This window comes from Pseudomonas sp. Choline-02u-1, from assembly GCF_002836515.1.
GTDB lineage: Bacteria > Pseudomonadota > Gammaproteobacteria > Pseudomonadales > Pseudomonadaceae > Aquipseudomonas.
Genome location: NZ_PJBC01000065.1, coordinates 1 through 57671, shown reverse-complemented (window position 1 = coordinate 57671; position 57671 = coordinate 1). Strand labels below are relative to the sequence as shown.

The following is a 57671-nucleotide window of genomic DNA, read 5'->3' as shown; positions in this document are numbered from 1 at the left end:
TCGAACACCGAAGCGAATTTCTGCTCCGACAGGCGCAGCGCCTCTTCGGTGCGCTTGATTTCGCTGATGTCGATCATCAACCCGCGCATCACTGGCTCGTGGCCATGCTCAATCAGGCTGACGATATCGCGCACCCACAGGCAGCGGCCGTCGGCGGTGATCACGCGATAGTCAACGATATGGTCGCGGCCCTGGCGCAGCGCTTCCTTGCAGTAGTTCTGCGTGCGGGTCAGGTCGGCGGGGTGAATGATGTTGTGCCAGAAGCCCGGGATCAGCCAATGAGCCTGGGGATAACCGAGCAAATCCTCAGCGTGCGGCGAAACATAGCTGTAGGTGAAGTCGCTCATACGCGCTTCCCAGGCGATGGCCGACAAGCTCTCCACCAGGCCGCGGTAGTGATATTCGCTGCTGCGCAATTCCTGCTCAAGGTCGATGCGCCGGGTGATTTCAGAGCTCAGGCGGCGATTGATGCGGATTACCACGGCCAGGATTGTCATCAGCAGCAACAGGCCGGGCAGCCCGTACATCAGCAGGTCCGACCAGAAGGTACGGTGGTCGAGCACATTACCCACCCAATGTTCCTGGATGCTGCTGATTTCCGCTGGCGTCATGTCGGCGAGGACTTTATCGAGAATCCCGACGAGCACTTTGTTGTCGCGGGGCACAGCCATCGCCAGTTGATAACGATACGGCGTTTCGCCGCTGACGTAGAGGCCGTCGAGCTTGAGCTGGCGCAGGCTCCAGACGCTGGAAGCCAGATCGCCGACTACCGCGTCCACTTCATCGGTCGCCAGCGCTTGCAGCGCTGAACTGACATTGGGCATGGCGACCAGATTCAGATCGGGGTGGTGAGTGCGCAGCAGTTCGTGGGGGGCGTAGTTTTCCACCACAGCGATTTTCAGCCCGTACAAGTCGTCAAGTTTGCGCGGTTGGGCGCCACCGACATGGGCGAGGATGACGATCGGGAAGTCGAGGTACGGCCGGGTGAATGACAGATAGTTCTGGCGCTCCGGCGTCGACATGATTCCCGGCAGCAAATCGATCTTGCCCTTCTTCACCTGCTCCAGCACTACCGTCCAGCTCACTGGTTCGATGGGCGTGAGTTTGATCGCCAGGCGTTGACGGATCACGTCGATATAGTCGGCTGCCAACCCTTGATAACGGTTCTGATCATCCCGAAATTCGAACGGCGGCCACGATGCATCGACACCCAGGCGCAAGTCAGGGTGAGCCGCCAGCCAGCTGCGTTCTTCATCGGTGAGAGTCAGCGCGTCAGCCGTGGCGGTGCAGATCATCAATGACAGCAGAAAAAGCACGGGCGCCAGTCTGGGCATAACGCTCTCGTCAGGGCTGGGGGGGATTGTTTCGAGTGTAGACGGGGTATGCGGCGGGGAGGGGGGAGCGGGGAATTTAATCTGCCATAAAACAAAACCCCCGGCCTGGGCCGGGGGTTCTGGTGTCACTCGTCGAGGAAGGAGCGCAGATGCTCGCTTCGCGTCGGGTGGCGCAGCTTGCGCAGCGCCTTGGCTTCGATCTGACGGATCCGCTCACGCGTTACGTCAAACTGTTTGCCGACCTCTTCGAGCGTATGGTCGGTGTTCATGTCGATACCGAAACGCATGCGCAGTACCTTGGCTTCACGGGCAGTGAGGCCGGACAGTACTTCGCGAGTCGCTTCCTTCAGGCTTTCCACTGTGGCGACATCGATTGGCGACTGCATGGTCGAGTCTTCGATGAAGTCGCCCAGATGGGAGTCTTCGTCATCACCGATCGGGGTTTCCATGGAGATCGGCTCTTTGGCGATCTTCAGTACCTTGCGGATCTTGTCCTCAGGCATTTCCATGCGTTCGCCCAGCTCTTCCGGGGTCGGTTCGCGACCCATTTCCTGCAACATCTGCCGGGAAATACGGTTGAGCTTGTTGATCGTCTCGATCATGTGCACCGGAATACGGATGGTGCGGGCCTGGTCGGCGATCGAGCGAGTGATCGCCTGACGGATCCACCAGGTGGCATAAGTCGAGAACTTGTAGCCGCGACGGTATTCGAACTTGTCCACCGCTTTCATCAGGCCGATGTTGCCTTCCTGGATCAGATCGAGGAATTGCAGGCCGCGGTTGGTGTACTTCTTGGCGATCGAGATCACCAGACGCAGGTTGGCTTCAACCATCTCTTTCTTCGCGCGGCGGGCCTTGGCCTCACCGATCGACATGCGACGGTTGATGTCCTTGATTTCTGCGATGGTCAGACCGGTTTCGGTTTCCAGCGCGATCAGCTTCTGCTGGCAACGGATGATGTCCGGCTGTACGCGACCGATGGCTTCGGCGTACTTGCTCTTGCCTTTGGCCAGAGCGTCGGACCAGCTTTCGTCGACTTCATTGCCAGGGAACTGACGCAGGAAATCGGCACGCGGCATACGTGCATCACGTACGCACAGTTGCATGATCGCGCGCTCTTGCTGACGCAGACGATCCAGGGCACTGCGCACACGCTCGACCAGGGCTTCGAATTGCTTCGGCACCAGTTTGATCGGCATGAACAGCTCGGCCAGAGCGAGCAACTCGGCAACCGCTGCCTTGTTGTGACGACCGTGCTTTTTCAGCGCCTTGCGGGTGATTTCCATCTGGTCGGCCACGGCGCCGAAGCGCTGCGCAGCAATGACCGGGTCCGGACCGCTTTCGGCTTCTTCTTCGTCATCGGAAGATTCGGCTTCATCGTCGTCGGTATCGTCGTCGGCCTTGACGGCTTTCGGATCGACCGGCGGCGGCACTTCTGCCGCAGGCGGCGCGATGCCGTCGTCCGGGTCGATATAACCGCTCAGGACGTCGGACAGGCGACCACCTTCGGTGGTGACGCGGGTGTACTCGGAGAGAATGTGGTCAACCGTGCCAGGGAAGTGCGCGATTGCGCTCATCACTTCACGAATGCCTTCTTCGATCCGCTTGGCGATTTCGATTTCGCCTTCACGGGTCAGAAGCTCGACCGTACCCATTTCACGCATGTACATGCGCACCGGGTCAGTGGTGCGACCGATATCGGTCTCCACCGCCGCCAACGCAGCGGCTGCTTCTTCCGCAGCGGCCTCGTCGGTATCGGCGTCGGCCAACATAAGGGCGTCCGCATCCGGAGCACTCTCGTGTACGGGGATCCCCATGTCGTTAATCATGCGGATGATGTCTTCCACCTGCTCCGGATCTGAAATATCCTCGGGCAGGTGGTCGTTGACCTCGGCGTAAGTCAGATACTTCTGCTCACGACCCAGTTTGATCAACTCAATAATACGAGACTGCTGTTGCGCTTTTCCGGACATAACACCCTATCCACTGAAGGTCTTGGCGGGCAAAAAACAAGCCGAGGATTATACCTGAGCTATGACCTCACGCGCCAGTTGAGGTCGGGTTTGATGCGGAAACATTGCGACTTAAAAGGTCGCGCAGTTGATTTTTCTCTTCGACGCTCAGTTCGCTTTGCCGCGCTTTCCTGAGTAACTGTTCGAGATTTCGCTCGCGTTGGCGGGCTGACAAGCTAGTAATGGTGTCGAAAAACTGTTGTTCAAGGTTATCTCCATCAATCAGCCATTCCTTTTCTGCCAGTGCCTTTAGCAAGCGACCCTGTTCAGTGCCGTGCCATCGCGCGATCAACTGAAATGAGTTTAGCTTGGGATTCTTCTGTACGGCTTCCAGCAACGCCACAAGCAGCTGGGCGTTGGTCTGATTTTCATCGGCGATGTGCCCGGCGTCTTCGACGCGCTTGGCCAGTTGCGGATGATGGAGCAATGTTCTGAGGGCCGTCAGGGTTGGCGATTCAACGCCAATCGGTGTGCGCGGGCGCTGCTGTTCGCGATCGCCGCCACGCTTGCCATTCTTGTCCCACGGTTTCTTGTCCCACTTCTTGCCGCCGGCGCCGGGTTTCTTCGGCGTCCATTCCTGCTGCGGCACATACATGTCCTGTGCCTGCGGCTGATGGTAGTCGCTGTAATCCGGCATGGCGTCGTAATCGATGCCCGGATCGTAAGCGGGCGGTGCTTCCTGCGGCGCACTCTGAACCAGTTGGCTGACGGTCTCGCTGCTCAGGCCGGTGATTTCTGTCAGGCGCTGGCGCATCAGGATGCGCAGATTCGCGCCCGGCACCTTGTCGATCAGCGGTGCGGCGAGAGTGGCCATGTGCGCCTTGCCCTCGAGCGAGCGCGGATCGGATTCTTCGGTCAGTTGCTGAAAAAAATAGTCGGCCAGCGGCTGCGCGTGCTGATTGATGCGCGCCTTGAAGGCATCGGTGCCTTCGGCGCGAACCAGGGTATCCGGGTCTTCGCCTTCGGGCAGAAACAGAAACCGCGCGCGACGACCGTCCTGCAGGCACGGGAGAGTCGCCTCCAGTGCGCGCCAAGCGGCATTGCGGCCGGCCTGGTCGCCGTCGAAGCAGAACAATACGTTCGGCACAACGCGGAACAGGCGTTTCAAGTGTTCTTCGCTGGTTGCGGTACCCAGCGTCGCGACGGCGTTGCGCAAACCTTGCTGGGCAAGGGCGATGACGTCCATATAGCCTTCGACAACGATGATTTCGTCGAGGTTGCGATTGTTCTTGCGCGCTTCATAAAGGCCGTAGAGCTCCTGGCCTTTGTGGAATACCGGAGTTTCCGGTGAGTTCAGGTACTTGGGCTTGTCGTCGCCCAGTACGCGGCCGCCAAAGGCGATGATTCGTCCGCGGGTGTCGCGGATCGGGAACATCACGCGATCACGGAAGCGATCATAGCGCTTGCCGGTTTCGGTGTTCTCGATCAGCAGGCCGGCTTCGATCATGGCCTTTTGTTGCAGGGTGTCGCTGCTCAGATGCTTGAGCAGATTGTCCCAGCCCGGCGGAGCAAAGCCGAGGCCGAAATCCCGAGCGATCTCGCCGGTCAGGCCGCGGCCCTTGAGGTAATCCACCGCAGCCTTGCGCGACGGATGACTCTTGAGTGCCTGCCGATAGAAGTCAGCGGCGGCGGTGAGAAGCGGATACAGCGGCGAATCGGTCGGCTGGCGCGGCTTGCGCTCGCGGCCGCTTTCTTCGCGAGGGATTTCCATGCCAGCGGCTTTGGCAAGATCTTCAACGGCCTGGGGGAAATCCAGGTTGTCGTGATCCATGAGAAAGCCGAGGGCGTTGCCACCGGCGCCGCAGCCGAAGCAGTAATAGAATTGCTTGTCGGGGCTGACGCTGAATGACGGGGTCTTCTCTTTGTGGAACGGGCAACAGGCGGTGTAGTTCTTGCCGGCCTTCTTCAATTGCACGCGCGAGCTGACCACGTCGACGATGTCGGTGCGGTTCAGCAGGTCGTCAATGAAGCTCTGGGGAATCAGCCCGGCCATGGCGTTCTCGTCGTCTGCGCTGTAATAAGTCCGTTGCGACAGGCTGTCGGACGCGGGCCATTGTTGGAAACGCACAAAATATGCGGCTCGACCGGTGTCGTCTGCGTGATCGCTATCGGGAAGTGTATCTGCCGAAAATCCACTGACGTTAGTACCTATCAGTCTTCGACTATTTGGAAGTGTTGCGCCGAATCCGCTGACGGCCGGTTGTCGACCTCGGATAGCTCAATAACGCGGGCACGCATACAGGTGCCTTGGGCTGATCGTCGTAAGAGGAATCAGTGGGTGTGCTCGTCAGTAGCCTTGAAAGGCTCGTCAGAAAAGACGTGCACCGCTGGCAAAAGAGCCAGGCCTGACGCGGTGAAGCAGATTTGTCTCGGTCGCATCGGCGGCGTCGACGGTGAAGCATCAAGCGTTTTACGCAAATGCCATTAGCCCGGCTGAGGGCCGGGCTTAGGCAAGAAGCTTGCTACGAACGTCTGTGTATTAGTACAGACGAACGGCGCGGCGCTGTTCGCGCTGAACTTTCTTGGCGTGACGCTTAACAGCGGCTGCTGCCTTGCGCTTACGCTCAGAAGTTGGCTTCTCGTAAAATTCGCGGCTACGAACTTCAGCCAGTACACCGGCTTTTTCGCAGGAGCGCTTGAAACGACGCAGAGCTACGTCGAAGGGTTCGTTCTCTTTTACTTTGACGGCTGGCATCCAGAGCTACCTTCATTCATTACCGGGGTCAACATCCTCGCGGCAAAAGAGCACTTGAAGACGTCGGTTTTTAAGGGTTGCGGATGTTAACCCCTCATCGCTCGGAATGCAAAGCCTCTGATCGAAAACCGCTGGTCGGGGCATCACGTGGCGACTATCATGCGCGCCTTCGAATTCAGCCTAAACAAGGCGCAAACCCATGCTAGTACTGGGATTAGAAACCTCCTGCGACGAAACCGGCGTCGCATTGTATGACAGTGAACGTGGTCTGTTGGCCGACGCACTGTTCAGTCAGATCGACCTGCACCGCGTCTATGGCGGTGTGGTCCCGGAGCTGGCCTCGCGTGACCACGTCAAGCGCATGCTGCCCTTGATCCGTCAGGTGTTGGCCGAGGCCGACTGCGTGCCGACCGAGATCGATGCAATCGCCTACACTGCGGGTCCTGGCCTGGTCGGCGCGTTGCTGGTCGGTGCTTCCTGCGCACAGGCGCTGGCGTTTGCCTGGGGCATTCCGGCGCTTGGTGTGCACCACATGGAAGGCCACTTGCTGGCACCGATGCTGGAGCCGAAACCGCCTGAATTTCCGTTCGTCGCTTTGTTGGTCTCCGGTGGCCATACGCAGCTGGTTCAGGTCGATGGCATTGGCCAATACAGCCTGCTCGGCGAGACGCTCGACGATGCGGCCGGCGAAGCTTTCGACAAAACCGCGAAGATGATGGGCCTGAATTACCCGGGCGGGCCGGAAATCGCCAAACTGGCCGAGAAAGGCGTCGCAGGACGTTTCACCTTTCCGCGTCCGATGTGTGATCGCCCAGGGCTGGATTTCAGCTTCAGCGGGCTGAAAACCTTCGCCCTCAACACTTGGCAGCAATGTGTCAGCGCCGGGGACGACGGCGAGCAAGCCCGTTGCGACATCGCGCTGGCGTTCCAGCAGGCTGTGGTGGAGACTTTGACCATCAAGTGCAAGCGCGCCCTGAAACAGGCGGGGATGAAGCGGCTGGTGATTGCCGGCGGCGTCAGCGCCAACAAGGCGTTGCGGGTTTCGCTGGAAAAAATGCTCGGTGACATGAAAGGTGATGTGTTCTACGCGCGCCCGGAGTTCTGCACCGACAATGGCGCGATGATCGCGTTTGCCGGTTGCCAGCGCCTGAAAGCCGGCCAGCAGGAAAGTCTGGCAATCACCGTGCAGGCACGCTGGCCGATGGAGCAGTTGTCGGCACTGTGATCAGCGATGCTCACGAACGACATTTAAAAATGCCGTTCGCGCCCGGCAAACAGGTCGCGTAGATTGCCGCGGTGACGCCAGACAATCAGCAAGGTCAGCGCGCTCATTGGCAGCAAGGCTTCCGGCTCCTGCCAGGCCAGCAACGGCAGGGTCAGTGGCGTGGCAATCAGCGCCGCCAGTGAACTGGTGCGGGTCAGGTAGAACGTCAGCAGCCAGGCGCACCCGGCCAGCAGCGCGGCGGGTGGATACAGGCCGAGCAACATGCCGGCAGCCGTGGCGACACCTTTGCCGCCGCGAAAGCGAAAGTACAAAGGGAACAGGTGACCGATCACGGCGCACACGCCAATCCAGGCCTGATCCTGCAGGGAAAGGCCCGCGCCGGAGGCGATCAGCACCGGCAGCAGGCCTTTGCACAGATCACCGAGCAGGGTCAGGATCGCCAGTTTGCGACCGGCCAGGCGCAGCATGTTGGTGGCGCCGGCATTACCCGAGCCACTCATTCGCGGATCGGGATTTCCGGTCAGGCGGCTGAGCAAAATGGCGAAGGACAGCGAGCCGAGCAGGTAGGCGAGAATCGCCAGTAACCAAAACATGCTAACTATTCCGGGCGAGGACGCCCTGATTCTAACGGCGCATCGCGCCCTTGTCGTGCAGCGGAGAGAAGTGCTTGGACAGAGTGTTTATCGAGGGCCTGGAAGTCGACACCGTGATCGGTGCCTACGACTGGGAGCGCGGCATCCGTCAGTGTCTGCGGCTTGATCTGAGCTTTGCCTGGGACAATCGTCCGGCCGCCGCCGGTGACGACCTGACCCAGGCGCTCGATTACGCCAGTGTCTCCGCGCGCATTCAGGCCTTTGCCGAGCAGGCGCAGTTCCAATTGGTCGAGACCTTTGCCGAGCGTCTGGTTGAAGTGCTCATGGCCGAATTCAAGATCACCTGGGTGCGGCTTAAACTGACCAAGCCGGGCGCGGTGCCGGCGGCCAAGGGCGGTGTGGGTGTGGAGATCGAGCGCGGATGTCGCTGACTCAGGTCTATCTCGGGCTCGGTAGCAATATCGAGCGCGAAACGCATTTGCGCGCCGGGCTCGACGCGCTGGCCAAATTTCTGGTGGATATCCGATGTTCGGCGGTGTTCGAGAGCCAGCCGGTCGGCATCAAGAGCGGGCCGTTCTTCAATTTCGTTGTCTCTGCCTACACTGATCTGTCGCTAATGGAGCTGGATCGCCGCTTGAAATTCATCGAGGCGGACAATGGTCGTTATGCCCCGGATCGCAAGGGCCTGCCGCTGGACATCGACGTGTTGCTGTATGGCGATCTGGTGGGGAATTTCGACGGACTGGTACTGCCGCGGGCGGAAATCCTGAAAAACGCTTTTGTGCTGTGGCCGCTGTCGCTGATTGCGCCGCAGCGGGTGCATCCGGGGGTGGGCAAGAGCTTTGCGACGTTGTGGGCTGAGGCGCAAATTGATCAGGTGTTGGCGCCGGTTGCATTCGAATGGAATGGGCAGCAATTGACTCCGTCGAATCTTTAAAGCAAAAGATCGTCCGATCGCGGCCCGAGCCTTCGGACGATCTTTTGATCTTGCTTCAGGCGTTGTCTTTGTAGATCTGCAATGCTTTCAGCCGCTCACGCTTCAGCGCTTCGCCCAATTCCGGCCCTTTGAAGCCCTTCGCCAGCAATGGCTGCACTGCTACCCCGCGCGCAGCGGTTGCGGCTCCGCGTAAATAATCCGCCTGTGGGTAACTTTGCTGCTCCAAGCCCTTGCGGCCACGCGCATCCATCTCGCACGCAGCGATGAACTCCTCGAAGCGCTGCGGTCGCCGATAGACATCGAAACTCTGCAGCAACTCCAATAGCGTCGAGGCGTTCAAATCCAGCGCCCGGTGCCCATGGGTGTGGTACTGCCCGACCAGCAGCGCCAGTTCCTGACAATCCTTGGGCACCTTGAAGCGCTCGTTGACCGCTTTGATCAATTTAAGACCGGTGTGCTCATGAGCGATATGCCGAGGCCAGTCTTCTTCCGGAGTCAGGCCTTTGCCGAGGTCATGCAGCAGGCAGGCCCAGCGCACCGTCAGCGGCTGCTTGTGCAAGGCTGATTGCTCCAGCACGCTCAGAGTGTGCAGTCCCGTGTCGATTTCCGGATGATCGGTCTCCGGCTGCGGTACGCCGAACAAGGCATCGACTTCCGGCATCAGCACTCTCAGGGCGCCACAGTCACGCAACACTTGGATGAATACCTGTGGGTGGTTTTCCATCAATGCACGAGAGATTTCCTTCCAGCTGCGTTCGGCAGTCAGGGCCTGCAGTTCGCCGGATTCGCTGAGCTGACGCATCAGGCCCATGGTCTCGTCGGCAACCGTGAAGCCCAGGCCGGCATAACGCGCGGCGAAACGGGCAACGCGCAGTACTCGCAGCGGATCTTCGGCGAATGCCGGGGAAACATGGCGCAGAATTCGTGCTTCGAGGTCACGCTGACCATGATACGGGTCTGTCAGGTTGAGCTGCTCGTCCTCGGCCATGGCATTGATCGTCAGGTCGCGGCGAATCAGGTCTTCTTCCAGTGTGACTTCGGGACTTGCGTAGAAGGTGAAACCACCGTAGCCCCGGCCGCTCTTGCGTTCTGTACGGGCGAGGGCATATTCCTCGCCGGTTTTCGGGTGCAGAAACACAGGAAAATCCGCGCCGACCGGGCGAAACCCCTTGGCGAGCATTTCTTCAGTGGTGGCGCCCACCACGACCCGGTCAACATCAGTGACCGGCAAACCCAACAGGCGATCACGTACCGCGCCGCCAACCTTGTAAACCTGCATAAAAAACCTCCGTCAGTCCGACAGGATAACCCTTGCGTCAGACTTTCGGAGGCCGGAACCGGATCAAAGATGAATCACGGCCAGATCGAGCCGGCCGTAATCGCCCTCGCTGTGTTCACTGCGCGGCGGCACGTGATGGGTTTTCATGATCTGGTCGCCTTGCAGGGTTTCCAGATGAATGTCGAAGCCCCAGAGCCGGTGCAGGTGCTTGAGCACTTCCTCGGTGGAGTCGCCCAATGGTTTGCGATCGTGTTGCTGATGGCGCAGGGTCAGCGAGCGATCGCCGCGCCGATCAATGCTGTAGATCTGCACGTTCGGCTCACGATTGCCGAGGTTGTACTGCGCGGCCAGGGTTTCCCGGATGATCCGGTAGCCGCCCTCATCATGGATGGCCGGCACCAGCAGGTCGTCTTTCTGGTCGTCATCGAGAATGCTGAACAGCTTCAGATCGCGGATCACCTTGGGGGATAGGTACTGCAGGATGAAGCTCTCATCCTTGAAACTGCTCATGGCGAACTTGATGGTCGACAGCCAGTCGGAGCCCGCGATGTCCGGGAACCAGCGGCGATCCTCTTCGGTAGGGTCTTCGCACATGCGGCGGATGTCACGATACATGGCGAAACCCAGCGCGTAGGGGTTGATGCCACTGTAGTACGGGCTATCGAACCCGGGCTGGAACACCACGCTGGTATGCGAGGTGAGGAACTCCATCATGAAACCGTCGGTGACCAGGCCTTCGTCATACAGGTCATTCATCAGCGTGTAATGCCAGAACGTCGCCCAGCCTTCGTTCATGACCTGGGTCTGGCGCTGGGGATAGAAATACTGAGCGATCTTGCGCACGATCCGCACGATCTCGCGCTGCCAGGGTTCCAGCAGCGGTGCGTGTTTCTCGATGAAATAGAGGATGTTTTCCTGCGGCTCGGCCGGGAATCGGGCGTTGTCCTTGTCGCTGTACTTGTCCGCACCTTTGGGAATGGTGCGCCACAGATCGTTGATCTGCTTCTGCAGGTGCTCTTCGCGATCCTTCTGCCGGCGCCGCTCTTCTTCGGCGGAGATCGGGTAAGGACGCTTGTAGCGGTCGACACCATAGTTCATCAGCGCATGACAGGAGTCGAGCAGGTCTTCCACGGCATCGATGCCGTGGCGCTCCTCGCACTGCATGATGTACTGCTTGGCGAATACCAGGTAATCGATGATCGAGCTGGCGTCGGTCCAGGTGCGGAACAGGTAATTGCCCTTGAAAAAGCTGTTGTGGCCATAGCAGGCATGCGCCACCACCAGCGCCTGCATGCAGATGGTGTTTTCTTCCATCAGATAGGCGATGCAAGGGTCCGAGTTGATCACGATCTCGTAGGCCAGGCCCATCTGCCCACGGCTGTAGGATTTTTCGGTACTAAGGAAGTGCTTGCCGTAGGACCAGTGGTGATAGCCCAGCGGCATGCCCACCGAAGCATAGGCATCCATCATTTGCTCGGCGGTAATCACTTCGATCTGGTTGGGGTAGGTATCCAGCGCATAGCGTGCCGCGATCCTGGCTATCTCGCGGTCGTAGGTCTGGATCAGCTCGAACGTCCATTCGGAGCCGGTGGAAATGGGTTGGCGCTTCTGCTCTTTGGCGGTCATGTCACTAACCTGCGCTGGAAGAGTTCACGGAAGACCGGATAGATATCTCCGGCCGAGACCAGTTGCTGTTGGGCAAATGTGTCAGAGAAGGCTTCGGCGATGCGTTCGTACTCGTACCACAGGGCCTGATGTTCGCGCGGCGTAATCTCCACATAAGTGTAGTACTGCACAAACGGCATGATCTGGTTGATCAGAATGTCGCGGCAGATCGGCGAGTCGTCGTTCCAGTTGTCGCCGTCGGAGGCTTGAGCTGCGTAGATATTCCACTCATTGCTCGGATAGCGCTCGGCCATGATTTCCTGCATCAGCTTCAAGGCGCTGGAAACGATGGTGCCGCCGGTTTCGCGGGAATAGAAAAACTCTTCTTCATCGACTTCCCGGGCGCTGGTGTGGTGGCGGATGAACACCACGTCAATCTTGTCGTAATTACGCTTGAGAAACAGGTACAGCAGGATGAAAAAGCGCTTGGCGATGTCCTTGGTCGCCTGGGTCATCGAGCCGGAGACATCCATGAGGCAGAACATCACCGCTTTGGAGCTTGGGTTCGGTTGCTTGACCAGCAAGTTGTATTTCAAGTCGAAGGTATCAAGGAACGGCACGCGGTGTATGCGCGCGCTGAGCTTCTCGATTTCGGCTTCCAGTTCCTGAATATCGCCAAAGTTGTCTGGCTCTTCGCGCTTGAGTCGTGCCAGCTCTTCCTTGGCTTCGCGCAGTTTCGCGCGGCTGCTGCCGGACAGCGCAATGCGGCGCGCATGGGCTGAACGCAAGGTTCGAATGATGTTGATCCGCGACGGGTTGCCTTCGTTGCTGATCCCCGCGCGTACGGTTTTGAACGTGTCGGTGCCGGTCAGGTTGCGTTTGACCAGGTTCGGCAGTTCAAGGTCTTCGAACATGAATTCGAGGAATTCTTCCTGGGTTATCTGGAAGACGAACTCGTCCATGCCTTCGCCGGAATTACCGGCTTTGCCCGGACCGCGGCCACCACCGCCTCCCGGGGGGCGGGCGATATGTTCACCGGCGGTGAATTCCTTGTTGCCGGGATGCACAACGGTCTGCTTGCCGCCGCGACCATGGTGAAGCACCGGCTCGTCGATATCGCGACCGGGAATGCTGATCTGTTCACCATGCTCCATATCGGTGATGGAGCGGCGGCTGACTGCCTCTTCGACAGCCTTCTTGATGTGGTCACGGTAGCGTCGCAGAAAACGCTGACGGTTCACCGTGCTTTTGTTCTTGCCATTGAGGCGTCGGTCGATCACATAGCTCATAGGCCCCTCCGGGGAGCTTCAAGTTTTGAGCCGCAAGCTGCAAGTCGAAGCCGATCCCGAAAAAACTTCGGTTTACACGCTTTTTTCTTGCAGCTTGTAGCTGGAAGCTTGCAGCTGCCTCACTGCGACTTGCGGACCCGCAGGTACCATTCAGACAGCAGGCGTACCTGTTTATCGGTGTAGCCACGTTCGACCATTCGCGTAACGAAGTCGTTGTGTTTCTGTTGGTCCTCCTTGCTGGCCTTGGCATTGAAGCTGATGACGGGCAGCAGGTCTTCGGTGTTGGAGAACATTTTCTTCTCGATGACCACCCGCAGTTTTTCGTAGCTGAGCCAGGTCGGGTTCTTGCCGTTGTTGTTGGCCCTGGCGCGCAGGACGAAGTTGACGATTTCGTTGCGGAAATCCTTGGGATTGCTGATGCCGGCCGGTTTTTCGATTTTCTCCAGTTCTTCGTTCAGGGCCACGCGATTGAGGATCTCGCCGGTTTCCGGGTCGCGATACTCCTGATCCTGGATCCAGAAATCCGCGTACAGCACGTAGCGATCGAAGATGTTCTGACCGTATTCGCTGTAGGACTCGAGGTAAGCAGTCTGGATTTCCTTGCCGATGAACTCGATGTAGCGCGGTGCCAGGTATTCCTTCAGATAGCGCAGATAACGCTCCCGGGTTTCGGCCTGAAATTGTTCCTGTTCGATCTGTTGCTCCAGCACATAGAGCAGGTGCACCGGGTTGGCGGCGATTTCGTGCGGATCGAAGTTGAACACTTTGGAGAGGATCTTGAAGGCGAAGCGAGTCGACAGGCCGTTCATGCCTTCGTCGACACCGGCCGAATCCCGATACTCTTGAATCGACTTGGCCTTCGGATCGGTGTCCTTGAGGTTTTCGCCGTCGTAAACGCGCATCTTCGAATAGATGTTGGAGTTTTCCGGTTCCTTGAGGCGCGACAGTACGGTGAACTGCGCAAGCATCTTCAAGGTATCCGGTGCGCAGTGCGCCTTCGACAAGGAACTGTTGAACAGCAATTTGTCGTAGATTTTCACTTCATCACTGACGCGCAGGCAGTACGGCACTTTGACGATGTAGATCCGGTCGATGAACGCTTCGTTGTTCTTGTTGTTGCGGAAGGTGTGCCACTCCGATTCGTTGGAGTGAGCCAGCAGGATGCCGGTGAACGGAATCGCGCCGAGGCCTTCGGTGCTGTTGTAGTTGCCCTCTTGGGTAGCAGTCAGCAAAGGGTGCAGCACCTTGATCGGCGCCTTGAACATTTCGACGAATTCCATCAGACCCTGGTTGGCCCGGCACAGCGCACCGGAGTAGCTGTAGGCGTCAGCGTCGTTCTGCGGGAATTCTTCGAGTTTGCGGATATCAACCTTGCCGACCAGCGCCGAGATGTCCTGGTTGTTCTCGTCACCGGGCTCGGTCTTGGCGACAGCGATCTGATTGAGGATCGACGGGTACAGTTTGACCACGCGGAACTGACTGATGTCGCCGCCGAATTCGGCCAGGCGCTTGGTCGCCCAAGGCGACATGATGGTGTTCAGGTAGCGCCGTGGAATGCCGAAATCTTCCTCGAGGATCGCGCCATCTTCGGTGGCGTTGAACAGACCCAGAGGCGATTCGAAGACCGGCGAGCCCTTGATGGCATAGAAGGGCACTTTTTCCATCAGTTGCTTCAGTTTCTCGGCCAGGGACGATTTACCGCCGCCTACGGGGCCGAGCAGGTAGAGGATCTGTTTCTTCTCTTCCAGGCCTTGGGCGGCGTGGCGGAAATACGAGACGATCTGATCGATGCATTCTTCCATCCCATGGAAGTCTTCAAAGGCCGGATAGCGGCGGATCACCTTGTTGGAGAAGATGCGCGACAGCCTCGAATTGGTCGAAGTGTCGAGCAGTTCCGGTTCCCCGATCGCCATCAATAGACGCTCGGCGGCGGAAACGTAGGCGCTGCGATCTTTTTTGCACAGCTCCAGGTACTCCTGCAGAGAGAGTTCTTCCTGGCGTGTGGATTCGAAGCGTTGTTGGAAGTGGCTAAAGATACTCATGACGTCACCTCGCTCGATACGTGGAGCCGACGCCGGATCACTCAGTCGATGCTGGCAGCAGTCGCTATGGCACCTGCTGTTTACCCCCCAGAATTCTTCCACGGTCGACAAACCGTAAAAGCTACTCCCGATGACCCGCGCGCCGGTGTACCGGCTCTCCCCTGTTTTGGATGGCCTGCGCTTAAGGATAGTTGGGAATTCGAGAGGTAAAGGCGAGATACGTAATTAGTTATGGCAGACCGTTCGTCTGCCGCGCGCAGGCCCACGGCAGCCGGGGCCTGCGCCGCGCAAAAAAATTATTCGGCGGTGCCTTGCGCGGTTTCCGACGGATAGGTCGCACGCCACAGCTCAAAGCCGCCGTCCATGCTGTAAACATCGGAGAAGCCCTGACTGACCAGATAGGCGGCTGCGCCCTGGCTGGAATTGCCGTGGTAGCAGACCACGACGGTCGGGGCATCAAGGTCGGCGCCTTGAATGAACGCGTGCAGCGAATGGTTATCGAGATGCTTCGAGCCGCTGATATGCAGCGCGGCAAAGGTTGCCGGATCGCGCACGTCAACGACGACGGCGCCTTGTTCACGCAGGGCCTGCGCTTGTTCCGGAGGGATTCGTTTGAATTCGGTCATGACTAAGTTCCTGTTGCTCAACTGAAGGCGCAGTCTAACGCGAGACGTTGGCGGGCGAATTGTCAGGGGAGGGTGGTGCGACTGATGGCATTAGCCCGCCGTGCTCATCGCATTTGCATGACAAACGTTCGCCGCTGTCAACGTTCATCAGCGTCAGGCTGCCGCCCCATACACATCCGGTGTCCAGCGCCGAAATCCCCGGCTCGTGGATATTGCCCTCGAGCGCTGCCCAGTGACCGAAGATGATGCGCAGGCCGCGGGTCTTGCGCTCCTTGTGCTGAAACCATGGCTTGTAGCCGGGCGGGGCGCTGTCCAGGCCTTCCTTGCTCTTGAGGTCAAGCTTGCCCTCGGCGGTGCAAAAGCGCATGCGCGTGAAGTAATTGGTGATCACCCGCAGACGATCGATGCCTTTGAGATCGTTGTCCCACTTCACCGGCTCGTTGCCGTACATGCCGTCGAGGTAGGCGGGGAACACGTTGTCGTCGCGCAGTGCGGCCTCGACTTCTGCGGCGCACTTCAAGGCACGGCGCAGCGACCATTGCGGCGGGATGCCAGCGTGAACCATGGCCACGTCGCGCGTTTCGTCGTAATGCATCAGCTTCTGCTGGCGCAGCCATTCCATCAGTTGCGGGCCATCCGGCGCCTCGATGATCTCGCGCAAAGTGTCGCTTTTCTTCAATCGCTCGATTTTCTTCGCAGCGGCCAGCAGATGCAGATCATGATTGCCGAGCACGCACACCAGAGACTCACGCATCTGGTAAAGAAAGCGCAGGGTGTCCAGCGACTGCGGACCTCGGTTGACCAAATCGCCCACCAGCCACAGGCGATCCAGCGCCGGTTCGAAGGCCACTTGCTTGAGCAGGCATTTGAGCGGTTCGAGGCAGCCTTGCAGGTCACCGACCGCGTATGTCGTCATCAGTGCAAGGCTCCCGGTACGGCGAGGCGAAACGGTTTGATGATCGCGTCGAAACGCTTGCCGTCATCGGCGAGCATTTGATAGGTGCCTTGCATGGTGCCGACCTTGGTGGTCATCACCGTGCCACTGGTATACGTGTGGCTTTCGCCTGCGGCGATCAGCGGCTTCTGCCCGACGACACCTTCACCGCGTACTTCTTCTACATGGCCATCGCCATCGGTAATCACCCAATGCCGGGAGAGAAGCTTGGCCGCAATCTCGCCGTTGTTCTGCACGGTAATGGTGTAAGCGAAGGCGAAACGGTCTTGTTCGGGTTGCGATTGGTCTGCCAGATAGTGGGTGACGACGCTGACATCGACCTGATAACGGGAATCGGACATGCAAGAAGGCCTTATGAAGCGGAACGCGGGGCGTAGCTGATGGGGAATCAGTCTAGGCAAGTATCGGGCAGTAAACCAGAGTGGTGTGCTGCCCGATAGCGTTCATCGCGGCTCAGTCGGCGGCGGGAGCTGCCGGGACCTGTATCGCGAGCTGGTCCGCCAGGCGTACGAATGCGGCCAGATCCAGTTGCTCGGGACGCAGGCTGCCATCGACGCCGGCGGCTTCGATTTCGGCATTGCTGAGCAATTGCTTGAGGGTATTTCGCAAGGTTTTGCGGCGCTGATTGAAGGCTTCGCGCACAACGCGCTCGAGCAACTTGTGATCCTTGGCCGGGTGCGGTAGCACTGCGTGCGGCACCAGACGAACGATTGCCGAGTCGACTTTCGGCGGCGGATTGAACGCGCCGGGGCCGACATTGAACAGGTGTTCGACGCGGCAATGGTACTGAACCATGATTGACAAACGCCCCCAGTCACCGCCACCCGGGCCTGCCGCCAGGCGCTCGACCACTTCTTTCTGCAACATGAAGTGCATGTCGCGGATGATGCCGGCGTTGTTCAACAGATGAAAAATCAGTGGCGTGGAGATGTTGTACGGCAGGTTACCGACCACGCGCAGGCTGTTCGGTGCGGCGTTCAGCGTGTTGAAGTCAAATTTCAGCGCATCACCCTGATGCAGATTGAAATTGCTCATGCCGGCAAACTGCTGGTTGAGGATCGGGATCAGATCCTTGTCCAGTTCCACTACGTCGAGTTGCGCGCCGGAGCCCAGCAAACCTTGAGTCAGGGCGCCCTGGCCGGGGCCGATTTCGAGCAGGCGGTCGTCAGGCTTTGCGTGAATGGAGCGCAGGATGCGGTCGATAACGCCGGCATCGTGCAGGAAATTCTGGCCAAAGCGTTTGCGCGCCTTGTGTTGGTATTGCTCGTTCATAAACGGGTCTCGGCCATCTGGTAGGCGGTTTCCAGCGCGACTTGCAGGCTGCCGGTGTCGATCCTGCCGCTGCCGGCCAGATCCAGGGCTGTGCCATGGTCGACCGATGTGCGGATGATCGGCAGGCCCAGCGTCACGTTGACCGCAGCGCCAAAGCCTTTGTACTTGAGCACGGGCAAGCCCTGATCGTGGTACATCGCCAGCACTGCATCGCAGTGCTCCAGATATTTGGGGGTAAACAGAGTGTCGGCAGGCAGCGGGCCACGAAGGTCCATGCCCTCGCCGCGCAGGCGCTCTAATGTCGGTTCGATGATGTCGATTTCTTCATGGCCCAGATGGCCGCCTTCACCAGCGTGCGGGTTGAGTCCGCAGACCAGAATGCGCGGCCGGGCAATGCCGAATTTCTCTTGCAGGTCGGCGTGCAGAATTCGCGTGACCCGCTCGAGGCGCTCGGGGGTGATCGCATCGGCGATCTCGCGCAGGGGCAGGTGGGTGGTCACCAGTGCCACGCGAAGTCCGCGAGTCGCAAGCATCATTACCACTTGCGCAGTCTGGGTCAGGTCGGCGAGGAATTCGGTGTGTCCGGAGAAGGCGATGCCAGATTCGTTGATCACGCCTTTGTGCACCGGCGCAGTGATCATCCCGGCGAAGTCGCCGTTCAGGCAGCCGTTGCCGGCGCGAGTCAGGGTCTCGAGAACAAACGCCGCGTTGGCCTTGTCCAGTTGCCCGGCGATCACCTGTGCGCTGAGCGGTGTGTCCCAGACGTAAAGACTGCCAACCGGCGCCGGAAGGTCAGGCCACTGCCCGGGCGCGACATCCAGCAAGTTGATGGCCAGCCCCAGCTGCGCGGCCCGCTCAAGGAGCAGGTCGCGGCTGGTGATGGCAATCAGGGGATGGGGCTGGGCTTGCGAGGCGAGCAGCAGGCACAGGTCGGGACCTATGCCGGCCGGTTCGCCGGGTGTCAGCGCGAAACGCTTGGGTTTCACTGCGCTGCCTGGTCTGCACCAGGGAGTTTGATCTCTACGTACGCTTCGTCACGTATCTGACGCAGCCAGGTTTGCAGCTCTTCGTCGTATTTGCGGTTACGCAGTACGGTCATGGCTTGCTGCTCACGGGCCTGTTCGGTGCTGTCAGTGGCGCGACGGCCAAGGACTTCCAGTACGTGCCAGCCGTATTGGGTCTGGAAAGGCTTCGACAGCTGACCTTGTGGCGTCGAGGCCATCACTTCGCGGAACTCCGGTACCAGCACGTTCGGGTCGATCCAGTTCAGGTCGCCGCCGTTGAGCGCCGAACCCGGATCTTCCGAGTAGTTTTTCGCCAGTTCGGCAAAGTCTTCGCCAGCGGTGATGCGGTCGTACAACGACTGCACCAGCGCCTTGGTCTTGGCTTCGTCGCGGATCGGGCTTGGCTTGACCAGGATGTGGCGGACATGCACTTCGTCGCGCATCTGCGCTTCGCCGCCGCGCTTGCCCAGCAGCTTCAGAATGATGAAACCGCCCGGCGTCCGTGCAGGTTGAGTGATGTCGCCGACGGCCATGCTGCTCAACTCGCGGTCGAACGGCGGTGGCAGTTGTGCGGCTTTACGCCAGCCCATGTCGCCGCCTTCCAGTGCGTTGTCGCTACCGGATTTGGCCACGGCCATCTGACCGAAGTCGGCGCCTTGCTTGAGCTGCTGGTAAACCTCCATGGCCTGACGCGCGGCGCTTTGAATCGCTTCGGAGTTGGCGCTTTCCGGCGTCGGAATCAGGATGTTGGCCAGGTGCAGTTCTTCGGACAGTTGCATCTTGCCCAGGTCGGAGGCGAGGAAGTTCTTCACTTCCTGCTCGGAGACCTGAATGCGCTCGGCGACACGACGCTGACGTACACGGCTGATGATCATTTCGCGTTTGATCTGATCACGGGCGTCGTCATAGTTCAGGCCATCACGCGCCAGCGCTGCACGAAACTGATCAACCGTCATGTTGTTGCGCTGGGCAATGGTACCGACGGCCTGATTAAGCTCTTCGTCGGTGATGCGAATGCCGGAACGTTCGCCGATCTGCAGTTGCAGGTTTTCAACGATCAGGCGCTCAAGCACCTGTTGATCCAGCACGCCCGGAGGCGGCAAGCCACCACCGCGCTTGGCAATGGTCTGCTGAACTTCGTGAACGCGCTGGTCCAGTTGGCTCTGCATGACCACGTCGTTGTCGACGATTGCCACCACTTTATCGATGGACTGTACGGCGGCGTTGGCCGACGTACCCAGGAACAGCGCGCCCAGCAGCAGCGGGCGCAGACAATCAGAAAGCTTGGTCTTCACGTTCACGATAACCTTGGATGCCTTTGTCGAGGAAGCTCTCTACCTTGGCGCCAGTCAGGCCGCCGAGTCCCTTCAGAACAATTTGGAGGAAGATGCCATGGTCGCCTTTTTCGTTTTCCGGGGCGTTCTGACTGTTTTCGTCATAGGCGACCCAATAACGGTTGATCAGGCGCAGTTTCCAGCAGCAGTTGTCGTATTCGAAACCACCGAAGGCTTCCAGCGTGCGATTGCGGTTGTAGTCATACTGCCAGCGGCTGATCGCGTTCCACTGTGGAACGATTGGCCAGATGACCGAGAAGTCATGCTGCTGGATCTTGTAGTAGTCCTTCACGTAGCCAGGTTGACCCGGGGTGCCGTAGTCGCCACCGCCCACTGTCCACTTACCGGTGTTCTGGTCGTAACGGACCTGGTCGTTGCGATAGCGATAACCGACGTTGACCACCTTGTTCGGGTTGTCTTCCGGCTGATAGTGGAACATCGCACTGCCGGAGCGTGGGCTGCGGCTGTCCGGATCCCAGTTGTAGTCGGCGGTGGTGCGCCAGTCGCGGTTCCAGCGGTATTCGTATTCCAGCGCGTAAGGCGAAACGTCGGATTTGGCGTCGTCACGATCGTTGAACGCGATGCCCGGCAGTTGAACCTTGCGATCCTTGAAGTACAGAGCCTGGCCGACGCTGATGCGCTGGCGCTCGAAACCGTTGTCTTCAATCCAGCGACTGGTCACGCCCAGCGACAGCTTGTTTTCGTCACCGACACGGTCGGCGCCGGTAAAGCGGTTGTCACGGAATAGCGACGAGTAGTTGAACGTCGTTTCGCTGGTATCGAACACAGGAATGTCTTCCTGATCAACCTCAGGCACATAGAGGTAGAACAGGCGCGGTTCCAGGGTCTGACGGTAGTTTTTACCGAAATACGAGGTGTTGCGGTCGAAGTACAAGCCGCTGTCGATGCTGGCGATTGGAACGCCACGGTTCTGGTTGCTATCGAATTCGCCGTTGAGCTTCTTCTGTTCTGCGCTCATCGCATCGATCTGCGATTTGCCGGTGCTGTCCAGATCAAGCTGATACTGCGTGTACTGATACTTCAACGATGGCTTGAGGAAGCCATACGTCCAGTTCATCGGCAGGCTGACGCCCGGCTTCAGATTCAAGCGATCACCGTTGGCGCGAGCCAGGCCGGTGATGTTTCTATCCAGCCGACGCTCGGCAAAGCCATCCTCATTGATGAAGTCACCGTCACGCAGATCACGATCAAAACGAACCAGCTCGGTCTCGTAATCGAAATTCAGGCCTTCCGGGTGGTAGGGCAACTGACCATTGAAGGTGATCTGCGGCAAACGACCATACGGCGTGATGTTCGAAACGGTAGCCAACTGGTACTGCTGCGCGTTCAAGCGAGCGGTATAGCTGTCGCCACGATAAGTGACAGCACCCTGCTGGTTGACGAAATCGCTGCTTTGCACGCCAATTTGATCGGTTTGCAGATCCTGGAAGTAATACGGATCGCTGATCTTGGTGTAATCGACTTCTGTGAGCACACGGGAGTCGAGACCGCCCTTGTGCTGCCAGTTGTACATATAGCGAGTGTCTTTGTAGTCGGACTGGAGCTTGCGATCGTCGTTCTCGTCATTGAGGTACGCCGCACCGAACTGCCCTTCACTGGACTTGGTCAGATAGCGGAATTCGCCTTCCACCAACATGCCGCGCTTGCTCATGTAGCGCGGGTACAACGTGGCGTCGTAATTTGGCGCCAGGTTGAAGTAGTAAGGGGTGACCAGCATGAAGCCGGTGTCGCTGCCCGAACCGATGGTCGGCGGCAGGAAGCCCGATTGGCGACGGTCGTCGATCGGGAAGTAGATGTATGGCGTGTACAGGATCGGAATGTCTTTGACGCGCAACGTCACGTTGGTCGCGGTACCGAAACCGGTCGCCGGGTTCAGGGTGATGTTGTTGCCTTTGAGCTGCCACGCGTTGCTGTTCGGTTCGCACGTGGTGTACGTGCCGTCCTTCAAGCGGATGATCGCGTTTTCGGCACGCTTGGCGTACAGCGCGTTACCGCGGATGCGCGATTTGTGCATCACGTATTCAGCGTTGTCGACCTTGGCTTCACCGGTGTCGAGCTGCACATCGGCGTGGTCGCCGACGATCAGCGCACCGTTGTCGCGGATACGCACGTTGCCGGCCAGTTCACCACGGCTCTCGGCCTGATACAGGTTGGCCTCGTCAGCTTCGACCTGCATGCTGCCCTGGCGCATGATCACGTCACCCGCGAGGCTGGCGACCTGTGTGTCCTGCTCATAACGCGACGCTTTGGCACCGATGAAAGTCGGCGCGTCACTTTTATTCGTCTTGTCATTCATGCCAGGACGAATCGGTTCGATATAGGAACCAGAGCAGTAAGGACCGGTCTCGGCCAGTTGGGCGGCGGTGAGCTTCTCGCGCGGAACCCAGTCGAGGTGACTGTAGTCTTCGCTACGGGATTTCAGGCCGCGGCCCTTGGCTTCGGTGACCAGTGCGGTTTTCGCGCCAGTGTCGGCGTCGGAACCCTTGTCGGCCACAGGCTCGCCGGCGACGCTGACGGCACTGCCGTCATGCACCGGACGCGGCGGCAATGCCGCAGCGGGCGACTTGGGCGCACAGTCCCAGCCACCCGTAGCCGAGACGGAGCAGTCATACTGCTCGGCGGCAACAACGAATTGACTGGCCAGAGGTTGCATAGCCAGCAGACTGCCGGTTACCAACAATGGAAATTTTTTACGAAACGCGGGGGATTTCAATGCCATCTTATTAGTCCGGGCTTCCTGCGTGCCATCTGCCCGCGGTGTGGGCCGCACGCCTCTCGATGGTCTGAAAAAGATGCTGGATAATAAAGCATGACCCGCTTGACGGCTAGCGCCGTCGGAGACCCTTGCAATGCCTGATCAAGATGTACGCTTGCAACACCTGAAAGTTTGGCTTGATGAGCAGTTGGCAAAACTGTTTGCCGAGCAGGGCTGGGGCACCGTGCCCCCGGCCACGTTGACCGCAGCCAGCAGCGACGCGAGTTTCCGCCGCTACTTCCGCTGGCAGGGCGACGGTCGCAGCTTCGTCGTGATGGACGCACCGCCACCGCAGGAAAACTGCAAACCGTTCGTGGATATCGCCTTTTTACTGGCGAAATCCGGAATTAATGTGCCGAAAATTTACGCCGAAGACCTCGAACGCGGTTTTCTTTTGCTAAATGACCTGGGCAACAAGACCTATCTCGACGTCATCGACGGCGAAAATGCCGACGCGTTATTCCACGACGCCTTGCAAGCGCTGTTGGCTTTTCAACAGCTGCCGATGGTTGCGCCGTTACCCAGTTATGACGTTGCCTTGTTGCGCCGTGAGCTGGAGTTGTTCCCGGAGTGGTACGTTAAGCATGAGCTGGGCGTCGAGTTCGATGCGGCCCAGCAGCAACAGTGGCAGCACATCAGCGAGCTGCTGATCGACAGCGCGCTGGCGCAGCCGAAAGTGCTGGTGCACCGTGACTACATGCCGCGCAACCTGATGCTCAGCGAGCCGAACCCTGGCGTGCTGGATTTCCAGGACGCGGTGTACGGCCCGGTGACTTACGACGTGACTTGCCTGTTCAAGGATGCCTTCCTCAGCTGGCCGGAAGAACGCGTGCGCGGCTGGCTGGAAAGTTATTGGCAGCAAGCCTCGGCGCTGGACATTCCGGTGCAGACCGATTTCGAAGAATTCCTGCGCGCCAGCGACCTGATGGGCGTGCAGCGTCACCTCAAAGTCATCGGCATCTTCGCGCGCATCTGCCACCGCGATGGCAAGCCACGCTATCTGGCGGACGTGCCGCGCTTCTTCTCTTATATAGAAGCCGTGATCGCGCGCCGTCCCGAGCTGGCGGAGCTGCAAGCGCTGTTCAGCAGCCTGCGTGCTGGAGCGACGGCATGAAGGCAATGATTCTGGCGGCGGGTAAAGGCGAGCGCATGCGCCCGCTGACCCTGACGACGCCGAAACCGCTGGTGCGTGCCGGTGGCGTGCCGCTGATCGAGTATCACCTGCGTGCCCTCGCGGCCGCAGGTTTCAACGAAATTGTCATCAACCACGCCTGGCTCGGTCAGCAGATCGAGGATTATCTGGGCGACGGTTCGCGTTTCGGCCTGAGCATCCAGTATTCGCCGGAGGGCGAGCCGCTGGAAACCGGTGGCGGGATTTTCCGCGCGCTGCCGCTGCTCGGTGACGATGCGTTTCTGGTGGTCAATGGCGATATCTGGACCGATTACGACTTCAGCGTGTTGCACCAGCCGGGCAATGGCCTGGCGCATCTGGTGCTGGCGGATAATCCGGCGCACCACCCGAAAGGTGATTTCACCCTGATCGACGGCAAGGTGCAGGACGGTGAGCCTGGCGCGCAAACGCTGACTTACAGTGGTATCGCCGTGCTCCATCCGCAATTGTTCGATGGCTGCAGCGATGGCGCTTTCAAACTCGCGCCGCTGTTGCGCAAAGCGATGGCCGCCGGCGAAGTGACGGGTGAGCGTCTGAAAGGGCATTGGGTGGATGTCGGCACCCATGAACGCTTGGCCGAAGCTGAAGCCCTGATAGAAGCGAGTCGCTGAAATGCTGTGGCCAGGGACTCTGATTGGAGCCGGAGTGGGCTATGCGATTGCCAGCATTCCGGGGGCCATGCTTGGGGCGTTGTTGGGACAGGCGCTGGATCGGCGCCTGCACCTGCAGAGCTGGGGACACTTACGCGAAAAGCTCGGCGGCCGGCCGATGCTGCGCAACGACGAACTGCTGTTCGTGTTGCTCGGGCGTCTGGCCAAGAGCGATGGGCGTGTCACTGACGGGCATATCCAGCAGGCACGCAATGAAATGCGCTCACTGGAAATGAGCGAGCCGGCGACGCGGCGGGCCATTGCCGCATTCAATCGCGGCAAGTCCGGCAGCGACAATCTGCGCGGCTATCTGCGCCGCTTGAGTGCGCAACCGCATGCAGCCGAAGGTGTGTTGCGCGCCTGTTGGCGCATGGTCTGGGCCGATGGTCGCGCCGGGGTCAGCGAACGCGAGTTGCTGGCGCAGTGGGGCAAGTGGCTGGGCTGGACGCCGCAGCAGGTGCAGGCATTGGCCAACGATTATGAACCGGGCAAGCGGCCGATTGTCAGTGCAGCGGTGAGTTATCAGGAGGCGATGAAATTGCTTGGGGTGTCGGCGAGCAGCGAGCCGGCGCAGATCAAGCGCGCTTACCGACGTTTGCTCAGTCGCCATCACCCGGACAAGATCGCCGGCAGCGGCGCGACCCCGGCGCAGGTGCGTGAGGCGACCGAACGTACGCGGGAATTGCACCATGCCTATACGTTGATTCGCGAGCGGCGGGATTTTCGCTGACCCTTGAAGATGTGGCGCCTGCAAGGGCCCCTTCGCGAGCAAGCCCGCTCCCACATTTAGCCGTGTTCTATCTGAAGGAACAGGGGTGAATGTGGGAGCGGGCTTGCTCGCGAATCAGGGCGACTCGGTGTGACAGTCAGTCAACAGCCTGAGGGTTCAACCAACCCCGCACCCGCCGAAACAGTTGTTCCTGCTCGGCCTTTTTGTCCGGCAACACCTTCAGCGCCACTTGGCTGAACGCCGAGGTCTTCAGGCGTTTGCTCGCCTGCATGCGCTCCAGCGCCGCATTGCGATCGAGCGCTTTGTCCATGTAGAAAATATCTACCGTGGGCAGCTTCAGTGTCGGCGTCAGTTCGGCGAGTGGCGGCAGGGCCTTGGCCGGTGCCTGCGCATCAACCATCACCAGTTTCTCCACCTGCGGCGTCTGCCGCTCACTGAGAAAACGCGCCGCCCAGTAGGCGCCGGTGCCGTGACCGAGCACGACAATGCTGCGCGCGCTCTGCTGTTCGGCGTAGGCAATCGCCGCGTCGATCCGCCCGAAAATGCGATCGGCATCGGCCCTGGCTTGTTCTTCGCGGGTCTCGGCGACCACCTGCTCGGCAACTTCCGCTTCACCGCCAGCGGCTTGCTCGATCGGTTGCGCGGTGGTGGCGTCCTTGCTTGCGGTCTCCGCAGCTTTCGGCGCGGCGGTCGGTTCGATCACGCGCGGAGCAATGGCGTCGCCTTGCAGATCCGGCAGGGTGATACTCAGGCTGCTCCACTCGGCATCCGGCAATTTGCGTCGCAACGGGCCGACTGCCTGCGGCCAGTCGGCGGTTTCGCCGGCACCGGGAACGATGATCACCGCACCTTTGGGGTCGGCGCTGTTGGCCGGTTTCCACAAGGCCAGGAAAGTGTCGCTGCCAGCCTGCAGTTGTTGCTGCTCTTGCGCCGGCAGTTTACGTTGCAGTGCGGCGGCCTCTTCCTGACTACGCTCAAGCAGTGGCTGGCGCTGCGCCGGTTGTTCTTCAGCGGGTTTATCCGTGGCGGCGGGCGCCGGGTCGGCGGTTTCGACGGAAAACGCACAAGGCAGGATCAGCGACAGGCACAATGCTGGCAGTGCCAGGCGGTAGACAGAGGGCATCGGTTATTCCAGGCCAGAAAGTATCCCGGCAGCCTAATGGGTTGGTCAGAATTTGTCAGTGTATGAGACTTCAATGAAGCGATTTTGCTGCCTGTGGGTTATCGGCTGTTTGTGGTTTCCCTTGATGGGCTGGGCGGCGCCTGCGCCATCGGCACATGTCGCACAGCTGACGCCGAGCCAGCAGAAATGGCTGGGGCAGCACAATGAGTTGCGCGTCGGCCTGGTTCTGCAGGCGCCCTACGCGACCTACGATCGGCGCCTGCAGCGACTGTCCGGGGCCAACGTCGAGTTGATGAAACTGCTCGCCAAAACCCTGGGCGTTGAACTGAGCTGGCGCAACTTTCAGGATCTCGGTGCACTGGAAAATGCGTTGCGCGAGGGCGAGATCGACATCGCCCCGGGCCTGAGCCAGACCCCGAGCGCGCTGCGCCTCTGGCTGTTTTCCGACCCGTACATGCGCGTGCCGCAACTGGTGGTCAGCGACCAGAAAAGCAGCGGTGCGGTCGATCTGGAAAAGCTCGACAGCCAGACTCGCGTCGCCGTACGCATGCCGAGCAGCACCGCCGATTATCTGCGCAGCAACTATCCACACCTGAATCTGCAAGGCGTGCCGCTGGAGCGTCAGGCCTTGCAGTTGCTGCTGAGTCAGCAGGCCTCCTACGCGGTGATCGACGAAGCGCAGTTGGGCCGGCTGTCGGTGGAGCCGGAGTTCGCCGAACTGGTGGTGGTCGGCGATATCGGCCTGCCGCAATTGCTGCGCGTGGCCTCGCGGCGCGACTGGCCGGAACTGGCCGGCATCGTCCAGAGTGGCTTGCGCGCAATACCGGCCAAGGACCTGGAACAACTGCACAACCAATGGCTGCAGCCAAAATATCCGCGGCTGACCGAGTCGCCGGGGTTCTGGCAGAACCTCAGCCTGTTGTTCGCGGTGATGCTGCTCAGTTGCGCGGCGATCGTGTTCTGGCAGCGGCGCCAACAGCACAACCTTGAACAGCGCCTGCTCAGCGCCCGCGAAGACATCGCGATGCGCACGGCCAGTGAAGAAGCGCTGCGGCTGACGCAGTTTTCTATCGATCAAAGCACCGTCGGCATTCTCTGGGTCAATTGGGACAGCCATGTGCGCTACGCCAACCGCGCGGCGGAAAACATGCTCGGTTATCCCTCGGGCGGGCTGATTGAACGGCCGCTGATCGATTTCGAGCCCGGCCTGCACATGGACCGCTGGCTCAATCTGTGGAAGCGTGCACGGGCCAGTGAAGAGGGGCCGCTGAGTTTCGAAACCAGTTGCCTGCGCGCCGATGGCAGCGTGTTACCGGCGGACGTGTCTTTGAGTTTTCTGCGTTTTCGCGACAGTGAATATCTGGTGGTCTACCTCACCGACGTTACCGACCGCCGCCGCGCGCTCGCCGCTTTGCAGGAAAGCGAAGCACGTTTGCAAGGCATTGCCGCCAACGTTCCGGGCCTGGTGTTTCGGCTGGAGCGGGCGCCGGTCACCGGGCAGATCGATTTCGCCTACATCAGCGAAGGCAGTGAAAATCTGGTCGGGTACGCCCCGGCCGCCATCGCCCATCGCGACATGGGCCTGCGCGGTCTGGTCCACCCGGATGACAAGGCCAGTTATCACCGCACCCAGGATCAGGCCCTCGACAGTGACAGCGACTGGTCGTGGCAGGGACGCATCCTCACGCGTCAGGGCCAGCAACGCTGGGCCGAGATCAAGGCGATCACCCGGCAACTGGAGGACGGCGCCTACGTGTGGGACGGCATTGTCTGGGACATCAGCGAAAGCAAGCGCATCGAGCTTGAACTGGCCGCCTCGCGCGAGCAATTGCGCGAACTGTCGGCGCACCTTGAAAGCGTGCGCGAAGAAGAGAAGGCGCGCATCGCCCGCGAAGTCCATGATGAGCTGGGGCAGATGCTCACCGTGCTGAAACTGGAAACTTCGATGTGCGAACTGGCTTATGCGCAACTCGATCCGGGTCTGCAGGAGCGGCTCAACAGCATGAAACGCCTGATCGCGCAGTTGTTTCAGTTGGTCCGTGATGTGGCGACGGCGTTGCGCCCGCCGATTCTTGATGCCGGCATTGCCTCGGCGATCGAGTGGCAGGCGCGACGCTTCGAGGCACGCACGCAGATACCGTGTCTGGTGCAGGTGCCGGATAACCTGCCGGCGCTCAGCGATGCCAAAGCGGTGGGGCTGTTCAGGATTTTGCAGGAGGCGCTGACCAACGTGATGCGTCATGCCCAGGCGCATACGGTGGAGTTGACGCTGGCGCTTGCGAGCGACGAATTGTGCCTTACGGTCAGCGATGATGGCGTAGGATTTGTCGCCGCCGAGGGTCGGCCGACGTCATTTGGCCTGGTCGGCATGCGTGAACGGGTGCTGATCATGGGCGGGCGGCTGGAGCTGGTGAGCGAGCCGGGGGAGGGCACCAGTCTTAAGGTGTGGGTGCCTGTAGATCGCTAAAAGATCGCAGCCTTCGGCAGCTCCTGCACTGATCGCATACCCCTGTAGGAGCTGTCGAAGGCTGCGATCTTTTCGCTTCATGCAAATATCGAGGAAATCCAAGTGATCCGTGTACTGGTAGCCGAAGACCACACCATCGTCCGCGAGGGCATCAAGCAATTGATCGGCCTGGCCAAGGATCTGCAAGTGGTGGGAGAGGCGAGCAATGGTGAGCAACTGCTCGAAACCCTGCGCAGCGTGCCGTGCGAGGTGGTGCTGCTGGACATCTCCATGCCCGGCGTCAACGGCCTGGAAGCGATCCCGCGTATCCGCGCGCTGAACAATCCGCCAGCGATTCTGGTGCTGTCGATGCACGACGAAGCGCAAATGGCTGCGCGCGCATTGAAGGTCGGCGCGGCCGGGTATGCGACCAAGGACAGCGATCCGGCGCTGCTGCTCACGGCGATCCGCAAAGTTGCTGCGGGTGGTCGTTACATCGATCCGGAGCTGGCCGACCGCATGGTTTTCGAAGTTGGCCTGACCGATACCCGGCCGCTGCATTCGCTGTTGTCGGAGCGCGAATTCTCGGTGTTCGAGCGCCTGGCCCAGGGCGCCAACGTCAACGACATCGCTCAACAACTGGCCCTGAGCAGCAAGACCATCAGCACCCATAAAGCGCGGCTGATGCAGAAACTCAACATCACCTCGCTGGCCGAACTGGTGAAATATGCGATGGAGCACAAACTCCTCTGAACCCGTCCCGCACCTGTAGGAGCTGCCGAAGGCTGCGATCTTTTGATCTTATAAACAGCAAGGTCAAAAGATCGCAGCCTTCGGCAGCTCCTACATGAGACCGCGTTGGCATATCTGTTAGCGACAAACGCTTTTGCCTTTACTTGCGGCTCGCAGCTTGCCGCTCACCATTGCTTTATCCATTAACGCCATCCTTGTAGGGCAATCCCTACCCCCAACCTTCCATTGCACTTAAGCGATTCTCTCCTGCGCCCCGATTTGCGTGGCTGGCGCCAGCCACTAGGCTTGATGAACAAGCAGTCATCAACAACAAAGGTGTGGGTATGAGCCAGGTCGATACAAGCGCAGGGACCAGTGATGTGCTGGTCAGCTTTCGTGGTGTGCAGAAGAGCTACGACGGCGAGAACCTGATCGTCAAAGACCTCAACCTGGACATTCGCAAAGGCGAATTCCTCACCCTGCTCGGGCCGTCCGGTTCCGGCAAGACCACCAGCCTGATGATGCTCGCCGGTTTTGAAACGCCGACTGCTGGCGAAATCCTCTTGGCCGGGCGCTCGATCAACAACGTGCCGCCGCACAAGCGCGACATCGGCATGGTGTTTCAAAACTACGCGCTGTTCCCGCACATGACCGTCGCGGAAAACCTCGCCTTCCCGTTGACCGTGCGTGGCTTGAACAAGAGCGACGTCAGCGAGCGGGTGAAGAAAGTCCTCAGCATGGTCCAGCTCGATGCGTTCGCTTCACGCTATCCGGCGCAGTTGTCCGGTGGTCAGCAACAGCGTGTGGCATTGGCTCGCGCCTTGGTGTTCGAACCGCAACTGGTGCTGATGGACGAACCGTTGGGCGCACTCGACAAGCAACTGCGCGAACACATGCAGATGGAAATCAAACACCTGCACCAGCGCCTCGGCGTGACCGTGGTCTACGTGACCCATGATCAGGGCGAAGCGCTGACCATGTCTGACCGTGTCGCCGTGTTTCACCAAGGTGAAATCCAGCAGATTGCTCCGCCACGTACGCTTTATGAAGAGCCGAAAAACACCTTCGTCGCTAACTTCATCGGCGAGAACAACCGCCTCAACGGTCGTCTGCTCAGCCAGAGCGGCGAGCGTTGCGTGGTCGAGCTGGGCCGTGGCGAGAAGGTCGAGGCGCTGGCGGTCAATGTCGGCCAGACCGGCGAGCCAGTGACCCTGTCGATCCGTCCGGAGCGGGTCAGCCTCAACGGTTCGAGCGATCAATGCGTCAACCGCTTCTCAGGGAGGGTGGCGGAATTCATCTATCTGGGCGACCACGTCCGGGTGCGCCTGGAAGTCTGCGGCAAGACCGACTTCTTCGTGAAACAACCGATTGCCGAGCTTGATCCAGCGCTTAGCGTCGGCGACGTGGTACCGCTTGGCTGGCAGGTTGAGCACGTTCGTGCGCTCGATCCGCTTTTAGAGGCGCACTAAGCGCCCCGGCAATACCAACACCAACCCTGCACGTGGAGAGAACAATAAATGTTGAGATCCCTGAAGTTCACCGCCCTGACCCTGGGCCTGATGGGTGCGAGCGGCGCGATGGCTGCCGGCCCGGATTTGACCGTGGTGTCGTTTGGCGGGGCGAACAAGGCAGCGCAAGTCAAAGCCTTCTATGCACCGTGGGAAGCGGCGGGCAACGGCAAGATCGTTGCCGGTGAGTACAACGGCGAAATGGCCAAGGTCAAAGCCATGGTCGACACCAAGAGCGTGTCCTGGGATCTGGTCGAAGTGGAATCGCCAGAGCTGTCCCGTGGTTGCGACGAAGACATGTTCGAACAACTCGACCCGGCGCTGTTCGGCAAGACCGAAGACTACGTCAAAGGCGCGATTCAGCCGTGCGGCGTAGGCTTCTTCGTCTGGTCGACCGTCCTGGCGTACAACGCCGACAAACTGAAAACCGCACCCACAAGCTGGGCTGATTTCTGGGACACGAAGAAATTCCCCGGCAAACGTGGCCTGCGCAAAGGCGCCAAATACACCCTCGAATTCGCCTTGATGGCCGATGGTGTGGCGCCGAAAGACGTCTACAAAGAGCTGGCGAGCAAGGGTGGCCAGGACCGCGCCTTCAAGAAACTCGATGAGCTCAAGCCAAGCATTCAGTGGTGGGAAGCCGGCGCGCAGCCGCCGCAATACCTCGCTTCCGGTGACGTGGTGATGAGCTCGGCCTACAACGGTCGCATCGCTGCGGTGCAGAAAGAATCCAACCTGAAAGTCGTGTGGAACGGCGGCATCTACGACTTCGACGCCTGGGCCATCCCGAAAGGTCTGGACGCCAAGCGTGCCGAAGCGGCGAAGAAGTTCATTGCCTTCTCGGTGCAGCCGCAGCAGCAGAAGACCTACTCGGAAAACATCGCCTACGGCCCGGCCAACACCCAAGCCGTACCGCTGTTGGCCAAGGACGTCCTGAAGGACATGCCGACCACCCCGGAAAACATCGCCAACCAGGTGCAGATCGACGTCAGCTTCTGGGCTGACAACGGTGAGCAACTGGAACAACGCTTCAATTCCTGGGCCGCGAAGTAATCCTTCGCCCGGTAGGAGCTGCCGCAGGCTGCGATCTTTTGACTTTGCCTTTCAAGATCAAGAGATCGCAGCCTCGTTGCACTCGACAGCTCCTACAGGTGCGATGTGTTTCTTGTGTGTTGATGTAATGCGGTATCGCTATGTGTGATGCCGCCCATCCAAAGATTTACGGAGTACGTCATGGCCATCGCCGTTCCCCTGAACGAGGGCGCCAGCCCCACCTTGAAGCAGAAGCTCAGGCACGCCGAGCGGGTCAACCGCTGGAAAGCTCAGGCGCTGATTGCGCCGCTGGTGCTGTTTCTGTTGCTGGTGTTTCTGGTGCCGATCGTGGCGCTGCTCTACAAAAGCGTCGGCAACCCCGAAGTGGTCGGCGGCATGCCGCGCACCGTCACGGCCATTGCGAGTTGGGACGGCCGTGGCCTGCCTGCCGAGCCGGTGTACAAGGCTGCCAGCGAAGACCTCGCCGAGGCGCGTAAAAACCAGACGCTGGGCGATCTGTCCAAGCGCTTGAACATGGAGTTGGCCGGCTATCGCAGCCTGCTGACCAAAACTGCCCGGGCGCTGCCGTTCGCCAGCGAACCGGCTTCTTATAAAGAAGCGCTGGAAGCGCTCGATGAACGCTGGGGCGATCCGGCTTATTGGCAAGCGGTGAAGCGCAACACCAGCAGCATCACTCCTTATTACCTGCTGGCGGCGGTCGACCATCGTATCGACGACCTCGGCGAACTGGCCCCGGCTACGCCTGATCAGGCGATCTACCTCGACATCTTCGCTCGCACTTTCTGGATGGGCCTGGTCATTACGGTGATCTGCCTGCTGCTTGCTTATCCATTGGCCTACCTGCTGGCGAATCTGCCGTCGCGGCAGAGCAACCTGCTGATGATTCTGGTGCTGCTGCCGTTCTGGACCTCGATTCTGGTGCGGGTGGCGGCATGGATCGTACTGCTGCAATCGGGCGGCTTGATCAACAGTGCGCTGTTGGCGATGGGCATCATCGATAAACCGCTGGAACTGGTGTTCAACCGTACCGGCGTGTACATCTCGATGGTGCACATTCTGCTGCCGTTCATGATTTTGCCGATCTACAGCGTGATGAAAGGCATCTCGCCAACCTACATGCGCGCGGCGATTTCCCTCGGCTGCCACCCGTTCGCCAGTTTCTGGCGCGTGTACTTCCCGCAGACCTACGCCGGCGTCGGCGCCGGCTGCCTGTTGGTGTTCATCCTCGCCATTGGCTACTACATCACCCCGGCGCTGCTCGGCAGCCCGAACGACCAAATGGTCAGCTACTTCGTCGCCTTCTACACCAACACCAGCATCAACTGGGGCATGGCCACCGCGCTCGGCGGGCTGCTGTTGCTGGCGACCGTGGTGCTTTATCTGATCTACAGCTGGCTGGTCGGCGCCAGTCGCCTGCGCCTGAGCTAAGGGGAATTTGCGATGCTGAGTCCTTACATGTCGCCCATCGAACGGGTGTGGTTCTACAGCCTGCGGATCCTCTGCGGCCTGATCCTGTTGTTCCTGATCCTGCCGGTGCTGGTGATTATTCCGCTGTCGTTCAACTCGGGGAGTTTTCTGGTCTACCCGCTGCAGGGGTTCTCGCTGCAGTGGTATCACGACTTCTTCGCCTCGGCGGAGTGGATGCGCGCACTGAGGAACAGCATCATCGTCGCTCCGGCCGCGACGGTGCTGGCAATGATCTTCGGCACGCTGGCGGCGATCGGCCTGACCCGGGGCGACTTTCCCGGCAAATCGCTGGTGATGGCGCTGGTGATTTCGCCGATGGTGGTGCCGGTGGTGATCATCGGCGTGGCGAGTTATCTGTTCTTCGCGCCGCTGGGCCTGGGCAACAGCTTCTTTTCGCTGATCGTCGTGCACGCGGTGCTCGGTGTGCCGTTTGTAATCATCACCGTGTCGGCGACGTTGCAGGGCTTCAATCACAATCTGGTGCGCGCGGCTGCAAGTCTCGGTGCTTCGCCACTGACCGCATTTCGCCGGGTGACCTTGCCGCTGATTGCGCCGGGAGTGATTTCCGGGGCGCTGTTTGCCTTTGCGACGTCGTTTGATGAAGTGGTGGTGACGCTGTTTCTCGCAGGCCCCGAGCAAGCGACGTTGCCTCGGCAGATGTTCAGCGGGATTCGCGAAAACCTCAGCCCGACGATCGCCGCTGCGGCGACGTTGCTGATTGCCTTCTCCGTCATCCTGCTGCTGACGCTGGAATGGTTGCGCGGGCGCAGCGAGAAACTGCGTACTGCTCAGGTCTGACGCATTCCCTGTAGGAGCTGCCGAAGGCTGCGATCTTTTGATCCTGATCTTAAAAACAAAGATCAAAAGATCGCAGCCTTCGGCAGCTCCTACAGGGGTAGTTGTTGGTCATTCATGGAGTGAATAGCAGACAACCTCAAATCCCCAGCTAATCTTGTGCCCAGCTCCCACATCTATAAGAGGCTGCGCACCATGAGTCTGTCCCAGTTCAAAATCGCTCATAAACTGATCACCGGCGCCGCAGCCATCGAACAACTGGCCGCCGAGCTCACGCGTCTGAATATCGACAATCCGCTGATCGTCACCGACGCCGCGCTGGTCAGGTCCGGTACGGTCGAGCTGGCGTTGGTGCAACTTGGCGGGCGTGACTACGAGATTTTCGACCGAGTGCTGCCCGACCCGGAAATCGCCATTGTCGAAGACTGCATGCGCGCCTACCGCGACGGCGGGCATGACGGTTTGATCGGCCTCGGCGGCGGCAGTGCCATCGACATCGCCAAGAGTGTCGCCGCTTACGCCGGTTACCACGGGGCACTGGAGGACCTGTTCGGCGTCGATCAGGTGCCACGCAAAGGCCCGCCGCTGATTGCCATTCCCACCACCGCCGGAACTGGTTCCGAAGTCACCAATGTGGCGATCCTCTCGGACAAGGTCGCGCAGTTGAAGAAAGGCATCGTCAGCGACTATCTGTTGCCGGACGTCGCTCTGGTCAGCCCGCAAATGACCCTGACCTGCCCGCGCAGCGTCACCGCCGCCAGTGGTGTCGATGCACTGGTGCACGCCATCGAATCCTATCTGTCGGTGAATGCCTCGCCGATCACCGACTCCCTTGCCATCGGTGCGATCAAGCTGATCGCCAGGGCGCTGCCCAAGGCCTATGCCAACGGTGCCAATCTGCAAGCGCGTGAAGACATGGCCACCGCCAGCCTGATGGCCGGCATGGCGTTCGGTAACGCTGGCGTGGGCGCGGTGCATGCGCTGGCGTATCCGCTGGGCGGGCGCTTCAACATTGCCCACGGCGTCAGCAACGCCTTGCTGCTGCCGTATGTGATGACCTGGAACAAGATGGCCTGCCTCGAACGGATGCAGGATATTGCTGAAGCCATGGGGCTGAAGACTGCGCATCTGAGTGCGGCCGAAGCGGCGGACAAAGCCGTGCAGGCGATGACCGATTTGTGTGCGGCGGTGGAAATCCCTGCCGGGCTGCGCAGTTTTGGTGTGCCGGAGGAAGCGATCCCGGCGATGGCCGTGGAGGCCGCCGGCATCGAGCGTCTGATGCGCAACAACCCGCGCCAGCTCAGCGCCGTCGACATCGAAAAGATCTACCGCGCAGCCTACTGAGCTAGGGTCGCTGAGCGCTCATGGCACAACCCAATCATCGCGGTCCCGGTGCGCGCGTGGAAACTTGAGGTATACAATGCGCGCCATCGTGATTTAGCTCAGCACAGGTGCGTCATGCAGCCCTTCGTAATTGCTCCGTCGATCCTCTCCGCCGACTTCGCCCGCCTCGGCGAGGAAGTGGACAACGTTCTCGCCGCCGGCGCCGACTTCGTTCATTTCGACGTCATGGACAATCACTACGTGCCGAACCTGACGATCGGCCCGATGGTCTGCGCAGCACTGCGCAAGTACGGCGTCACCGCGCCGATCGACGCGCACCTGATGGTCAGCCCGGTGGATCGCATCGTTGGCGACTTCATCGAAGCCGGCGCCACCTACATCACCTTCCACCCGGAAGCCACGTTGCACGTCGATCGCTCGCTGCAATTGATCCGTGAAGGCGGCTGCAAGTCCGGCCTGGTATTCAACCCGGCGACCCCGCTGGACGTGCTCAAGTATGTGATCGACAAGGTCGACATGGTCCTGCTGATGAGCGTCAACCCAGGCTTCGGCGGGCAGAAGTTCATTCCCGGTACCCTCGACAAACTGCGCGAAGCGCGGGCGATCATCGATGCGTCGGGGCGTGACATCCGCCTGGAGATCGATGGCGGCGTCAACGTCAACAACATCCGCGAAATCGCTGCTGCTGGTGCTGATACCTTTGTCGCCGGCTCGGCCATTTTCAACGCGCCGAACTATCAGGAAGTCATCGACAAGATGCGTTCCGAACTGGCACTGGCGCGCCCATGAGCGGTTTTGAGCAGTTGTTCCCGGGGCAACTGCCACGGTTGGTGATGTTCGATCTGGATGGCACGCTGATCGATTCGGTTCCCGACCTGGCAGCGGCCGTGGACACCATGCTGCTCTCTCTCGGCCGCCCGCCTGCGGGCATCGAAGCGGTGCGCGAGTGGGTCGGCAATGGCGCGCCAGTGCTGGTGCGTCGGGCCTTGGCCGGTAGCATCGATCATTCGGCGGTGGATGATGCCGAGGCCGAGCGCGCGCTGGAAATCTTTATGGAAGCGTACGGCGCCAGCCATGAGCTGACCGTGGTCTATCCCGGTGTGCGCGACACGCTCAAGTGGCTGCACAAGCAAGGCGTGGCCATGGCGCTGATCACCAACAAGCCGGAGCGTTTCGTCGCGCCGCTGCTCGATCAGATGAAGATCGGGCGCTACTTCAAATGGATCATTGGCGGCGATACCTTGCCGCAGAAGAAGCCTGACCCGGCGGCGCTGTTTTTCGTGATGAAAATGGCCAACATTCCGGCCTCGCAATCGTTGTTCGTCGGCGACTCGCGCAGCGATGTGCAGGCGGCAAAAGCGGCGGGGGTCAAATGTGTGGCGCTGAGCTACGGCTACAACCATGGCCGGCCGATTGCCGAGGAATCCCCAGCGCTGGTGATCGACGATTTGCGCAAACTAATTCCCGGTTGCCTGGATCTGGCCGGTGGGATAACGTTGCCCGACGCTGTTCAACCCCCTTCTGGAAACGCCATCGTGGTGGTCACCCGCAAACTCTGGATGAAAGTCATCAAGGCCCTGGCCCGCTGGCGTTGGCGCGCCTGACTGATTCTGGCCGGCCTGCCGGCGCGTTTGCCTACCTGACCGATTACACCTCATTCCACGAGGCACCTCATGATCCGCGAAGAATTCCTGCGTCTGGCCGCTGACGGCTATAACCGCATTCCACTGGCCTGTGAAACCCTGGCCGACTTCGACACGCCGCTGTCGATCTACCTGAAACTGGCCGACCAGCCCAACACCTACCTGCTCGAATCGGTACAGGGCGGCGAGAAATGGGGCCGTTACTCGATGATCGGCCTGCCGTGCCGCACCGTTCTGCGTGTGCATGACCATCATGTCAGCATCACCGTTGACGGCATCGAAACCGAAAGCCACGACGTTGAAGATCCATTGGCCTTCGTCGAAACCTTCAAGGCGCGCTACAACGTGCCGACCATTGCCGGTCTGCCGCGTTTCAACGGTGGTCTGGTCGGTTACTTCGGTTACGACTGCGTGCGTTATGTCGAAAAACGTCTGGGCAAATGCCCGAATCCCGATCCGCTGGGCGTGCCGGACATTCTGCTGATGGTCTCCGACGCTGTTGTGGTGTTCGACAACCTCGCCAGCAAGATGCATGCGATCGTGCTGGCCGACCCGGCGCAGGCCGATGCCTTTGAACACGGTCAGGCGCGTTTGCAGGAACTGCTTGAGCAACTGCGCCAGCCGATCACCCCGCGTCGTGGCCTGGACTTCAGCAAACAGCAATCGGCCGATCCGGTGTTCCGCTCGAGTTTTACCCAGAACGATTACGAAAAAGCCGTCGACACCATCAAGGAATACATCCTTGCCGGCGACTGCATGCAGGTGGTGCCATCGCAGCGTATGTCGATCGACTTCAAGGCTGCGCCGATCGATCTGTACCGCGCGCTGCGCTGCTTCAACCCGACGCCGTACATGTATTTTTTCAACTTTGGTGATTTCCATGTCGTTGGCAGTTCGCCGGAAGTGCTGGTGCGCGTCGAAGACAACCTGATCACCGTACGCCCGATCGCCGGCACGCGCCCACGCGGCGCGACCGAAGAAGCCGATGCTGCGCTGGAGCAAGATCTGCTCTCGGATGACAAGGAGATCGCCGAGCACTTGATGCTGATCGATCTGGGCCGCAACGATACCGGGCGCGTCTCGGAAATCGGCTCGGTGAAGCTCACCGAAAAAATGGTCATCGAGCGTTATTCCAATGTCATGCACATTGTCTCCAACGTCACCGGCCAGTTGAAGGCGGGCCTGACCGCGATGGACGCGCTGCGGGCGATTCTGCCAGCGGGTACGTTGTCCGGGGCACCGAAGATTCGCGCGATGGAAATCATCGACGAGCTCGAGCCGGTCAAGCGCGGTGTGTACGGGGGCGCGGTCGGTTACTTTGCCTGGAACGGCAACATGGATACTGCCATTGCCATTCGTACGGCGGTGATCAAGAACGGCGAACTGCACGTGCAGGCCGGCGGCGGCATCGTCGCCGACTCAGTGCCGGCGCTGGAATGGGAAGAAACCCTGAACAAACGCCGCGCAATGTTCCGCGCCGTCGCCCTGGCCGAGCAAACCCCGGACGCCTGAGCCCACAACCGACCCCTGTGGGAGCGGGCTTGCTCGCGAAAGCGGTGGATCAGTCGACCTTTACATCAACTGACCGAATGCATTCGCGAGCAAGCCCGCTCCCCCATTCGATTTGTGTGTAGCCAAAAAAAGCGGCGCCCTGACAGGCGCCGCTTTTTTGCATCTACGACTCAAAAATCCAGCACAACCCCGACATTCAATCCCTGCTGCTTGAAGTCATCATCCTTACGGAACGTATAACCCCCACGCAACGCCAGATCCGCCGTCAGCTTGTGACTGACACCCAGGCTCAAGCGGTTCAGGTGACTGGCCGGCGTGTAGCCTTCAAGGGTGAAGTCATTGGCCGGCAGGGTATTGAGCGCGATATTGACCTTCTGCACGTCATCTTCGTACTCACGCTCGTGAGCGTATTCGCCGTACACCTGAGTCTGCGCGGTGAAGTTGTACTTGCCCTGAATCCCCAGGCCCAGACGTTTCGAATCGCGGCTCTGGTCGTCGAAGGTCAGCGCCGTGGCGCGGTTGCTCTTTTCCGAGTAACCGTCGACATCGACACTGGCGTAATCGGCGCTTACAAACGGCGACAGATGCCATTGGCTGCCCGGTTGCGCAATGTCATAACCCAGGCGCGTGCTGAACGCCCACAGGCTGCCGTCGGTATCGCCTTTCTCCGCACCCTCGCTGGCGCCGAGGTCGAACTTGCGCTTGAGGTTGTCGTAGTCGAGTTTGCCGCCGGTCAGCGCGGCGTCGGCCCACCAGCGGTTCTGCTGGAACTGGGCGAACGCGGTGGCCATGTAGCTGTTGAGTTTGTAATCGGAGTCGTTGTGGCCGGCCTCAAGATTCTGCCGGTACAAACCGGCCGCCACGCCCACGCGCCAGGCTTCGTTGAGACGATAGCTGCCACCGACGTTGAGGTTATAACCGCTGCCATCGGCACTGGCGGCGCTGTTTTGGCTGTCGACATCCAGACGCTGTCCGCCGGCCGAGACAATAGCGCGCCATTGGCCGACCGCCTGCCAGTTTTCCCAATCCGCCTGCCACTGGTTACGCAATTCATCCTGATGAGCACGCACCGTGCCGTGGGCCATTTCAGGTAGCAGGCTCAATTCCCACGGCGCAGCCAACAGGGAGTAGGCGTAATCGGCGATCAGTTTTTGTCCCGATTCGGTCGGGTGCACGCCATCGTTGTAGATCAGTTTGGTCGGATCTGGCGTGGCGCTGTTGATTCCGTATCGGGCGTTCTCAGGGCAGCCGCCGCCGCTGAAACAGGTGGCGGTCAGGTTCTGGTCAGTCGCCAGACCGAAGCGCCCCGGGTCGGCGAAGACTTCCGAGAGCAGCACCGGAATGTTCAGCGGAATGACTTCGGCGTTGATGCCTTGCAGGCGCGTCACCAACTGGCTGTTGAACTGGTTGGCCAGGGTGCTGCTGAACGCTTGCAGCGGCGTGCCGTTGAGTGCCGGGGTCAGGCCCACGTCTGGCAGCAGCCAGACCATCACGTATTTCGCGCCGGCGGTCTGCAGCGTCTGCACGCTGTCGGCCAGGCGATCGGCTGCGGCGTTGGCCTGGGGCAGGCTCAAAATGCGGCCCTGGAGGAAATCGTTGCCACCTCCGGAAATGTAGTACAGCGCATTCGGGTCGGCGCGAAAGCCGTTTGATGGCAGATAACCGGGGCGCGTGCGTTCGCCGGTGGCCGATTGGGTGGTGATCGAGTCGAGAATCTGGTCGGTGCGATAGCCGCCGACCGCCCAGTTGTTGCCGTCGGGCTGGCCGTTTTCCGCACGCACGGCGGAACTGGAAGAGGCTGTCTGGTCCGGCGAATAGCCCAGGCGCCCGCCAAGCAGCTGTGTGGAATTCAATGAATACAATTCGCCGCTGCCGTCCTGATACACCGGCCCGGTGCGGTTGGTGTAGCGCTCGGTGGAACCCGCCGGGCCGCCTGTGTCGGCGAAGGTGCCGGCATCGTTGAGGCTATCGCCGAACACAATGAAACTGGAATAAGGATTGGGCGCTGCATTGGCCTGGGCGCACGCGAGTGCGAGCACGCAGCTGGCCAGCGGTACAAACAACGTCTGTCTGATCATGAGCAAGTCCGTTTATTTATTGTTGTAGGTGAACGAAACGACAGTACCAAAAACGTTCGGCATTTTGCCATCGGTCGCGAATCCTTCCGCCGTTTTATAACCCGCAGGCCCCGCCATATTGCACGCTCCGCCCAGCTAAGTTACTGTGCCGGAACGTATGAACGAGACCTTCCCCGTGTTGATCACCAGCAAACTTCTGGATCAAGTCATCAAGGCTCACGCCCGCTGGCGTTGGCGCGCCTGAATCTTCTCTGCCGGCCTCGCCGGATCTGTATCGCTTTGCCTTCCTTGTCTGTTTGAAATGCCGCTGTGCTGGCGCCCTCTGCGCGTCCGACATCGCGCAGCGCCCTGCGGGCAAGTCATCTGAAGGCTGTCATCAAGTCAGAATTCAAGAGGTTCGAAACGCCATGTTGCTGATGATCGACAACTACGACTCCTTTACTTACAACGTTGTGCAATATCTCGGCGAGCTGGGTGCCGAGGTCAAAGTGGTGCGCAACGACGAACTGACCATCGCCGAAATCGAAGCGCTGAATCCCGAGCGCATCGTGGTTTCCCCTGGGCCGTGCACGCCCACCGAGGCGGGCATTTCCATCGACGCGATCAAACACTTCGCCGGCAAACTGCCGATTCTCGGCGTCTGCCTTGGCCACCAGTCCATCGGCCAGGCCTTCGGCGGCGACGTGATCCGCGCCCGTCAGGTCATGCACGGTAAGACTAGCCCGGTATTCCACGAGGACAAGGGTGTGTTTGCCGGTCTCAATCATCCGCTCACCGTTACCCGTTATCACTCACTGATCGTCAAGCACGACAGCCTGCCCGATTGCCTGGAGCTGACCGCGTGGACCCAGCACGATGACGGCTCGATCGACGAGATTATGGGCCTGCGTCACAAGACCCTGAATATCGAGGGTGTGCAGTTCCACCCCGAGTCGATCCTCACCGAGCAGGGTCATGAACTGTTTGCCAATTTCCTCAAACAAACCGGCGGCACGCGCTAAGGACTTCCCATGAATATCAAGACAGCCCTGAGCCGTATCGTCGAACACCTCGACCTCAGCACCGATGAAATGCGCGATGTGATGCGCGAAATCATGACCGGGCAATGCACCGAAGCGCAGATCGGCGCGTTCATGATGGCCATGCGCATGAAGAGCGAGAGCATCGACGAGATCGTTGGCGCCGTGTCGGTGATGCGTGAGCTCGCCGATCAGGTCGAGCTGAAAACCCTCGACGGCGTAGTCGATGTCGTCGGTACTGGCGGTGACGGTGCGAACATCTTCAACGTATCGACTGCGTCCTCCTTTGTTGTCGCTGCGGCCGGTTGCACCGTCGCCAAGCACGGCAACCGCGCGGTGTCCGGCAAGAGCGGCAGCGCCGATCTGCTGGAGGCTGCTGGCATCTACCTGAACCTGACGCCGGTTCAGGTGGCGCGCTGCATCGACAGCGTCGGTATCGGGTTCATGTTCGCCCAGACTCACCACAAAGCGATGAAATACGCCGCTGGCCCGCGCCGCGAACTCGGCCTGCGCACACTGTTCAACATGCTTGGCCCGCTTACGAATCCGGCCGGCGTGAAGCATCAAGTGGTGGGCGTGTTCACCCAGACGCTGTGCCGCCCATTGGCGGAGGTCTTGCAACGATTGGGCAGCAAACACGTGCTGGTGGTGCATTCGAAGGACGGTCTGGACGAATTCAGCCTGGCCGCGCCGACCTTTGTCGCCGAGCTGAAAAACAACCAGATCACTGAATATTGGGTCGAACCGGAAGATCTCGGCATGAAGAGCCAGAGCCTGCACGGTCTCTCGGTCGAAGGTCCGGAAGCGTCGCTGGCGCTGATCCGCGATGCCCTCGGCAAGCGCAAAACCGACAACGGCCAGAAAGCTGCCGAGATGATTGTGCTCAATGCCGGTGCGGCGCTGTATGCCGCCGACCTGGCAAGCAGTCTGAAACAAGGTGTGGAGCTGGCGCACGATGCGCTGCACACTGGCCTCGCTCGGGAAAAGCTCGAGGAGCTGGGTGCCTTTACCGCGGTATTCAAAGTGGAGAATGAAGGATGAGTGTACCGACGGTTCTGGAAAAGATTCTGGCGCGCAAGGTTGAAGAAGTCGCCGAGCGCAGCGCTCGGGTCAGCCTGAGCGAGCTGGAAGGTCTGGCCAAGGCGGCCGATGCACCCCGTGGTTTTGCCCAGGCATTGCTGGCGCAAGCGAAAAAGAAACAACCGGCCGTGATTGCCGAAATCAAAAAGGCTTCGCCGAGCAAAGGCGTGATTCGCGAAGACTTCGTACCAGCCGACATCGCCAAAAGCTACGAGAAGGGCGGGGCGACGTGTCTGTCGGTGCTGACCGACATCGATTACTTCCAGGGTGCCGACGCCTACCTGCAACAGGCGCGCGCTGCCTGCAAACTGCCGGTAATCCGCAAGGACTTCATGATTGATCCGTACCAGATCGTTGAAGCCCGCGCGCTGGGCGCCGATTGCGTCCTGCTGATCGTCTCCGCACTGGACGACGTGAAAATGGCCGAACTGGCCGCCGTGGCCAAAGGTGTCGGTCTCGACGTATTGGTCGAAGTGCACGACGGTGACGAACTGGAGCGCGCGTTGAAGACCCTCGACACGCCGCTGGTCGGCGTCAACAACCGCAACCTGCACACCTTTGACGTCAACTTGGAAACCACTCTCGACCTGCTGCCGCGCATCCCGCGCGATCGCCTGGTGATCACCGAAAGCGGCATCCTCAACCGGGCCGACGTCGAACTGATGGAAATCAGCGACGTGTATTCGTTCCTGGTCGGGGAAGCGTTCATGCGCGCCGAAAATCCGGGCATTGAATTGCAGCGCCTGTTCTTCCCGGAACGTGGCGGTCCGGTAATAAGCGGTTCGACCCTCGACTGATTCGCTCCAGACCGAGTCGACTCATTCGCGAGCAAGCCCGCTCCCACAGGGAAATGCATTCCAAATGTGGAATGGGCTTGCTCGCGAAGAGACCCTCAAAACCCCCACAGATTGCAGATCTGCCGGAGCCCACCATGTCGCTGCCAACCCCGCTGACCATCGAATCCGGCCTGCAAGCCGAACAGGACTTGCTGGCCTCGGTCTGCGCCGGCGACGCCGAATTCGGCCTGCTGTTCTGGCAACCCACCGACCGCGCGCTAGTGATGCCGCGTCGCCTCAACCGACTCCCGCACTTCGACCACGCCTGCGAAGTCTCTGCTATGGCCGGCTGGCCGGTGCTGTTGCGCGAGACCGGCGGCGAACCTGTCCCGCAATCCGCTGCAACCATCAACATTGCCTTGGTGTATGCCCCGCCCCGCAGCGAAGGTGACCTGAACCGCATCGAAACCGGCTACCGCCGTCTGTGCGATCCGATCTGTCAGTTGTTGGATGAATTGGGTGGCGCCTCGTCGGTCGGCGAAATCGACGGCGCATTCTGTGACGGACGTTTCAACGTCAATCTCGACGGTCGCAAGATGGTCGGCACCGCCCAGCGCTGGCGCCAAAGTCAGGGCGGCCAACGTCCGGTGGGGTTGGTGCATGGTGCGATGCTGATGGATGACGAACGTGAAGCGATGGTCGCCGCGGTCAATCGCTTCAATGAAGCCTGCGACCTGGAGCAGCGGGTGCGGGCGCAAAGTCATATCGCCCTGCATGAAAAATTCAACGCGCCACAGGCGTTGGCGCGTCTCGATGAATTGTTTCGTTTGATGCTGGCGCAGATCTACAGCGCCTGATTGACGGGCTCAGCGCGTTCCGAAGACCACCATGGTCTTGCCTTTGACATCGACCAGGTTGCGTTCTTCAAGATCCTTGAGCACGCGGCCGACCATCTCTCGCGAGCAACCGACAATTCGACCGATCTCCTGACGGGTGACTTTGATCTGCATTCCATCCGGGTGAGTCATGGCGTCCGGCTGTTTACAGAGCTCCAGCAGGCAGCGGGCGACGCGGCCGGTGACGTCGAAGAACGCGAGGTCGCCGACTTTGCGCGTGGTGTTGCGCAGGCGCTGTGCGATTTGTCCGCTGAGCGCGTAAAGAATGTCTGGATCCTGCTGCGATAACTCGCGGAACTTGGCGTAACTGATTTCCGCAGTTTCACATTCGACCTTGGCCCGCACCCAGGCGCTGCGTTCCTGTTCGTGGCCGGCCTGCTCGAACAAACCCAGTTCGCCGAAGAAGTCGCCGGCGTTGAGGTAGGCAATGATCATCTCGCGACCATCGTCGTCTTCGATGAGGATGGTGACCGAGCCCTTGATGATGAAGAACAGCGTGTCCGAGCGATCGCCGGCGCAGATGATGTTGCTCTTGGCTGCGTGGCGGCGGCGCTGGCAATGCATCAACAGTTTGTCGATGTTCTTGATTTTGGGTGTGGGGGTAATAGCAACCATGGTTGTATCCCGAAAAGACTGCACGGTGATGTTTTTATGAGGCGCTGAAGGCGGTCGCTACAGGGCTGACGAATGAGCGCCAGCGAATTGGCGCCAGCTTACCAGACACTTCGTCGAAAATTCGAGAAATTACCTACAGCCAGAAAGCAACCTTCCTAGGACGTCGTTCCTGCCGGGACAAAGCGCTGTGCTAAGCTGGCGACCCTTTTTTTACAGTGGAGTCTGGGCGATGAAGGCACGCATCCAATGGGCTGGCGAAGCCATGTTCCTCGGCGAATCCGGCAGCGGTCATGTTGTGGTGATGGACGGCCCGCCGGACGCCGGTGGGCGTAATCTCGGGGTTCGCCCGATGGAAATGCTTTTGCTGGGTGTCGGCGGTTGCAGCAACTTCGACGTGGTCAGCATCCTGAAAAAGTCGCGTCAGGCCGTGGAAAGCTGCGAAGCCTTCCTTGACGCCGAGCGTGCGACTGAAGATCCCAAGGTCTTTACCAAGATCCACATGCACTTCGTGGTCAAGGGCCGGGGCCTGAAAGAAGCCCAGGTCAAGCGCGCCATCGAGCTGTCTGCCGAGAAGTATTGCTCGGCGTCGATCATGCTCGGCGCGGCTGGTGTGGCAATCACTCACGACTATGAAATCGTCGAACTCGGCTGATCCGACATTCAACTATCATAAAAGCAGTGCAGACTCTGGCGATCCCCCGCTGACGTCTGCATAATGCGCCACTTTTTTCAGGGCAGTGATCGGTCAGCCGACGGATCATCCGCCTGAACAGACAACCAAAATCGCCATCGCGAAGAGGTGTTAACCGTCCTACGCAGGTGCGTCGTTCGCACTTGACGGGCATGCTTGATCACGCGGCCGGGCCGCATACATAGAGAGTTTTTAACGGTGAAAAGCAAACTCAAGCTCCACGGGTTCAATAACCTGACAAAGACCTTGAGCTTCAACATCTATGACATCTGCTACGCGGAAACCCCGCAAGACCAGCAGGCTTACGTCGAGTACATCAATCAAGAGTACAACGCGAAACGCCTGACGCAGATTCTCACAGAAGTTGTCGAGATCATTGGTGCCAACATCCTGAACATCGCCAGTCAGGACTATGAACCCCAGGGCGCCAGCGTCACGATTCTGATTTCGGAAGAGCCGGTAACCCCGACTGACAGCCAGATCGAAGAGTCGCCGGGCCCCTTGCCGGAAATCATTCTGGCCCACCTCGACAAGAGCCACATCACGGTGCACACCTATCCGGAAATCCATCCGGACGATGGTATTGCGACGTTCCGTGTGGATATCGACGTGTCGACCTGTGGTGTCATTTCACCGCTCAAAGCGCTCAACTTCCTCATTCACCAGTTCGATTCGGACATCGTGACCGTGGATTACCGTGTGCGCGGCTTCACTCGTGACGTCGAAGGCAACAAGCACTTCATCGACCACGAGATCAACTCGATCCAGAACTACCTCTCCGAAGACACTCGCGACGCGTACCAGATGACCGACGTGAACGTGTACCAGGAAAACCTGTTCCACACCAAAATGCTGCTGAAGAACTTCGAGCTGGACAACTACCTGTTCGGCGACGCCACCAGCAATCTTTCGCCCGAGCAACGTGCTCAGGTGACCGACCGTGTGAAACACGAAATGCTTGAAATCTTCTACGCGCGCAACATGCCGACCTGAGATTCTCGGGCACAAAAAAGGCGACCTCCTGGTCGCCTTTTTCTTGCTTTACACAAAACCCTGTGGGAGCTGGCTTGCCAGCGATAGGGCTATATCGGGCGATACATATCTCAGATCCGATAAGTACTTTTGGTCATCACCTTCGCCAACAAACTCATGCCGAACTTCACTGGCGCCGGAAAGCGAAACCCGCCGGCATCCAGGGCGCTCTCCGCATGATGTTCTTCATCAATGCGCATCTGCTCGAGAATCGCACGGGACTTTTCATCCTCGGCCGGCAATTGCTCCAGATGCTCGTTCAGGTGCTTGCACACCTGATGCTCGGTCGCCGCTACGAAACCAAGACTGACCTTGTCGCTGATCAGCCCGGCGACCGCGCCGATGCCGAACGACATGCCATAAAACAATGGATTCAACACGCTGGTGTGACTGCCCAATTGATGGATGCGCTGCTCACACCAGACCAGATGATCGATCTCTTCTTCAGCTGCGTGCTCCATCGCTTCGCGCACCTGCGGCAACTTGGCGGTCAGCGCCTGTCCTTGATACAGCGCCTGGGCGCAGACCTCGCCGGTGTGGTTGATGCGCATCAGGCCAGCGACGTGGCGGGTGTCCTCATCGCTCATTAGCGTGTCCGGCTGCAGAATCGCCGGCGATGGGCGGTACGGCTGGCCACTGAAGGGCAACAGGGTGCGCATCGCGGCATCGGCTTGCAGCAGCAGACGGTCTATGGGCGAGTAGTGACGTTGGGTAGTCATGCTGACCTCCGGGAAGAATCTCGGCGGCCAGTTTAACCGAATCGGCCGGCGAGGGTTTGCGCTGGGTCATTGGCCGCAGTGTTGCGGGTTATCGCTCCATGTCGCCGAAGGCTGCAAAATCAAAGCATTGCAGCCTTCGGCAAGCCGCAGTGAGTTTCAGCCCGGCGGCCAGTTCATCTGGCGCTGCCCCAGCACGTGCATATGAATGTGATAGACAGTCTGCCCACCAAGTTCATTGCAGTTCATCACCACGCGAAAGCCTTCTTCACAACCCAGTTCCAGCGCAAGACGCTGTGCGGTGAACAAAATGTGCCCGGCCAGTGCCTTGTCGTCTTCGGTCAGGTCATTGAGCGTGCGCACCGGTTTCTTCGGAATCACCAGAAAGTGCACTGGGGCCTGCGGGGCGATGTCGTGGAAGGCCAGAACCTGGTCGTCCTCGTAAATGATATTGGCCGGGATTTCCCGGTTGATGATCTTGGTGAACAGAGTATCCACTGCTGTTTCTCCGTTGAGTTGGGCTGAATCAAGTGTACCGCTTGGAAGTCGCTTTCCTAGCGGGGGCAGTAAGCTTTGTTGACCATGCCGACAATCGTCCGGTTAAGCCAGCGCGAACCCAGTCGCGACAGGAACGCCAGCCAGCGGTTGCGTCGTCCCGGAATGATGATCGCGCGGTTTTTATCCAGCGCACGCACGGCATGCAGCGCCACTTCTTCCGGGCTCATCAGCGAGTTGCTGCTTTCGATCTTTTCGCTGCTCATCTGTGCGGTACGGAAGAACGGTGTACGCGTCGGGCCGGGGCACAGGACCGAAACTTTCACGCCGCTTTGTTTGAGCTCCACGCGCAAGGCTTCGGAAAAATGCAGCACATACGCTTTACTGGCGTAGTAGGTGCTCATCCACGGGCCGGGACTGTAGGCGGCGACCGACGCGACGTTCAGAATCTGCCCGCCACCCAGCAGCGCCATGCTGTTGCCCACCGCGTGGCAGAGGCGGGTGAGGGCGAGAATGTTGACCTCGATGAGATCCTGCTCTGTCATCCAGTCCTGTGCAAGGAACGGCCCGCACGTGCCGATGCCGGCGCAATTGACCAGCAGATCGATCTGCCGGTCGCCTTCTTCCAGCTCCAGCAAAAAGCCTGACAGGCGCAACGGTTCGCCGAGGTCGCAGGCACGAAACAATACTTCGACATCGAAACGCTGGGTCAGCTCGATGGCGATACTCTCCAGCTGATCACGCTGTCGTGCCACCAGAATCAGGCTGCGGCCGCGCCGGGCCAGCGCTTCGGCCATGGCCAGGCCGATGCCGCTGGAAGCGCCAGTGATCAGAGCGTAACGGGTCATGCAATTCTCCATCGCAACAGCTCCGCGCCGGCGACGCGGTTGTCACGACGGGGAGCGCTGTTCATTCTTGCGCAGAGTCTACAGGGGCCTGCGCGGGTTCGGCTGCCTCGTCGGCGGAAATCGCTGGCGGTTCGACGACCTCAACGTCGTCGGTCGTCACCGAGCCGCTGTCATAGCTGCTCTCCAGATTGCCTTCATATTCTTCCTGCACAGCCGAGAAGCCGCCGAGTAAACCGCCGGCAAAAATCAGCGCGATGAACACGATCCATAAAGAGCACAACACCTTGACCGCCTTACTGTTGGGCGGTGGTGGCGGCCCATAGCGGTTGGCGCCGGCGTTGCCGGGAGCGACCATGATCACCAGGGGGAAGAAGCTGCCCACGAAAGGCACCAGATTGAGCAACCACAGCCAGCCCGACCAGCCGATATCGTGCAGGCGCTGAACGCTGAACAGAATGCTGACGATCATGAAGCCGAGGAACAGGAAGACCGCCAGAATGCCGCCGAGGATCAGGCCGGTAGTCGAGTCGCCGCTGACCAGCCCCAACGCAATCAAAGCAAACACGCCGACGATGGGCAGGGTCACCAGGCTCAAGACCATGGTCCAGGCGAGAAAGCGCAGGCGACCGATCCGGCCTTCGACGCTGAATGGCTTGAGCGTGGCGAATGGCGGCAGAGCTTCACCGACATTGGCGCGCGGCGGTGCGTAAGGCGAGTCGGGTTCCGCGACCGCTGCAGGGTTATCGTGGACATCCGCCAGATTCAGCTCGATGGCGGTTTCCGCTTCGATCCGCGCATCGATCCCGGTTTTGTTCAATGCCTGCAGATACGTCTGGGCATCGCTGTGGGACAGATCACGTTTGAGGGCGACGGTGCGGCCACTGAACAGGCGCTCGATGGCGGCCACGTCGCTTTTGAACAGATCCGCCAGATTCAGTTTGGCGGTGGTGAGGTCGACGCCGGGCTGCAGCGCGCCGTCGAAGACGATCTTGTAACGGGTGTCGCTCATGGCCGAGGCATCCTTGTCGCGATTCATTTGGCAGCCAGTCTGATCAGGACTGGCCAGATATGTTTTTCAGCGCGGCCAGCGTTGTGGCAGCTGTGCAGCGCGCGTTTGGGCTTGACGATATTCAGCGTCGAGCCGCGCGATCAACTGATCCACGCTTGGCAGATCACCAATCTGGCCAACACCCTGACCCGCCGACCACACGGTCTTCCAGGCTTTGGCTTCATCGTTGATCGGCTTGAGCTTGTCGCCGAAATTGACCTCGCCTTTGCCTTGCAGTGCCGCCATGTCGAAACCGGCCGCCTCCAAGCTCTGGCGCATGAAACTGGCCGGCACTCCCGACACCGCTGGAGTATGAATGATGTCGGCAGCCTTGGCTGTCAGCAGCATCTCTTTATAAGCGTCAGGCGCGTGACTTTCGGTGGTGCCGATAAATCGCGTACCGAAGTAGGCCAAATCCGCGCCGAGCAGCTGCGCGGCGAGAATCTCATGGCCATGGTTCAAACATCCCGCAAGCAACAGCGTCTTGTCGAAAAACTCACGGATTTCGGCAACCAGCGCAAACGGGCTCCAGGTGCCAGCATGCCCGCCGGCACCGGCCGCGACGGCAATCAGCCCGTCGACACCGGCTTCAGCGGCTTTCTCGGCATGGCGCCGCGTGGTCACGTCGTGAAACACCAGACCGCCGTAGCTGTGCACCGCGTCGACCAGTTCCTTCACCGCACCGAGGCTGGTAATTACGATCGGCACCTTGTGCTCGACGCAGATGTCCAGATCCGCCTGCAGGCGCGGGTTACTGTGGTGAACAATCAGGTTCACCGCATAAGGGGCCGGATTATCCAGCGTCGCCAGGCCCGCTTCGATCTGTTCCAGCCAGGCCTTGAACCCACCGCTTTCGCGTTGGTTCAGCGCCGGAAAGCTGCCGACCACGCCATTGCGGCAACAGGCGAGCACCAGTTCCGGATTGGAGATCAGGAACATCGGCGCCGCTACCACGGGCAGACGCAGACGTTGTTCGAGCAGAACGGGCAGCGACATTGTGAACACCCCAAGGATCTGTATTGGTTGAAGTTAGAACGGCTTGACCACGACCAGAATTACGATAGCCAGCAATATCAGAACCGGCACCTCATTGAACCAGCGATAAAAGACATGGCTGCGGGTATTTTCGCCACGCGCAAAACGCTTTACCTGCGCGCCGCACATATGGTGGTAACCGATCAGCAGCACGACGAGGGTCAGTTTGGCGTGGATCCAGCCACCCTGGCTGAAGAGGCTGGGATTAAGGTAGATCAGCCAACCACCGAAGATCAGCGTGGCGATCATCGCCGGGCCCATGATGCCGCGATACAGCTTGCGCTCCATGACGCTGAAGCGTTCTTGGCTGATCGTGTCTGTGCTTTGTGCGTGGTAAACGAACAGGCGCGGCAAGTAGAACAGCCCGGCAAACCAGCAAACGATGCTGACGATGTGAAACGCTTTGAGCCATAGATAGAGCATTTTTGGTTATTCCCTCATTCACGGTAGCCAGATAGTAGAGGCTTGAGCGTCCGCGCGTCACCTTGGCGGTTGTCGCAGGCGCGCGCGGCCCCTATTATCGACGGCTTTCCAGTGGGTTCGTTGAGGGCAGGTTTATGGTCAAGGTCGGTATCGTCGGCGGCACGGGTTACACCGGTGTCGAACTGCTGCGTCTGTTGGCACAGCATCCGCAGGCAGAAGTGGTCGTCATCACTTCCCGATCCGAGGCCGGTCTGGCCGTGGCTGACATGTACCCGAACCTGCGCGGCCACTATGACGGGCTGGCGTTCAGCGTGCCAGACGTGAAAACCCTTGGCGCCTGCGATGTGGTGTTCTTCGCCACGCCACACGGTGTGGCTCACGCCTTGGCAGGCGAGCTGCTGGCGGCGGGCACCAAGGTCATCGATTTGTCCGCCGACTTCCGTCTGCAGGACGCTGACGAATGGGCCAAGTGGTACGGCCAGCCACACGGCGCACCGGAATTGCTGGACGAAGCGGTCTATGGTCTGCCGGAAGTCAATCGCGAGCAGATCAAGAAAGCGCGCCTGATCGCGGTGCCGGGTTGCTATCCGACCGCAACGCAATTGGGTTTCCTGCCGTTGCTGGAAGCAGGTCTGGCCGACGCATCGCGTTTGATCGCCGACTGCAAATCCGGTGTCAGTGGTGCCGGGCGTGGTGCGGCTGTAGGTTCTTTGTACTCCGAGACGTCGGAAAGCATGAAGGCCTATGCGGTAAAAGGTCATCGTCACCTGCCGGAAATTCGCCAGGGCCTGCGTCGGGCGGCGGGCAAGGATGTCGGCCTGACCTTCGTCCCGCATTTGACGCCGATGATTCGCGGTATTCACTCCACGCTCTACGCGACAGTAGCGGATCGCTCGGTTGATCTGCAGGCACTGTTCGAAAAGCGCTATGCCAACGAACCGTTCGTCGACGTAATGCCGGCCGGCAGCCATCCCGAAACCCGTAGCGTGCGTGGCGCCAACGTCTGCCGCATCGCGGTGCACCGCCCTCAGGATGGTGATCTGGTCGTGGTACTGTCGGTCATCGACAACCTTGTCAAAGGCGCGTCGGGGCAGGCGGTGCAGAACATGAACATCCTGTTTGGCCTGGACGAACGCTTCGGTTTGTCCCACGCCGGCATGCTGCCCTGACGCTGCCGCAGGCTATCAGCGGCAAGCTTGAAGCTCACGGCTTGAAGCTTGCCGCTGCTCTCTAATAGTTGACCAATTTTCTAGGACAAGCGGATAATGCGCGTCATCACGCATTATGGCGGCGTAACGCCGGGAGATAGTCAGCATGAGCGTCGAATCCTTCACCCCCACGGCTTTGCAATTCACCCACGGTGCCGCGCACAAGGTGAAGAGCCTGGTCGATGAAGAGGGGAATGATCGCTTGAAGCTGCGCGTATTCGTTACGGGCGGCGGTTGTTCAGGGTTTCAATACGGTTTCACCTTCGATGAAGACGTGGCCGATGACGACACCATCGTCGAGCGCGAGGGCGTGAGCCTGGTGGTCGATCCGATGAGTTTCCAATACCTGGCCGGTGCTGAGGTTGATTATCAGGAAGGGCTGGAAGGTTCGCGCTTCGTGATCAAGAACCCGAATGCCACTACTACTTGTGGTTGCGGATCGTCGTTCTCGATCTGATCGCGCTTCACCGCACACGCAAAAACGCCGCAAAGCCTTTCGGTTCTGCGGCGTTTTTGTGTTTGAAGCTTATGCCGGATAGATGGCGCCGAGTACGCGCAGACCCCGAGCACCCGTGACGCTTGGCCGGTTAGCAGCAATCCCTTCCAGGCAGCAATGAGCGAGCCAAGCGAAGGCCATGGCTTCGACCCAATCCGGATCAATACCGTGAGTTGCGGTGCTGGCGACTTTGGTGTTTGGCAGTAGATCCGCCAGACGCTTCATCAGCGTCGCGTTATGGGCGCCACCGCCACAGACCAGCAGTTCTCGTGTGTCCGGCTGAGCACTTTGTAGCGACTCGACGATGGTCCGCGCCGTCAGCTCAAGTAGCGTGGCCTGAACGTCTTCGGCAGTGAAGGTCGGCAGGCGCGAAAGATGCTGTTCCAGCCATGGCAGATTGAAGACTTCCCGGCCCGTACTCTTCGGGCCTTTGGTGACGAAGAACGGGTCGCTGAGCAGTGCCTTGAGCAGCGTTGGTTCAACCTTGCCGGTCGCAGCCCATTTGCCGTCCCGGTCATAGTTTTCGCCACGTTGCCGGTGAATCCAGGCGTCCATCAGAACATTCCCCGGCCCGCAGTCGAAACCGGCTACAGGTTTGTTCGGCTCAATCAGGCTGAGATTGCTGAATCCACCGACATTCAAGACTGCCTGGTTACCGCTACGCTCTTCAAACAACGCTTCATGAAAGGCTGGCACCAGAGGCGCACCTTGGCCACCCGCTGCGATATCGCGACTGCGGAAATCACTGACGACGGTAATACCGGTCAACTCAGTCAGCAGGGCTGGATTACCGATCTGCACGGTAAACCCGCGCGCCGGCTCATGGCGAATGGTCTGACCGTGGCTACCGATGGCGCGGATGGCATCAGGCTTGAGTTGTTGTTGCGCGAGGAGGGTGTGAATGCCCGACGCGGCAAGTTCGACCCAGTGTTGCTGGGCAATCGCCGAGCGGGCGATCTCGTCGGGGCCGCTGGCGCACAAGCCAAGCAGCTCGGCGCGCAGGGAGTCAGGCATTGGCAGGTAGTGGGTGGCGATCAGTTTGATCGCCGAGGTCTGCTCGATCAGGGCGATGTCCAGCCCGTCGAGACTGGTTCCGGACATCACACCGATATACAGGGTCATGGCTTAGCGCTTGCTCGAAGCCAGCATGGTGGCCTTCTCTTGATCCATGCGCGCCATCAGTGGCTGGCTCTGCGCGAGGAAGCGCGCGCGTTCGGACTTGGCGATCGGATCGGCCATTGGCAGCTTCTGGCCCAGCGGATCGACGTGAACGCCGTTGACCTGGAACTCATAGTGCAAATGCGGGCCGGTGGACAGGCCGGTGGTGCCGATATAGCCAATGACTTGACCTTGCTTGACGCTGCCGCCGGTTTTCACGCCTTTGGCAAAGCCCTGCATATGGCCGTAGAGCGTGCGGTAAGTGTTGCCGTGCTGAATGATCACAGTGTTGCCGTAACCACCACGACGGCCGGCCAGCAACACTTTGCCGTCACCAGCAGCCTTGATCGGCGTGCCCCGTGGTGCGGCATAGTCAACGCCTTTGTGGGCGCGGATCTTGTTGAGAATCGGATGTTTGCGGCCCATGGAAAATTTCGAGCTGATGCGGGCGAAGTCAACCGGCGTACGGATGAAAGCCTTGCGCATGCTGTTGCCATCGGCAGTGTAATAGCTGCTGTTGCCTTGTTTGTTGGTGTAGCGAACGGCGGTGTAAGTCTTCCCGCGGTTGGTGAAACGCGCCGACAGGATCGGGCCGGTGCCGACAGCCTTGCCGTTGATGACTTTCTGCTCGTAAATCACATCGAATTCATCACCCTGACGAATGTCCTGCGCGAAATCGATGTCGTAGCCAAAGACGCTGGCCATATCCATGGTCATGCTGTGAGAAAGGCCGGCGCGGGCTGCGGACTGCGACAGTGAGCTGTTGATGATACCGTGGACGTAGGCAGTGCGAACGGTTGGCTTGGCAGTCACTCGGTTGAACGAATAACCCTTGTCATTCTTGGTCAGGGTGATGGTTTCAACGTCGCTGACCTTGCTGTGCAGGCTGGTCAACTGGCCTTCCGGGCTGAGTTCGAATTCGAGTTTCTGACCGCGCTTGAGTTGGCTGAACTGCTTGGCTTGCTTGTCGCTTGCCAGTATTTCGTGCACGGAGGCTGCCGGTAGGCCGACTTTTTCAAACAGGGTAGACAGCGTATCGCCTTTGGAAACCACGACCTCACGGTGCCCAGGCTCTTTTGGTTTCTCAGCAGGGGCTACAGGTGCCGGCGCGGTTTCAGCGGTTTGCGCGGCGTTTTCGTCGCTGTTTTCGATTTGTGCGAACGGCGAAGCTACGGGCTCGTTTGTGGCTTGAGCCGCATCAGCAGCGTCTTGATCTTGTGTCAGTTGTTCAGCAGGACTTTCCAGTTCAAGACTCAGAGTCGTCTTTTTGGCTTCAACATCGCTGGAGGGAAATACCAGCAGCGCCAGGCTGAGAAGGGCGGCGATTCCACTTGCGGCGAGCAGGTGGGTCTTCGGGTAAAGCGGAGGCGCTTTAGACGGTTCTGTGGTCATAGGTAATTTTTGACTTTGAATAGATGAATTGGAAAAGATGAATGACATGATGAAGATGAAATAACTGTATAAAATATAACCAAATCATCGCTGAAGCAAGTCTACAGACCTCGGGTCTGTGGATTGGTGTCCGTGCGCCGGGCAAAACTTGTAATTGGTGCGCGTTCTTGTATGGTTGGTTCCCTTTGAATCTGAGCCTTGCGGGTCTGTTATGAAGTCGGTTGAAGAGCAGCTAGCGCTGATTAAACGTGGTGCGGAAGAACTGTTGGTCGAGTCCGAGCTGGTCGAGAAGCTCAAGCGCGGCCAACCGCTGCGTATCAAGGCTGGTTTCGATCCAACCGCTCCGGATCTGCATCTGGGTCATACGGTGCTTATTAATAAGCTGCGCCAGTTCCAGGAACTGGGGCACCAGGTGATCTTCCTTATAGGTGACTTCACGGGGATGATCGGTGATCCGAGTGGCAAGAGCGCCACGCGTCCGCCACTGACGCGTGAGCAGGTTCTGGAAAATGCTGAGACCTACAAGACTCAGGTTTTCAAAATCCTTGATCCGGCGAAAACCGAAGTTGCCTTCAACTCCACCTGGATGGACAAGATGGGGCCAGCGGATTTCATTCGCCTGACTTCGCAATACACCGTCGCTCGCATGCTCGAGCGCGATGACTTCGACAAGCGCTATACCACCAACCAGCCGATCGCTATTCACGAGTTCCTCTATCCGCTGGTTCAGGGTTATGACTCGGTCGCGCTGCGCGCCGATGTCGAGCTGGGCGGTACCGATCAGAAATTCAACCTGCTGATGGGTCGCGAGTTGCAGCGTGGTTATGGCCAGGAAGCCCAGTGCATTCTGACCATGCCATTGCTGGAAGGTCTGGATGGCGTGAAGAAGATGTCCAAGTCGCTGGGCAACTATGTCGGCATCCAGGAAGCGCCGGGCGTCATGTACAGCAAGCTGGTTTCCATCCCGGATGCGCTGATGTGGCGTTACTTCGAGTTGCTCAGCTTCCGTTCGATGGATGAAATCAACGCATTTCGGGCTGACGTCGAGGCTGGTGCGAATCCGCGTGACATCAAGATCAAACTGGCTGAAGAGATCGTTGCGCGTTTTCATGGTGAAGAGGCTGCGGCGAATGCTCACCGTGGCGCTGGCAACCGCATGAAGGATGGCGAGCTTCCAGATGACTTGCCTGAGATCGAACTGTCTTCGGTTGAGGATATGCCAATCGCTGCCGTCCTTAATAAGGCTGGCTTGGTGAAGAACTCAGCGGCGGCGCGAGATCTGTTGGCGGCTGGCGGGGTGCGTGTTGATGGTGAGGTGGTTGATCGCTCCTTTATATATGCACTGGGAGCGACTCACGTTTGTCAGGCCGGCAAGAAGGCTTTTGCACGTATTACGCTGAAATCTGAATAAAGTTGAAATTTGGGGTTGACGGCGAATTCTAGAAGTCTATAATTCGCCCCACTTCCGGCGCAGTCGAAACGGAAAACTCCTTGAGATTCAAAGAGTTACGCA

General features: G+C 59.6%; 52 protein-coding genes (1 of these 52 running past the window's edge). 25 read left to right on the top strand and 27 right to left on the bottom strand.

Features of this window, described 5'->3' with window-relative positions; translation table 11 throughout:
* From CXF97_RS21780 to rpsU, 4 genes are all read right to left on the bottom strand, one after another.
* Positions 1 to 1334 carry the 5' portion of a bifunctional diguanylate cyclase/phosphodiesterase gene (locus CXF97_RS21780; RefSeq protein WP_101160903.1) on the bottom strand. 2413 nt of this gene lie to the left of the window's left edge, so the window shows 1334 of its 3747 coding nt (coding positions 1-1334); the start codon lies at positions 1332 to 1334; the stop codon falls past the left edge of the window.
* Between the two features lie 125 nt (positions 1335 to 1459).
* Positions 1460 to 3307 (bottom strand): RNA polymerase sigma factor RpoD, encoded by a 1848-nt coding sequence (gene rpoD / locus CXF97_RS21775; protein WP_039757703.1) that lies wholly within the window; start codon positions 3305 to 3307, stop codon positions 1460 to 1462.
* 67 nt (positions 3308 to 3374) lie between these two features.
* On the bottom strand, positions 3375 to 5339 hold the full coding sequence (gene dnaG / locus CXF97_RS21770; RefSeq protein ID WP_101160900.1) for a DNA primase: 1965 nt from the start codon (positions 5337 to 5339) through the stop codon (positions 3375 to 3377).
* Positions 5340 to 5825: 486 nt separating this feature from the next.
* Complete coding sequence (rpsU, locus tag CXF97_RS21765) at positions 5826 to 6041, bottom strand: 30S ribosomal protein S21 (RefSeq protein WP_002551877.1); 216 nt, start codon at positions 6039 to 6041, stop codon at positions 5826 to 5828.
* A 199-nt stretch (positions 6042 to 6240) separates the two neighbouring features.
* On the opposite strand from rpsU, the gene tsaD reads away from it, so the two are divergent.
* Positions 6241 to 7266: a tRNA (adenosine(37)-N6)-threonylcarbamoyltransferase complex transferase subunit TsaD gene (gene tsaD / locus CXF97_RS21760; RefSeq protein ID WP_039757706.1), complete on the top strand. Its 1026-nt coding sequence runs from the start codon at positions 6241 to 6243 to the stop codon at positions 7264 to 7266.
* A 23-nt stretch (positions 7267 to 7289) separates the two neighbouring features.
* On the opposite strand, the gene plsY is transcribed toward tsaD, so the two are convergent.
* Complete coding sequence (plsY, locus tag CXF97_RS21755; protein WP_101160897.1) at positions 7290 to 7859, bottom strand: glycerol-3-phosphate 1-O-acyltransferase PlsY; 570 nt, start codon at positions 7857 to 7859, stop codon at positions 7290 to 7292.
* Positions 7860 to 7933: 74 nt separating this feature from the next.
* Here plsY and folB point away from each other — a divergent pair, with 74 nt between their 5' ends.
* Both folB and folK read left to right on the top strand, forming a co-directional pair.
* Positions 7934 to 8290 carry a dihydroneopterin aldolase gene (gene folB, locus CXF97_RS21750; RefSeq protein ID WP_101160894.1) on the top strand — a complete coding sequence of 119 codons (357 nt, stop codon included), beginning with the start codon at positions 7934 to 7936 and terminating at the stop codon, positions 8288 to 8290.
* The gene (gene folK / locus CXF97_RS21745) at positions 8281 to 8796 is read left to right on the top strand and encodes a 2-amino-4-hydroxy-6-hydroxymethyldihydropteridine diphosphokinase (protein ID WP_101160892.1); all 516 of its coding nucleotides are present in this window, start codon (positions 8281 to 8283) and stop codon (positions 8794 to 8796) included. The genes folB and folK overlap by 10 nt, the downstream gene beginning before the upstream one ends.
* 55 nt (positions 8797 to 8851) lie before the next feature.
* On the opposite strand, the gene CXF97_RS21740 is transcribed toward folK, so the two are convergent.
* From CXF97_RS21740 to CXF97_RS21690, 11 genes are all read right to left on the bottom strand, one after another.
* Entirely contained in the window at positions 8852 to 10075 is a 1224-nt protein-coding gene (locus tag CXF97_RS21740; protein WP_101160891.1) for a multifunctional CCA addition/repair protein, read from the bottom strand.
* 63 nt (positions 10076 to 10138) lie between these two features.
* On the bottom strand, positions 10139 to 11701 hold the full coding sequence (locus CXF97_RS21735; RefSeq protein ID WP_101160889.1) for a SpoVR family protein: 1563 nt from the start codon (positions 11699 to 11701) through the stop codon (positions 10139 to 10141).
* Entirely contained in the window at positions 11698 to 12969 is a 1272-nt protein-coding gene (locus CXF97_RS21730) for a YeaH/YhbH family protein (protein WP_039757709.1), read from the bottom strand. Before CXF97_RS21730 ends, CXF97_RS21735 begins: the two co-directional genes overlap by 4 nt.
* A gap of 119 nt (positions 12970 to 13088) precedes the next feature.
* Positions 13089 to 15011, bottom strand: coding sequence for a PrkA family serine protein kinase (locus CXF97_RS21725; protein ID WP_039757710.1), 1923 nt, complete (start codon positions 15009 to 15011; stop codon positions 13089 to 13091).
* A gap of 296 nt (positions 15012 to 15307) precedes the next feature.
* Positions 15308 to 15637, bottom strand: coding sequence for a thiosulfate sulfurtransferase GlpE (glpE, locus tag CXF97_RS21720; protein ID WP_101160888.1), 330 nt, complete (start codon positions 15635 to 15637; stop codon positions 15308 to 15310).
* 34 nt (positions 15638 to 15671) lie between these two features.
* Positions 15672 to 16553, bottom strand: a complete 882-nt coding sequence (locus tag CXF97_RS21715) for a symmetrical bis(5'-nucleosyl)-tetraphosphatase (protein WP_101160886.1) — start codon at positions 16551 to 16553, stop codon at positions 15672 to 15674.
* Positions 16553 to 16933 carry a Co2+/Mg2+ efflux protein ApaG gene (gene apaG, locus CXF97_RS21710; RefSeq protein ID WP_101160884.1) on the bottom strand — a complete coding sequence of 127 codons (381 nt, stop codon included), beginning with the start codon at positions 16931 to 16933 and terminating at the stop codon, positions 16553 to 16555. The genes CXF97_RS21715 and apaG overlap by 1 nt, the downstream gene beginning before the upstream one ends.
* 112 nt (positions 16934 to 17045) lie before the next feature.
* Positions 17046 to 17864 carry a 16S rRNA (adenine(1518)-N(6)/adenine(1519)-N(6))-dimethyltransferase RsmA gene (gene rsmA / locus CXF97_RS21705; RefSeq protein ID WP_041476699.1) on the bottom strand — a complete coding sequence of 273 codons (819 nt, stop codon included), beginning with the start codon at positions 17862 to 17864 and terminating at the stop codon, positions 17046 to 17048.
* Entirely contained in the window at positions 17861 to 18850 is a 990-nt protein-coding gene (gene pdxA, locus CXF97_RS21700; protein ID WP_101160882.1) for a 4-hydroxythreonine-4-phosphate dehydrogenase PdxA, read from the bottom strand. The genes rsmA and pdxA overlap by 4 nt, the downstream gene beginning before the upstream one ends.
* Entirely contained in the window at positions 18847 to 20169 is a 1323-nt protein-coding gene (gene surA / locus CXF97_RS21695; RefSeq protein ID WP_178081224.1) for a peptidylprolyl isomerase SurA, read from the bottom strand. The genes pdxA and surA overlap by 4 nt, the downstream gene beginning before the upstream one ends.
* The gene (locus tag CXF97_RS21690; RefSeq protein ID WP_101160878.1) at positions 20144 to 22942 is read right to left on the bottom strand and encodes an LPS-assembly protein LptD; all 2799 of its coding nucleotides are present in this window, start codon (positions 22940 to 22942) and stop codon (positions 20144 to 20146) included. Before CXF97_RS21690 ends, surA begins: the two co-directional genes overlap by 26 nt.
* 130 nt (positions 22943 to 23072) lie before the next feature.
* On the opposite strand from CXF97_RS21690, the gene CXF97_RS21685 reads away from it, so the two are divergent.
* From CXF97_RS21685 to CXF97_RS21675, 3 genes are read left to right on the top strand one after another with little or no spacing between them, the layout of a single operon-like run.
* On the top strand, positions 23073 to 24092 hold the full coding sequence (locus CXF97_RS21685; RefSeq protein ID WP_101160875.1) for an aminoglycoside phosphotransferase family protein: 1020 nt from the start codon (positions 23073 to 23075) through the stop codon (positions 24090 to 24092).
* On the top strand, positions 24089 to 24760 hold the full coding sequence (murU, locus tag CXF97_RS21680) for an N-acetylmuramate alpha-1-phosphate uridylyltransferase MurU (RefSeq protein ID WP_101160872.1): 672 nt from the start codon (positions 24089 to 24091) through the stop codon (positions 24758 to 24760). The genes CXF97_RS21685 and murU overlap by 4 nt, the downstream gene beginning before the upstream one ends.
* A 1-nt stretch (position 24761) precedes the next feature.
* Complete coding sequence (locus CXF97_RS21675; RefSeq protein WP_101160870.1) at positions 24762 to 25529, top strand: TerB family tellurite resistance protein; 768 nt, start codon at positions 24762 to 24764, stop codon at positions 25527 to 25529.
* 136 nt (positions 25530 to 25665) lie between these two features.
* On the opposite strand, the gene CXF97_RS21670 is transcribed toward CXF97_RS21675, so the two are convergent.
* The gene (locus CXF97_RS21670; protein WP_101160868.1) at positions 25666 to 26652 is read right to left on the bottom strand and encodes an alpha/beta hydrolase family protein; all 987 of its coding nucleotides are present in this window, start codon (positions 26650 to 26652) and stop codon (positions 25666 to 25668) included.
* A gap of 73 nt (positions 26653 to 26725) precedes the next feature.
* On the opposite strand from CXF97_RS21670, the gene CXF97_RS21665 reads away from it, so the two are divergent.
* The 10 genes from CXF97_RS21665 (at position 26726) to trpE (ending at position 39152) form a co-directional block, all read left to right on the top strand.
* Complete coding sequence (locus tag CXF97_RS21665; protein ID WP_101160865.1) at positions 26726 to 29119, top strand: PAS domain S-box protein; 2394 nt, start codon at positions 26726 to 26728, stop codon at positions 29117 to 29119.
* A gap of 102 nt (positions 29120 to 29221) precedes the next feature.
* Entirely contained in the window at positions 29222 to 29851 is a 630-nt protein-coding gene (locus CXF97_RS21660; RefSeq protein ID WP_003228820.1) for a response regulator transcription factor, read from the top strand.
* A 323-nt stretch (positions 29852 to 30174) separates the two neighbouring features.
* Entirely contained in the window at positions 30175 to 31299 is a 1125-nt protein-coding gene (locus CXF97_RS21655) for an ABC transporter ATP-binding protein (protein ID WP_101160862.1), read from the top strand.
* 48 nt (positions 31300 to 31347) lie between these two features.
* Positions 31348 to 32391, top strand: a complete 1044-nt coding sequence (locus CXF97_RS21650) for an ABC transporter substrate-binding protein (protein WP_101160860.1) — start codon at positions 31348 to 31350, stop codon at positions 32389 to 32391.
* A gap of 180 nt (positions 32392 to 32571) precedes the next feature.
* Positions 32572 to 33819, top strand: a complete 1248-nt coding sequence (locus tag CXF97_RS21645) for an ABC transporter permease (protein WP_101160857.1) — start codon at positions 32572 to 32574, stop codon at positions 33817 to 33819.
* 12 nt (positions 33820 to 33831) lie between these two features.
* Positions 33832 to 34656: an ABC transporter permease gene (locus CXF97_RS21640; protein ID WP_101160854.1), complete on the top strand. Its 825-nt coding sequence runs from the start codon at positions 33832 to 33834 to the stop codon at positions 34654 to 34656.
* Between the two features lie 192 nt (positions 34657 to 34848).
* Positions 34849 to 35997 (top strand): iron-containing alcohol dehydrogenase, encoded by a 1149-nt coding sequence (locus CXF97_RS21635; RefSeq protein ID WP_101160851.1) that lies wholly within the window; start codon positions 34849 to 34851, stop codon positions 35995 to 35997.
* 114 nt (positions 35998 to 36111) lie between these two features.
* Entirely contained in the window at positions 36112 to 36786 is a 675-nt protein-coding gene (gene rpe / locus CXF97_RS21630) for a ribulose-phosphate 3-epimerase (RefSeq protein WP_007918813.1), read from the top strand.
* Positions 36783 to 37601 (top strand): phosphoglycolate phosphatase, encoded by an 819-nt coding sequence (locus tag CXF97_RS21625; protein WP_101160848.1) that lies wholly within the window; start codon positions 36783 to 36785, stop codon positions 37599 to 37601. The genes rpe and CXF97_RS21625 overlap by 4 nt, the downstream gene beginning before the upstream one ends.
* 69 nt (positions 37602 to 37670) lie before the next feature.
* Positions 37671 to 39152: an anthranilate synthase component I gene (trpE, locus tag CXF97_RS21620; RefSeq protein ID WP_101160845.1), complete on the top strand. Its 1482-nt coding sequence runs from the start codon at positions 37671 to 37673 to the stop codon at positions 39150 to 39152.
* A gap of 170 nt (positions 39153 to 39322) precedes the next feature.
* On the opposite strand, the gene estP is transcribed toward trpE, so the two are convergent.
* Positions 39323 to 41230: an esterase EstP gene (gene estP, locus CXF97_RS21610; protein ID WP_101160843.1), complete on the bottom strand. Its 1908-nt coding sequence runs from the start codon at positions 41228 to 41230 to the stop codon at positions 39323 to 39325.
* A 407-nt stretch (positions 41231 to 41637) separates the two neighbouring features.
* Between estP and CXF97_RS21605 the strand changes: the two genes are divergently transcribed.
* From CXF97_RS21605 to CXF97_RS21590, 4 genes are all read left to right on the top strand, one after another.
* A complete protein-coding gene (locus tag CXF97_RS21605; protein WP_101160840.1) occupies positions 41638 to 42231 on the top strand; it encodes an aminodeoxychorismate/anthranilate synthase component II in 594 nt (197 codons plus the stop codon).
* 9 nt (positions 42232 to 42240) lie between these two features.
* Complete coding sequence (gene trpD / locus CXF97_RS21600) at positions 42241 to 43290, top strand: anthranilate phosphoribosyltransferase (RefSeq protein ID WP_101160837.1); 1050 nt, start codon at positions 42241 to 42243, stop codon at positions 43288 to 43290.
* Positions 43287 to 44126 (top strand): indole-3-glycerol phosphate synthase TrpC, encoded by an 840-nt coding sequence (gene trpC / locus CXF97_RS21595; RefSeq protein ID WP_101160835.1) that lies wholly within the window; start codon positions 43287 to 43289, stop codon positions 44124 to 44126. Before trpD ends, trpC begins: the two co-directional genes overlap by 4 nt.
* Before the next feature lie 134 nt (positions 44127 to 44260).
* On the top strand, positions 44261 to 44962 hold the full coding sequence (locus tag CXF97_RS21590; RefSeq protein ID WP_101160832.1) for a lipoate--protein ligase family protein: 702 nt from the start codon (positions 44261 to 44263) through the stop codon (positions 44960 to 44962).
* A 9-nt stretch (positions 44963 to 44971) separates the two neighbouring features.
* Here the strand turns inward: CXF97_RS21590 and crp are convergent, their stop codons facing one another.
* The gene (gene crp, locus CXF97_RS21585; protein WP_101160829.1) at positions 44972 to 45616 is read right to left on the bottom strand and encodes a cAMP-activated global transcriptional regulator CRP; all 645 of its coding nucleotides are present in this window, start codon (positions 45614 to 45616) and stop codon (positions 44972 to 44974) included.
* A gap of 229 nt (positions 45617 to 45845) precedes the next feature.
* On the opposite strand from crp, the gene CXF97_RS21580 reads away from it, so the two are divergent.
* Together CXF97_RS21580 and speD are read left to right on the top strand one after the other, a co-directional pair.
* Positions 45846 to 46268 carry an OsmC family protein gene (locus CXF97_RS21580; RefSeq protein WP_016772921.1) on the top strand — a complete coding sequence of 141 codons (423 nt, stop codon included), beginning with the start codon at positions 45846 to 45848 and terminating at the stop codon, positions 46266 to 46268.
* Positions 46269 to 46505: 237 nt separating this feature from the next.
* Positions 46506 to 47300 carry an adenosylmethionine decarboxylase gene (speD, locus tag CXF97_RS21575; RefSeq protein WP_024014530.1) on the top strand — a complete coding sequence of 265 codons (795 nt, stop codon included), beginning with the start codon at positions 46506 to 46508 and terminating at the stop codon, positions 47298 to 47300.
* A 110-nt stretch (positions 47301 to 47410) separates the two neighbouring features.
* On the opposite strand, the gene coq7 is transcribed toward speD, so the two are convergent.
* From coq7 to hemJ, 6 genes are all read right to left on the bottom strand, one after another.
* Complete coding sequence (coq7, locus tag CXF97_RS21570; protein WP_101160826.1) at positions 47411 to 48058, bottom strand: 2-polyprenyl-3-methyl-6-methoxy-1,4-benzoquinone monooxygenase; 648 nt, start codon at positions 48056 to 48058, stop codon at positions 47411 to 47413.
* A 156-nt stretch (positions 48059 to 48214) separates the two neighbouring features.
* Positions 48215 to 48553, bottom strand: a complete 339-nt coding sequence (locus CXF97_RS21565) for a histidine triad nucleotide-binding protein (protein WP_016772924.1) — start codon at positions 48551 to 48553, stop codon at positions 48215 to 48217.
* Between the two features lie 56 nt (positions 48554 to 48609).
* Positions 48610 to 49398 carry an SDR family oxidoreductase gene (locus CXF97_RS21560; RefSeq protein ID WP_101160824.1) on the bottom strand — a complete coding sequence of 263 codons (789 nt, stop codon included), beginning with the start codon at positions 49396 to 49398 and terminating at the stop codon, positions 48610 to 48612.
* Positions 49399 to 49459: 61 nt separating this feature from the next.
* Entirely contained in the window at positions 49460 to 50407 is a 948-nt protein-coding gene (locus CXF97_RS21555; RefSeq protein ID WP_101161780.1) for a DUF805 domain-containing protein, read from the bottom strand.
* Positions 50408 to 50473: 66 nt separating this feature from the next.
* Positions 50474 to 51442 (bottom strand): nitronate monooxygenase family protein, encoded by a 969-nt coding sequence (locus tag CXF97_RS21550; protein ID WP_101160821.1) that lies wholly within the window; start codon positions 51440 to 51442, stop codon positions 50474 to 50476.
* A gap of 33 nt (positions 51443 to 51475) precedes the next feature.
* Positions 51476 to 51904: a protoporphyrinogen oxidase HemJ gene (gene hemJ / locus CXF97_RS21545; RefSeq protein WP_101160818.1), complete on the bottom strand. Its 429-nt coding sequence runs from the start codon at positions 51902 to 51904 to the stop codon at positions 51476 to 51478.
* A gap of 134 nt (positions 51905 to 52038) precedes the next feature.
* Between hemJ and argC the strand changes: the two genes are divergently transcribed.
* Together argC and erpA are read left to right on the top strand one after the other, a co-directional pair.
* Complete coding sequence (gene argC / locus CXF97_RS21540) at positions 52039 to 53073, top strand: N-acetyl-gamma-glutamyl-phosphate reductase (RefSeq protein WP_101160815.1); 1035 nt, start codon at positions 52039 to 52041, stop codon at positions 53071 to 53073.
* Positions 53074 to 53218: 145 nt separating this feature from the next.
* Positions 53219 to 53569, top strand: coding sequence for an iron-sulfur cluster insertion protein ErpA (gene erpA, locus CXF97_RS21535; protein WP_003176443.1), 351 nt, complete (start codon positions 53219 to 53221; stop codon positions 53567 to 53569).
* A 69-nt stretch (positions 53570 to 53638) separates the two neighbouring features.
* On the opposite strand, the gene CXF97_RS21530 is transcribed toward erpA, so the two are convergent.
* A complete protein-coding gene (locus tag CXF97_RS21530) occupies positions 53639 to 54730 on the bottom strand; it encodes an anhydro-N-acetylmuramic acid kinase (protein ID WP_101160812.1) in 1092 nt (363 codons plus the stop codon).
* Positions 54731 to 54733: 3 nt separating this feature from the next.
* Positions 54734 to 56158: a peptidoglycan DD-metalloendopeptidase family protein gene (locus CXF97_RS21525; protein WP_101160809.1), complete on the bottom strand. Its 1425-nt coding sequence runs from the start codon at positions 56156 to 56158 to the stop codon at positions 54734 to 54736.
* Between the two features lie 211 nt (positions 56159 to 56369).
* Between CXF97_RS21525 and tyrS the strand changes: the two genes are divergently transcribed.
* Positions 56370 to 57569, top strand: coding sequence for a tyrosine--tRNA ligase (gene tyrS, locus CXF97_RS21520; protein ID WP_024014528.1), 1200 nt, complete (start codon positions 56370 to 56372; stop codon positions 57567 to 57569).
* Positions 57570 to 57671: the final 102 nt, after the last annotated feature.

Coding starts and splice junctions, on each gene's coding strand:
- rpoD (WP_039757703.1), bottom strand. CDS start 3,307: ATGTCCGGAAAAGCGCAACAGCAGTCTCGTATTATTGAGTTGATCAAA.
- dnaG (WP_101160900.1), bottom strand. CDS start 5,339: ATGGCCGGGCTGATTCCCCAGAGCTTCATTGACGACCTGCTGAACCGC.
- rpsU (WP_002551877.1), bottom strand. CDS start 6,041: ATGCCAGCCGTCAAAGTAAAAGAGAACGAACCCTTCGACGTAGCTCTG.
- tsaD (WP_039757706.1), top strand. CDS start 6,241: ATGCTAGTACTGGGATTAGAAACCTCCTGCGACGAAACCGGCGTCGCA.
- plsY (WP_101160897.1), bottom strand. CDS start 7,859: ATGTTTTGGTTACTGGCGATTCTCGCCTACCTGCTCGGCTCGCTGTCC.
- folK (WP_101160892.1), top strand. CDS start 8,281: ATGTCGCTGACTCAGGTCTATCTCGGGCTCGGTAGCAATATCGAGCGC.
- CXF97_RS21740 (WP_101160891.1), bottom strand. CDS start 10,075: ATGCAGGTTTACAAGGTTGGCGGCGCGGTACGTGATCGCCTGTTGGGT.
- CXF97_RS21735 (WP_101160889.1), bottom strand. CDS start 11,701: ATGACCGCCAAAGAGCAGAAGCGCCAACCCATTTCCACCGGCTCCGAA.
- CXF97_RS21730 (WP_039757709.1), bottom strand. CDS start 12,969: ATGAGCTATGTGATCGACCGACGCCTCAATGGCAAGAACAAAAGCACG.
- CXF97_RS21725 (WP_039757710.1), bottom strand. CDS start 15,011: ATGAGTATCTTTAGCCACTTCCAACAACGCTTCGAATCCACACGCCAG.
- glpE (WP_101160888.1), bottom strand. CDS start 15,637: ATGACCGAATTCAAACGAATCCCTCCGGAACAAGCGCAGGCCCTGCGT.
- CXF97_RS21715 (WP_101160886.1), bottom strand. CDS start 16,553: ATGACGACATACGCGGTCGGTGACCTGCAAGGCTGCCTCGAACCGCTC.
- apaG (WP_101160884.1), bottom strand. CDS start 16,933: ATGTCCGATTCCCGTTATCAGGTCGATGTCAGCGTCGTCACCCACTAT.
- rsmA (WP_041476699.1), bottom strand. CDS start 17,864: ATGAACGAGCAATACCAACACAAGGCGCGCAAACGCTTTGGCCAGAAT.
- CXF97_RS21690 (WP_101160878.1), bottom strand. CDS start 22,942: ATGGCATTGAAATCCCCCGCGTTTCGTAAAAAATTTCCATTGTTGGTA.
- CXF97_RS21685 (WP_101160875.1), top strand. CDS start 23,073: ATGCCTGATCAAGATGTACGCTTGCAACACCTGAAAGTTTGGCTTGAT.
- murU (WP_101160872.1), top strand. CDS start 24,089: ATGAAGGCAATGATTCTGGCGGCGGGTAAAGGCGAGCGCATGCGCCCG.
- CXF97_RS21675 (WP_101160870.1), top strand. CDS start 24,762: ATGCTGTGGCCAGGGACTCTGATTGGAGCCGGAGTGGGCTATGCGATT.
- CXF97_RS21670 (WP_101160868.1), bottom strand. CDS start 26,652: ATGCCCTCTGTCTACCGCCTGGCACTGCCAGCATTGTGCCTGTCGCTG.
- CXF97_RS21665 (WP_101160865.1), top strand. CDS start 26,726: ATGAAGCGATTTTGCTGCCTGTGGGTTATCGGCTGTTTGTGGTTTCCC.
- CXF97_RS21655 (WP_101160862.1), top strand. CDS start 30,175: ATGAGCCAGGTCGATACAAGCGCAGGGACCAGTGATGTGCTGGTCAGC.
- CXF97_RS21650 (WP_101160860.1), top strand. CDS start 31,348: ATGTTGAGATCCCTGAAGTTCACCGCCCTGACCCTGGGCCTGATGGGT.
- CXF97_RS21645 (WP_101160857.1), top strand. CDS start 32,572: ATGGCCATCGCCGTTCCCCTGAACGAGGGCGCCAGCCCCACCTTGAAG.
- CXF97_RS21640 (WP_101160854.1), top strand. CDS start 33,832: ATGCTGAGTCCTTACATGTCGCCCATCGAACGGGTGTGGTTCTACAGC.
- CXF97_RS21635 (WP_101160851.1), top strand. CDS start 34,849: ATGAGTCTGTCCCAGTTCAAAATCGCTCATAAACTGATCACCGGCGCC.
- rpe (WP_007918813.1), top strand. CDS start 36,112: ATGCAGCCCTTCGTAATTGCTCCGTCGATCCTCTCCGCCGACTTCGCC.
- CXF97_RS21625 (WP_101160848.1), top strand. CDS start 36,783: ATGAGCGGTTTTGAGCAGTTGTTCCCGGGGCAACTGCCACGGTTGGTG.
- trpE (WP_101160845.1), top strand. CDS start 37,671: ATGATCCGCGAAGAATTCCTGCGTCTGGCCGCTGACGGCTATAACCGC.
- estP (WP_101160843.1), bottom strand. CDS start 41,230: ATGATCAGACAGACGTTGTTTGTACCGCTGGCCAGCTGCGTGCTCGCA.
- CXF97_RS21605 (WP_101160840.1), top strand. CDS start 41,638: ATGTTGCTGATGATCGACAACTACGACTCCTTTACTTACAACGTTGTG.
- trpD (WP_101160837.1), top strand. CDS start 42,241: ATGAATATCAAGACAGCCCTGAGCCGTATCGTCGAACACCTCGACCTC.
- trpC (WP_101160835.1), top strand. CDS start 43,287: ATGAGTGTACCGACGGTTCTGGAAAAGATTCTGGCGCGCAAGGTTGAA.
- CXF97_RS21590 (WP_101160832.1), top strand. CDS start 44,261: ATGTCGCTGCCAACCCCGCTGACCATCGAATCCGGCCTGCAAGCCGAA.
- crp (WP_101160829.1), bottom strand. CDS start 45,616: ATGGTTGCTATTACCCCCACACCCAAAATCAAGAACATCGACAAACTG.
- CXF97_RS21580 (WP_016772921.1), top strand. CDS start 45,846: ATGAAGGCACGCATCCAATGGGCTGGCGAAGCCATGTTCCTCGGCGAA.
- coq7 (WP_101160826.1), bottom strand. CDS start 48,058: ATGACTACCCAACGTCACTACTCGCCCATAGACCGTCTGCTGCTGCAA.
- CXF97_RS21560 (WP_101160824.1), bottom strand. CDS start 49,398: ATGACCCGTTACGCTCTGATCACTGGCGCTTCCAGCGGCATCGGCCTG.
- CXF97_RS21555 (WP_101161780.1), bottom strand. CDS start 50,407: ATGAGCGACACCCGTTACAAGATCGTCTTCGACGGCGCGCTGCAGCCC.
- CXF97_RS21550 (WP_101160821.1), bottom strand. CDS start 51,442: ATGTCGCTGCCCGTTCTGCTCGAACAACGTCTGCGTCTGCCCGTGGTA.
- hemJ (WP_101160818.1), bottom strand. CDS start 51,904: ATGCTCTATCTATGGCTCAAAGCGTTTCACATCGTCAGCATCGTTTGC.
- argC (WP_101160815.1), top strand. CDS start 52,039: ATGGTCAAGGTCGGTATCGTCGGCGGCACGGGTTACACCGGTGTCGAA.
- erpA (WP_003176443.1), top strand. CDS start 53,219: ATGAGCGTCGAATCCTTCACCCCCACGGCTTTGCAATTCACCCACGGT.
- CXF97_RS21530 (WP_101160812.1), bottom strand. CDS start 54,730: ATGACCCTGTATATCGGTGTGATGTCCGGAACCAGTCTCGACGGGCTG.
- CXF97_RS21525 (WP_101160809.1), bottom strand. CDS start 56,158: ATGACCACAGAACCGTCTAAAGCGCCTCCGCTTTACCCGAAGACCCAC.
- tyrS (WP_024014528.1), top strand. CDS start 56,370: ATGAAGTCGGTTGAAGAGCAGCTAGCGCTGATTAAACGTGGTGCGGAA.